General features: G+C 50.1%; 49 protein-coding genes (2 of these 49 running past the window's edge). 33 read left to right on the top strand and 16 right to left on the bottom strand.

Annotated features, from left to right (window positions below; all coding sequences use genetic code 11):
• Nucleotides 1-616, top strand: partial view of a protein adenylyltransferase SelO gene (locus tag HU147_RS09860; RefSeq protein WP_224076067.1) — the final stretch only. It extends 860 nt beyond the left edge of the window; only the last 616 of its 1,476 coding nucleotides appear in the window; the start codon falls outside the window, past its left edge; the stop codon is at nucleotides 614-616.
• A 529-nt stretch (nucleotides 617-1,145) separates the two neighbouring features.
• Here the strand turns inward: HU147_RS09860 and HU147_RS09865 are convergent.
• Complete coding sequence (locus HU147_RS09865; protein ID WP_224076068.1) at nucleotides 1,146-1,727, bottom strand: biotin transporter BioY; 582 nt, start codon at nucleotides 1,725-1,727, stop codon at nucleotides 1,146-1,148.
• Between the two features lie 308 nt (nucleotides 1,728-2,035).
• On the opposite strand from HU147_RS09865, the gene HU147_RS09870 reads away from it, so the two are divergent.
• From HU147_RS09870 to HU147_RS09880, 3 genes are all read left to right on the top strand, one after another.
• On the top strand, nucleotides 2,036-2,272 hold the full coding sequence (locus tag HU147_RS09870; protein WP_224076069.1) for a hypothetical protein: 237 nt from the start codon (nucleotides 2,036-2,038) through the stop codon (nucleotides 2,270-2,272).
• 88 nt (nucleotides 2,273-2,360) lie between these two features.
• The gene (locus tag HU147_RS09875; protein WP_224076070.1) at nucleotides 2,361-3,986 is read left to right on the top strand and encodes a glycoside hydrolase family 13 protein; all 1,626 of its coding nucleotides are present in this window, start codon (nucleotides 2,361-2,363) and stop codon (nucleotides 3,984-3,986) included.
• Between the two features lie 210 nt (nucleotides 3,987-4,196).
• Complete coding sequence (locus HU147_RS09880; protein ID WP_224076071.1) at nucleotides 4,197-6,179, top strand: penicillin-binding transpeptidase domain-containing protein; 1,983 nt, start codon at nucleotides 4,197-4,199, stop codon at nucleotides 6,177-6,179.
• Nucleotides 6,180-6,472: 293 nt separating this feature from the next.
• Here the strand turns inward: HU147_RS09880 and HU147_RS09885 are convergent, their stop codons facing one another.
• Nucleotides 6,473-6,916 carry a WapI family immunity protein gene (locus HU147_RS09885; RefSeq protein WP_224076072.1) on the bottom strand — a complete coding sequence of 148 codons (444 nt, stop codon included), beginning with the start codon at nucleotides 6,914-6,916 and terminating at the stop codon, nucleotides 6,473-6,475.
• Between the two features lie 217 nt (nucleotides 6,917-7,133).
• On the opposite strand from HU147_RS09885, the gene HU147_RS09890 reads away from it, so the two are divergent.
• From HU147_RS09890 to HU147_RS09900, 3 genes are read left to right on the top strand one after another with little or no spacing between them, the layout of a single operon-like run.
• The gene (locus HU147_RS09890; RefSeq protein ID WP_074510038.1) at nucleotides 7,134-7,610 is read left to right on the top strand and encodes a MarR family winged helix-turn-helix transcriptional regulator; all 477 of its coding nucleotides are present in this window, start codon (nucleotides 7,134-7,136) and stop codon (nucleotides 7,608-7,610) included.
• Complete coding sequence (locus HU147_RS09895) at nucleotides 7,607-9,331, top strand: ABC transporter ATP-binding protein (RefSeq protein WP_224076073.1); 1,725 nt, start codon at nucleotides 7,607-7,609, stop codon at nucleotides 9,329-9,331. Before HU147_RS09890 ends, HU147_RS09895 begins: the two co-directional genes overlap by 4 nt.
• Nucleotides 9,328-11,187, top strand: coding sequence for an ABC transporter ATP-binding protein (locus HU147_RS09900; RefSeq protein ID WP_224076074.1), 1,860 nt, complete (start codon nucleotides 9,328-9,330; stop codon nucleotides 11,185-11,187). Before HU147_RS09895 ends, HU147_RS09900 begins: the two co-directional genes overlap by 4 nt.
• A 45-nt stretch (nucleotides 11,188-11,232) precedes the next feature.
• On the opposite strand, the gene HU147_RS09905 is transcribed toward HU147_RS09900, so the two are convergent.
• The 9 genes from HU147_RS09905 to HU147_RS09945 all read right to left on the bottom strand — a co-directional run bounded on the left by HU147_RS09905 (nucleotide 11,233) and on the right by HU147_RS09945 (nucleotide 20,023).
• Nucleotides 11,233-12,072 (bottom strand): CPBP family intramembrane glutamic endopeptidase, encoded by an 840-nt coding sequence (locus HU147_RS09905; RefSeq protein ID WP_224076075.1) that lies wholly within the window; start codon nucleotides 12,070-12,072, stop codon nucleotides 11,233-11,235.
• 198 nt (nucleotides 12,073-12,270) lie between these two features.
• Complete coding sequence (locus HU147_RS09910) at nucleotides 12,271-13,146, bottom strand: CPBP family intramembrane glutamic endopeptidase (protein WP_224076076.1); 876 nt, start codon at nucleotides 13,144-13,146, stop codon at nucleotides 12,271-12,273.
• 198 nt (nucleotides 13,147-13,344) lie between these two features.
• Nucleotides 13,345-13,515, bottom strand: a complete 171-nt coding sequence (locus HU147_RS09915) for a hypothetical protein (RefSeq protein ID WP_224076077.1) — start codon at nucleotides 13,513-13,515, stop codon at nucleotides 13,345-13,347.
• A 279-nt stretch (nucleotides 13,516-13,794) separates the two neighbouring features.
• Entirely contained in the window at nucleotides 13,795-14,730 is a 936-nt protein-coding gene (hutG, locus tag HU147_RS09920) for a formimidoylglutamase (protein ID WP_224076078.1), read from the bottom strand.
• Between the two features lie 182 nt (nucleotides 14,731-14,912).
• On the bottom strand, nucleotides 14,913-15,251 hold the full coding sequence (locus HU147_RS09925; protein ID WP_036802321.1) for a winged helix-turn-helix transcriptional regulator: 339 nt from the start codon (nucleotides 15,249-15,251) through the stop codon (nucleotides 14,913-14,915).
• Between the two features lie 129 nt (nucleotides 15,252-15,380).
• Entirely contained in the window at nucleotides 15,381-15,770 is a 390-nt protein-coding gene (locus tag HU147_RS09930) for a hypothetical protein (protein ID WP_036802324.1), read from the bottom strand.
• A gap of 19 nt (nucleotides 15,771-15,789) precedes the next feature.
• Complete coding sequence (locus tag HU147_RS09935) at nucleotides 15,790-17,181, bottom strand: sensor histidine kinase (protein WP_224076079.1); 1,392 nt, start codon at nucleotides 17,179-17,181, stop codon at nucleotides 15,790-15,792.
• A complete protein-coding gene (locus tag HU147_RS09940; RefSeq protein ID WP_224076080.1) occupies nucleotides 17,178-17,849 on the bottom strand; it encodes a response regulator transcription factor in 672 nt (223 codons plus the stop codon). Before HU147_RS09940 ends, HU147_RS09935 begins: the two co-directional genes overlap by 4 nt.
• Before the next feature lie 74 nt (nucleotides 17,850-17,923).
• Nucleotides 17,924-20,023, bottom strand: coding sequence for an MMPL family transporter (locus HU147_RS09945; protein ID WP_224076081.1), 2,100 nt, complete (start codon nucleotides 20,021-20,023; stop codon nucleotides 17,924-17,926).
• A gap of 378 nt (nucleotides 20,024-20,401) precedes the next feature.
• On the opposite strand from HU147_RS09945, the gene HU147_RS09950 reads away from it, so the two are divergent.
• The 8 genes from HU147_RS09950 to HU147_RS09985 all read left to right on the top strand — a co-directional run bounded on the left by HU147_RS09950 (nucleotide 20,402) and on the right by HU147_RS09985 (nucleotide 28,874).
• Nucleotides 20,402-21,010 (top strand): type 1 glutamine amidotransferase family protein, encoded by a 609-nt coding sequence (locus tag HU147_RS09950; protein WP_224076082.1) that lies wholly within the window; start codon nucleotides 20,402-20,404, stop codon nucleotides 21,008-21,010.
• 132 nt (nucleotides 21,011-21,142) lie between these two features.
• A complete protein-coding gene (locus HU147_RS09955; protein WP_224076083.1) occupies nucleotides 21,143-21,541 on the top strand; it encodes a hypothetical protein in 399 nt (132 codons plus the stop codon).
• 135 nt (nucleotides 21,542-21,676) lie between these two features.
• Entirely contained in the window at nucleotides 21,677-22,417 is a 741-nt protein-coding gene (locus tag HU147_RS09960) for a hypothetical protein (protein WP_224076084.1), read from the top strand.
• Nucleotides 22,418-22,779: 362 nt separating this feature from the next.
• Complete coding sequence (locus HU147_RS09965; protein ID WP_224076085.1) at nucleotides 22,780-23,322, top strand: helix-turn-helix domain-containing protein; 543 nt, start codon at nucleotides 22,780-22,782, stop codon at nucleotides 23,320-23,322.
• A 26-nt stretch (nucleotides 23,323-23,348) separates the two neighbouring features.
• The gene (locus HU147_RS09970; RefSeq protein ID WP_224076086.1) at nucleotides 23,349-25,394 is read left to right on the top strand and encodes a hydantoinase/oxoprolinase family protein; all 2,046 of its coding nucleotides are present in this window, start codon (nucleotides 23,349-23,351) and stop codon (nucleotides 25,392-25,394) included.
• A 1-nt stretch (nucleotide 25,395) separates the two neighbouring features.
• Complete coding sequence (locus HU147_RS09975) at nucleotides 25,396-27,147, top strand: hydantoinase B/oxoprolinase family protein (protein ID WP_224076087.1); 1,752 nt, start codon at nucleotides 25,396-25,398, stop codon at nucleotides 27,145-27,147.
• Nucleotides 27,147-27,476, top strand: coding sequence for a cupin domain-containing protein (locus HU147_RS09980; RefSeq protein WP_224076088.1), 330 nt, complete (start codon nucleotides 27,147-27,149; stop codon nucleotides 27,474-27,476). The genes HU147_RS09975 and HU147_RS09980 overlap by 1 nt, the downstream gene beginning before the upstream one ends.
• 39 nt (nucleotides 27,477-27,515) lie before the next feature.
• The gene (locus HU147_RS09985; RefSeq protein WP_224076089.1) at nucleotides 27,516-28,874 is read left to right on the top strand and encodes a purine-cytosine permease family protein; all 1,359 of its coding nucleotides are present in this window, start codon (nucleotides 27,516-27,518) and stop codon (nucleotides 28,872-28,874) included.
• Nucleotides 28,875-28,978: 104 nt separating this feature from the next.
• Here HU147_RS09985 and HU147_RS09990 read toward each other — a convergent pair whose 3' ends face one another.
• Nucleotides 28,979-29,251 carry a hypothetical protein gene (locus tag HU147_RS09990; RefSeq protein ID WP_224076090.1) on the bottom strand — a complete coding sequence of 91 codons (273 nt, stop codon included), beginning with the start codon at nucleotides 29,249-29,251 and terminating at the stop codon, nucleotides 28,979-28,981.
• A 314-nt stretch (nucleotides 29,252-29,565) separates the two neighbouring features.
• On the opposite strand from HU147_RS09990, the gene HU147_RS09995 reads away from it, so the two are divergent.
• The 13 genes from HU147_RS09995 (at nucleotide 29,566) to HU147_RS10055 (ending at nucleotide 47,453) form a co-directional block, all read left to right on the top strand.
• Complete coding sequence (locus tag HU147_RS09995) at nucleotides 29,566-30,174, top strand: TetR/AcrR family transcriptional regulator (protein ID WP_224076243.1); 609 nt, start codon at nucleotides 29,566-29,568, stop codon at nucleotides 30,172-30,174.
• 65 nt (nucleotides 30,175-30,239) lie between these two features.
• A complete protein-coding gene (locus tag HU147_RS10000) occupies nucleotides 30,240-30,704 on the top strand; it encodes a hypothetical protein (protein WP_053166117.1) in 465 nt (154 codons plus the stop codon).
• A gap of 155 nt (nucleotides 30,705-30,859) precedes the next feature.
• The gene (pdhA, locus tag HU147_RS10005; protein WP_224076091.1) at nucleotides 30,860-31,921 is read left to right on the top strand and encodes a pyruvate dehydrogenase (acetyl-transferring) E1 component subunit alpha; all 1,062 of its coding nucleotides are present in this window, start codon (nucleotides 30,860-30,862) and stop codon (nucleotides 31,919-31,921) included.
• Entirely contained in the window at nucleotides 31,918-32,898 is a 981-nt protein-coding gene (locus HU147_RS10010; RefSeq protein WP_224076092.1) for an alpha-ketoacid dehydrogenase subunit beta, read from the top strand. The genes pdhA and HU147_RS10010 overlap by 4 nt, the downstream gene beginning before the upstream one ends.
• Nucleotides 32,899-32,921: 23 nt before the next feature.
• Entirely contained in the window at nucleotides 32,922-34,145 is a 1,224-nt protein-coding gene (locus HU147_RS10015) for a dihydrolipoamide acetyltransferase family protein (protein ID WP_224076093.1), read from the top strand.
• A 285-nt stretch (nucleotides 34,146-34,430) separates the two neighbouring features.
• Nucleotides 34,431-35,993, top strand: coding sequence for a response regulator transcription factor (locus HU147_RS10020; protein ID WP_224076094.1), 1,563 nt, complete (start codon nucleotides 34,431-34,433; stop codon nucleotides 35,991-35,993).
• Entirely contained in the window at nucleotides 35,953-37,767 is a 1,815-nt protein-coding gene (locus HU147_RS10025; protein ID WP_224076095.1) for a cache domain-containing sensor histidine kinase, read from the top strand. The genes HU147_RS10020 and HU147_RS10025 overlap by 41 nt, the downstream gene beginning before the upstream one ends.
• A gap of 142 nt (nucleotides 37,768-37,909) precedes the next feature.
• Nucleotides 37,910-39,208, top strand: a complete 1,299-nt coding sequence (locus HU147_RS10030) for an ABC transporter substrate-binding protein (RefSeq protein WP_053166112.1) — start codon at nucleotides 37,910-37,912, stop codon at nucleotides 39,206-39,208.
• Between the two features lie 270 nt (nucleotides 39,209-39,478).
• Nucleotides 39,479-40,420 (top strand): carbohydrate ABC transporter permease, encoded by a 942-nt coding sequence (locus HU147_RS10035; protein ID WP_224076096.1) that lies wholly within the window; start codon nucleotides 39,479-39,481, stop codon nucleotides 40,418-40,420.
• Nucleotides 40,417-41,244: a carbohydrate ABC transporter permease gene (locus HU147_RS10040; protein ID WP_224076097.1), complete on the top strand. Its 828-nt coding sequence runs from the start codon at nucleotides 40,417-40,419 to the stop codon at nucleotides 41,242-41,244. The genes HU147_RS10035 and HU147_RS10040 overlap by 4 nt, the downstream gene beginning before the upstream one ends.
• 144 nt (nucleotides 41,245-41,388) lie before the next feature.
• The gene (locus tag HU147_RS10045) at nucleotides 41,389-43,599 is read left to right on the top strand and encodes an alpha-galactosidase (protein WP_224076098.1); all 2,211 of its coding nucleotides are present in this window, start codon (nucleotides 41,389-41,391) and stop codon (nucleotides 43,597-43,599) included.
• A 68-nt stretch (nucleotides 43,600-43,667) separates the two neighbouring features.
• Nucleotides 43,668-45,392, top strand: coding sequence for a glycoside hydrolase family 35 protein (locus tag HU147_RS10050; RefSeq protein ID WP_224076099.1), 1,725 nt, complete (start codon nucleotides 43,668-43,670; stop codon nucleotides 45,390-45,392).
• 30 nt (nucleotides 45,393-45,422) lie between these two features.
• Nucleotides 45,423-47,453 carry a beta-galactosidase gene (locus HU147_RS10055; RefSeq protein ID WP_224076100.1) on the top strand — a complete coding sequence of 677 codons (2,031 nt, stop codon included), beginning with the start codon at nucleotides 45,423-45,425 and terminating at the stop codon, nucleotides 47,451-47,453.
• A 734-nt stretch (nucleotides 47,454-48,187) separates the two neighbouring features.
• On the opposite strand, the gene HU147_RS10060 is transcribed toward HU147_RS10055, so the two are convergent.
• The 4 genes from HU147_RS10060 to HU147_RS10075 all read right to left on the bottom strand — a co-directional run bounded on the left by HU147_RS10060 (nucleotide 48,188) and on the right by HU147_RS10075 (nucleotide 53,099).
• A complete protein-coding gene (locus HU147_RS10060; protein WP_176294575.1) occupies nucleotides 48,188-49,285 on the bottom strand; it encodes an ABC transporter ATP-binding protein in 1,098 nt (365 codons plus the stop codon).
• A 123-nt stretch (nucleotides 49,286-49,408) separates the two neighbouring features.
• Entirely contained in the window at nucleotides 49,409-50,920 is a 1,512-nt protein-coding gene (gene galT / locus HU147_RS10065) for a UDP-glucose--hexose-1-phosphate uridylyltransferase (RefSeq protein WP_224076101.1), read from the bottom strand.
• Nucleotides 50,917-51,918, bottom strand: coding sequence for a UDP-glucose 4-epimerase GalE (gene galE, locus HU147_RS10070; RefSeq protein WP_224076102.1), 1,002 nt, complete (start codon nucleotides 51,916-51,918; stop codon nucleotides 50,917-50,919). Before galE ends, galT begins: the two co-directional genes overlap by 4 nt.
• A 2-nt stretch (nucleotides 51,919-51,920) precedes the next feature.
• Nucleotides 51,921-53,099 carry a galactokinase gene (locus tag HU147_RS10075; RefSeq protein ID WP_224076103.1) on the bottom strand — a complete coding sequence of 393 codons (1,179 nt, stop codon included), beginning with the start codon at nucleotides 53,097-53,099 and terminating at the stop codon, nucleotides 51,921-51,923.
• Between the two features lie 128 nt (nucleotides 53,100-53,227).
• Between HU147_RS10075 and HU147_RS10080 the strand changes: the two genes are divergently transcribed.
• The 5 genes from HU147_RS10080 to HU147_RS10100 all read left to right on the top strand — a co-directional run.
• Nucleotides 53,228-54,388 (top strand): ROK family transcriptional regulator, encoded by a 1,161-nt coding sequence (locus HU147_RS10080; protein ID WP_224076104.1) that lies wholly within the window; start codon nucleotides 53,228-53,230, stop codon nucleotides 54,386-54,388.
• A gap of 47 nt (nucleotides 54,389-54,435) precedes the next feature.
• Nucleotides 54,436-55,305, top strand: coding sequence for a PucR family transcriptional regulator (locus HU147_RS10085; RefSeq protein ID WP_224076105.1), 870 nt, complete (start codon nucleotides 54,436-54,438; stop codon nucleotides 55,303-55,305).
• Between the two features lie 29 nt (nucleotides 55,306-55,334).
• Nucleotides 55,335-56,183, top strand: a complete 849-nt coding sequence (locus tag HU147_RS10090; protein WP_224076106.1) for an RCC1 domain-containing protein — start codon at nucleotides 55,335-55,337, stop codon at nucleotides 56,181-56,183.
• 242 nt (nucleotides 56,184-56,425) lie between these two features.
• Nucleotides 56,426-57,082 (top strand): hypothetical protein, encoded by a 657-nt coding sequence (locus HU147_RS10095; protein ID WP_224076107.1) that lies wholly within the window; start codon nucleotides 56,426-56,428, stop codon nucleotides 57,080-57,082.
• Between the two features lie 262 nt (nucleotides 57,083-57,344).
• Nucleotides 57,345-57,671, top strand: the beginning of a protein-coding gene (locus HU147_RS10100; protein WP_224076108.1) for an MIP/aquaporin family protein. 537 nt of this gene lie beyond the right edge of the window; 327 of the gene's 864 nt are visible here — the first part of the coding sequence; it begins with the start codon at nucleotides 57,345-57,347; its stop codon lies beyond the right edge, outside the window.

The following is a 57,671-nucleotide window of genomic DNA, read 5'->3' on the forward strand; positions in this document are numbered from 1 at the left end:
CCAAGGGCGCTATGCTTACGGCAACCAGCCGCAGATTGCCGGCTGGAACTTGGCTCGCTTTGCGGAAACAATGGTTCCGCTGTTCCATGAAGATTCGGAAGAAGCGGTGAAACTGGCGCAAGCGGTATTGTCCGATTACATCAAATCCTATTACGCACACTGGTTGGCCGGCATGCGTGCGAAGCTCGGCTTATTCAGCGAAGAAGCGGAAGACGAAGTGCTGGTTGCCGATCTGCTCAATTTGATGAAAGAGTACGATGCGGACTACACAAATACTTTCCGTACGCTGACGCTTGGTGAGTTCGAGGGAACTTCGCTGTCCGGGAAAGCAGAATTTAACAAGTGGAAAGAACAATGGGAAGCACGGCTTGCACGCCAAGACCAGTCTATGGATGAAGCACGCCAGTTGATGCGGAGCCACAACCCGTCCATCATTCCACGGAACCACCGGGTGGAAGAAGCACTGGATGCCGCTGTCCAAAGAGGCGATTACAGCGTCATGGAGCGGCTGCTGAACGTACTCGCCGATCCATTTGCTTATTCCGAAGAACAAACCGAGTATACGAAATTGCCGCCGGAAGCGCCTGATTCTTATCAGACCTTCTGCGGAACCTGATTATATAGAAGAAAAACGGCTAACCCGGGATGGGTTAGCCGTTTAAGCTTATAGACAAAAGAATTTTTACGCATGAGAAGTGAATGAACATACAACAGGAAATACCGGATCCTCCGTTTCAGCCGGACGCGTTCCGCGGGCTCGCGCCGAACTAACTCGGAACATACGTCCCGAGTGGATTTCGGCACTTCGCTATCCCGCTGGAGTCGCCGGCTTTCACTTCGAATCCTAAACATGAAGATTATCTAGAGGTGTCGCTTTTCTTCTTGAGTTGCCTGTTTAAGAGTCAATCGGATTACCATTCACTTTCGGATCAAAGAGAGACGCCCCAACCGGTTCGGCCACGGAGACTCCTGTGGGACCAGCGAAAGCTGAAGGCCCCGCAGGAGCAAAGCGGCGAGGAGACTGAGGCTGAGCCCACGGAAAGCGAAGTGGCCGGTCCGGTTGGTTTTATGCATTTCTATTCATTTAAGTTAAACTTTGTCCACAGTCTGAAACGGCTAACCCGGGATGGGTTAGCCGTTTTTTGTCAATTATATTTCTGGATGATTGGACGCAGGCGGAAGGCGAATAGTCCGGCCAGCACGGAAAGGATCAAGTCCTTTGGCAGCGGAACGGCCATCCAAGCCCAAGCCATCTGGTAAGTAAAGCCTTCGGGTGCAGCGAACCATAGTTTGTAGGCCGCATACATCCAGTTGGTGCCGAATCCGTAATTGATGACCAGGCCGACCAGCGCTGCGACGACAAAGCCGGTGCGGGTAGGGAATTTCTTGGCGATCCAGCCGCTTGCCAGTGCAATGAGCACAAACGAAACGATGAAGCCGAATGTCGGGCTGATGATGGTGTCCATGCCGCCTGAGAAGCCTGCGAATACCGGAACGCCGGCAAGCCCGATAAAGGCGTAGACGATCATTGCGAACGCGCCTTTCCGGCTGCCGAGCAAGATGCCCGCTAAGATGGCAAAAAAGGTCTGGAGCGTAATCGGCACACCGCCGATGATAAGGAATGCGGAAATGTTTGCCCCGACGGCCATAAGCGCCGCGAACATGGCGATGTGTATTAAGTGCAAAGTCTTGGTATGATTGGATGTTCTGGATGGAGCAGTTGTCATTTTTTTCCCTCCGTTGTTCGAACTAAATTCAGTATAATCAAACATAATATTTGAGTCAACTTAATTTTTAAATAGGTTAACACAAAGAAGAGTAGAGTTTTCATTAATTTTAAATTAAACCTCTAAGGAGGGAAAAAATGCGTCATTGGTGTTAGGAATAGCAAATGTTCACTAATTCGTGCGAGAGGGAGGTGCCTGATTGCTGTTGAAACATGATATTATGACAAACGGTGAAATTAAGAGCGGTTCAGCATAGGAAGATTTTTGGCGATTGGACTGAATGGATCAATTACATAGCACATGAATAATTGAGTCAAGAGAAGAAAGTGGCAGTGCGTGTTTTGTATAAGAAATGCCTAGTGATTCAAAGTTTTTTTGAAATGGAAAAACGTAAAAGAAATCCAAAAAAAAGTTGTTTTTTAGCCATAAAATTATGGTTTAAGGTGCATATCCTATGGGCAAGCGGGTATGTACTAAAAACCAATAAAATCATTGCTGCCGCCGCTTGGAATTGTTGCAAAGACCCTGGAAAACACAAAAAATAAATGGAGGAAACGGGGCGCGAAACTAGTTTTTAACCTACGCGGTTGATCAAACGCGGATTGTGTGATCGTTTTTAAAGGAGTCAGCGATATGAACAAAAAATGGTGGAAGGAAGCAGTTGCTTATCAAGTGTATCCGCGAAGTTTCAAAGATTCGAATGGCGATGGGCTAGGCGATCTGGCAGGTGTGGCAAGCAAGCTTGATTATTTGCAGGAGCTTGGCATTAACGTCATCTGGATTTGTCCGATGTACCAGTCGCCGAATGATGACAATGGCTACGACATCAGCGATTATCAGGAGATTTTGGACGAGTTTGGGACAATGCAGGACTTTGACCATCTGCTTGAAGAAGTGCACAAGCGCGGCATGAAGCTTATCATTGATCTGGTCATCAACCACACAAGCGACGAACATCCCTGGTTCCTGGAATCCCGTTCATCAAAAGACAATCCGAAGCGGGACTGGTATATTTGGCGGGACGAACCGACCAACTGGGAAAGCATTTTCGGCGGGCCGGCCTGGGAGTACGACAAAGAGACGAAGCAGTATTACCTGCATTTGTTTTCGAAGAAGCAGCCGGACTTGAATTGGGAGAACCCCGAAGTGCGAAAAGCGTTGTACGAAATGGTGAACTGGTGGCTGGACAAAGGCATCGACGGCTACCGGGTGGACGCCATCAGCCACATCAAAAAGGATTTCAGCGACATGCCGGACGATGCTCATCGGGCGTTTATCCCGGCTTGGGAAAAAATGATGAACGTCGAAGGCATTCAGCCGCTGCTTGCTGAACTTCGCGATGAGACGTTTGCGAAATACGATATCATGACGGTCGGAGAAGCAAACGGCGTCAAAGTCGATGACATCGGCGAATGGATCAGCGAAGAAGACGGCAAATTCAATATGGTGTTCCAGTTTGAAGATATGGGGCTGTGGAATGCCGATTCAAAACACGGCATTGATGTCCGCAGGCTGAAAGAAATCCGTTCCCGCTGGCAAAAAGGCGTGGAAGGCAAAGGCTGGAATGCGCTGTTCATTGAAAATCACGACAAACCGCGTGTAGTTTCGACATGGGGCAATGACCGGCAATACTGGCGTGAAAGTGCGACGGCATTCGCCTGCATGTACTTTTTCATGCAAGGCACACCGTTCATTTACCAGGGGCAGGAAATCGGCATGACCAATGCGCCGTTTGAAGAAATCGAGCATTACAACGATGTGCGGACCCACAATCTTTACTTCTACAAACGGCAGACCGGCATGATGCATGATGACGTCATGACGCTCATCAAAGCGACGAGCCGCGACCATTCCCGTACGCCGATGCAATGGGACGCAAGCCCGCACGGCGGTTTCTCGACTGCGGAACCTTGGCTCCGCGCCAATCCGAACCACAGTTGGCTGAACGTGGAAGCACAGAAAAACGATCCGCATTCGGTGCTGTCGTTCTATAAACAAATGATCTGGCTGCGCAAGCACATGGAAGTGCTCGTATACGGCCGCTACAATCTTGTAGAAATGGGACACGAATCGGTTTTTGCCTATACACGGGAAGATGAGCACGAAAAAGTCCTCGTTGTAACCAATCTGGGGCAGCATGCCTGCTGGTGGGACGAACCGGAAGACGGCACTTTATTGTTAGCCAATTATAAAGTAATCGATCCGAACCAACTGTACCCTTACGAAGCACGTGTTTATAAAATGAAACTCAATCAGTGAGGTTTCCCACTGCCCGTTAAAGCGGGATAAAATGAAACAAAATATAAAGAAAGCTGTCCTACTGAAGGACAGCTTTTTTGCGGAGAAATAGATTTCTTTTGCAAAGTTTTATTCGTAACCGAGTTTATTTTTAATTGAAAATAAAGTGATTTATTCTTTTTCTTATTCGGTAATTATTGGTAATATAAAGGGAGAACTGGAGGTCGGAAAATGAAGAGATACTGGGCAGCAATTTTATTAATCGGAGTGTTTGTGCTTTTGGCAGGCTGTTCGCAGCAGGCCACGCCGGAAGACCGGCTGGCGGCATATATCAACCATTGGAATAAAGGCGAGTATGCCGAAATGTATGACGGATTTTTGAATGACGGCACGAAACAGGCGTATGACAAAGCGCAGTTCGTGGACCGCCAGCAAAAACTGAAAGAAGACTTGGGAATCGATGGGCTGGAAGTGGCTTATACGAAACCGGCAGAAGATGCAAAATGGGAAGAAGAGCAGCCGGCGGATTTTCCGGTGCAGGTCAAAATGAACACACTCGCCGGACCGGTGGAGTTTGAAAAAACGATGACGCTTCTTCACGAGACGCAAGGCGAAACGGAAGACTGGTTTGTGGAATGGGATCCGTCGTTCATCTTCCCGCAATTGGAAGTCGAAGACGAAATCCGCATCGACCGCATCAAAGCGGTGCGCGGGGAAATTCTGGACCGCACCGGAAAAGGAATCGCCATTAACGGCGGCGGCTACAATATCGGCATTGTGCCCGAAAAATTCACGGACGACAAGAAAAAAGCCGAGCTTGCGAAACTGCTGAACCAGACGGTCGAACAAATCGATGCGAAGCTTGAGCAGGACTGGATCAAGCCGGAATTATTTGTGCCGCTTGCAAAAATCGCGCGCAACAATACGGAAGTGCTCGATAAAGCCATTGCCATTCCAGGTGTCGCAGCGCAGCAAGTAGCGATGCGGGAATATCCGTACGAAGAAGCGCTGGGGCATTTGTCGGGTTATATCGGCAGCATCACAGCGGAACAATTGGAAGAGCGGAAAGACGAGGGCTACACAACCGGCGACCAGATCGGGCGCCAAGGCTTGGAGCGGACATTTGAAGAACAGCTCCGCGGCAAAGACGGCATGCGAATCTGGATCGACAAACCGGCAGAAGGCGTGGAGCCGATTACGGTTGCCGAACAACCGGTGACAGACGGCGAAACCATCACGTTGACGATTGACGCGGAACTGCAGAAAAAAGCGTTCGCTTCGATGAAAGGCGAACCGGGAACAGCGGCAGCGGTGAATCCAAAAACGGGCGAAACTTTGGCGCTCGTTTCCTCGCCAAGCTTTGACCCGAACGAATTCACGCTCGGCATCAGCGGCGACCGCTTTAAGGAACTGGAAGCCGATCCACTGACGCCGTTGTTCAACCGCTTTGCCCAGGCCTATGCACCCGGTTCGACCTTGAAACCGGTGACGGCCGCAATCGGCTTGGAAGCGGGGACCTTGAAGCCTGCAGAAGGCTTGGAAATCAGCGGCAAGTCGTGGCAAGGCGTCACGCGCCTGCATCCGGAAGCACCGAATCCGATTGATTTGAACAAAGCCTTGGTGTTCTCAGACAATATTTACTTTGCCCAACAGGCACTCAAAATGGGCAATGAAACCTTTGCCGAAGGCTTGAAGAAATACGGCTTCGGGGAAGACATTCCGTTTTCGATGAACTTAGAGGCTTCCCAGATTTCCAATGAAGGCACCATCGATTCGGAAAGCCAGCTCGCAGCAACTTCGTTCGGCCAAGGGCAGATGCTGACGAACATCCTGCATTTGGCGACGATGTACGAACCGTTCCTGACTGACGGCATCATGTACAAACCGACGCTTGTGCTGGACGACAAAGATGCGCAGGTTTGGAAAGAAGGCTTGATTTCAGCGGAAAACGCAGCGACGCTCCGCAAAGGCATGCGTAACGTAGTGGTTGACGGCTATGCGCAATCGGCGAACATTCCAGGCGCTGCGCTTGCCGGTAAAACCGGTACAGCCGAACTGAAAGCAGCCGGGGAAGAACGCGGCAAAGAAAACGGCTTTTTCGTCACATACAACGAAGCCGATCCGACGCTTCTGCTTGCGATGATGGTTGAAAACGTCGAAGACAATGGCGGCAGCGATTACGTGGCCGGCATGGCGGCGGAAGTGTTTAAATAAGAGCGATGATTTTTCAGGCTGTCGAGAGCTTCTCGGCAGCCTTTTTGTTTTGTCTAAATGCGTTCATTTGAAGGGAACGGCGATAGAAAGTTGAAAAACTTCGATAAAGTTGTGAGAAACTTCGATAGAAACACTGGAAACTTCGATAGAAAACTTAAATACTTCGATAAGAATAGCCGGAAACGTCGATAAAGGGTTGGGGCTCGTAGCAGAGCATAAAGCGATGTTTCTTTTTAACGCACAAAAAAGCACTGCAGCATGCAGTGCTCAGAAAATGTTTCATATACAAATCTTCACCGAACTTTCCCCACCACCGGATAAGCTTCAAGCACTGCATCCACTTCATCGATCAAAATTCGCAGATAGCTTTGGTCGGAGGTGAAGGTGCAGGACAGTTTGGCGCTGTCTCCTGCCGGAAAGCGGGTCTCCAAGTTCCAGATGATCTTGCCGAGTGAATTCATCGTGCCGGTCAGATGGATATAGTCATCCAGGTTTTTTAACGTGGCGGTTCCTTTTAAGGCCTCGTTCATGTCGCGCAGCTCATCAACAAATTCCTTCAATTCATTTGTTCGGAGGTCTGCTTCAAAATGCGCGGTGTATCCGGGGATTTCCAGATGGATGCGGGAAGCGATCCAATTGGCATCCCAATAATCCCGGCTATTCGGGTAATTCCGCTGCAGCACTTCGATTTCCAATTTCGTTTTGTCACCCAACACAAGAAATTTCAATCTTTTCACCCCGGTCATGATAACTGTTTTAACTTAAGTCTATCAATAATGCACAGAAAAGAATATCGAAAGAAAAAGAAAAAAGCGGAGTGTCAATAAACCTTTGAATGAAGCTCGAAAACCGATCCAACTTTTTGACTCTCTTGATGGATAGGAGTAGATTTAAGCTATCGAAAAAGATGGTTCGAAATGGAACTGTTCGAAAATGGAAGGATGAGCATGGACCATGAAAGAGGAAAATGAAAAGTTAACGCGTTCGATCCAGTTGATGCGGTCATTCCGGAATGTGCAGAAAAACTTGATTTGCCTGGAGCAGCAGACGGCAGCCCGGAATGGGTTGTCGATGCCGCAATATGCGATTTTGATGACGCTTGGAAAATGCAAAGAGATGACGCAGAAGAAGGTGGGGGAAGTGACGTTTCTCCCGAAAAGCACCTTGAGCCAGGCGGTGGATGGCCTGGTTCGTGACGGGTTTTTGGACCGCCGGCAAGTGGAAGACAACCGGCGGGAAATGCAGCTCGCATTGACCGAAAAAGGCGTGTCGCTTGTCGAAGCAGTCCATCAGCAAGAAGGCGGAAGCCATCAGCGGTTCCAGGAAGCCGTGGAGTCGCTGAGCGATGAACAATACGAAAAACTGCTGGAGATCCACCAGCACATTTCCGCGCACTTGGACGTGCGTGAGTTAGAGGAGCAGCGCAAATGATACGAATTCTAAAAAACTTGAGTGTCTACAAATGGCTTATTGTCGCTGTCACGCTTCTGATTTTTGGCCAGTCGATGGCGGACCTTTTTTTGCCGACTTTGATGGCAGATATCATTGACAATGGGGTCGTGAAAGGAAATATCCCGTATATCTGGCAGATCGGCGGCTGGATGCTGTTGATTTCCGCGCTCGGGGCGGTTGCTTCGATTACGGCGAGTTACTATTCATCAAAAGCCGCAATGGGCTTAGGGCGTGACCTTCGCGGCCGCGTGTTCAAGCATGTGGAGAAATTTTCGCTGCAGGAGTTTGACCAGGTCGGCACGGCGTCGCTTATTACCCGGACAACAAACGACATCACACAGATCCAGCAAGTGGTCATGATGATGCTGCGCATGGTCATCAGCGCACCGATCATGCTCGTCGGCGGTTTGATCATGGCGATTTCCCAAGATGCGAAATTGTCGCTGGTCATTGTCGGCGCAATGCCGTTTCTGGCAGGTTCAATCATTTTGATTTTCAGAAAAGCAATGCCGTTGTTCCAGGAAGTGCAAAAGCGGCTCGACCGCCTGAACTTGGTGCTGCGTGAAAACTTGACCGGCATCCGCGTCATCCGGGCGTTCAACCGCGAAACGGAAGAAAAAGCCCGGCTGCAAGGAGCGAACCGCGATTTGACGGACGTCTCCATCCGGGTCAATAAAATCATGGCATTCATGATGCCGGTCATGATGCTCGTCATGAACTTGACGGTTGTGGCGGTTATTTGGTTCGGCGGCATCCGCATTGACAACGGGGCGATGCAAATCGGTGATTTGATGGCCTTTATCCAATACGTCATGATGATCATGTTTGCACTGGTCATGGCGTCGGTCATGTTCGTCATGGTGCCGCGTGCCGCCGTTTCGGCGAACCGCATCAACGAAGTGCTGGATATGAAACCGTCATTCCAGGACTTGGGCAACGATACGGCGGACCGTGAACGCGGCACGCTTGAGTTTGAAAACGTGACCTTCAGTTACCCGGGAGCCGAGAAACCCGCGCTGTCGGACATTTCCTTCAAAGCGAAGCCGGGTGAGGTCACCGCCATTATCGGCGGGACCGGCTCCGGGAAGTCGACATTGATCAATTTGATTCCGCGTTTCTATGAGATTTCAAGCGGGGCCATCCGGGTCAACGGCGTCGATATCCGGAATGCGTCGCAGGATGAAGTGCGTTCGAAGCTCGGCTTTGTGCCGCAGAAATCGATTCTCTTTACCGGCACGATTGCCGACAACATCCGCTTCGGGAAAGAAGAAGCGACGCAGGCGGAACTTGAACACGCCGCCTCGATTGCCCAGGCAACTGAATTTATCAGTGGGCTGAAAGAAGGCTACGCGACCGAAATTGAGCAAGGCGGTTCGAACTTATCGGGCGGCCAGAAGCAACGTCTCGCGATTGCCCGGGCGCTTGTCCGGAAGCCGGATATTTATATTTTTGACGATAGTTTTTCGGCGCTTGATTTCAAGACGGATGCACGGCTTCGCAAAGCGCTGAAAGATGAAACGAAAAATGCGACGGTCTTGCTGGTGGCGCAGCGCGTCAGCACGGTCGTCGACGCCGACCGCATCATCGTCCTGGAAAACGGGCGGGTTGTCGGCATGGGCACGCACGAAGAATTGATGAACAGCAACGAAGTCTACCGGGAAATCGCCTATTCCCAGCTGTCAGAGGAGGAGATTGCATGAGCAACGAAAAACGGCCTCCAGGCGGCAGACCCGGCGGCGGACACGGCGGGCCTCCGGGCATGAGCATGCCTGCCGAAAAACCAAAAAATTTCAAAGTGACGTTCAGACGGCTCGTCCGGTATTTGAAGCCGCGCAGCAAACGATTGACGGTGGTCTTCCTCGCTGCCATTTTAAGTACAGTGTTCTCGATTGTCGGACCGAAACTGACGGGGAACGCCATCACGGAATTGTTTGAAGGGGCATATGGCAAACTGCAAGGAACGCCGGGTGCCGGCATCGATTTTGGCGTCATCGGCGAAATCCTGTTGGTGCTGGCCGGATTGTATATCTTCAGCAGCCTCTTCAGTTATTTGATGCAGTACATCATGTCGACGGTGGCGCAGGATACGGTGTATGACTTGCGCCAGGATGTGAATAAAAAACTCGAGAAGCTGCCTTTGAATTATTTTGACGGCCGGCCAAACGGCGAAACTTTAAGCCGCATGACGAATGACATCGACACCATCGGCAGTACGCTGCAGCAAAGCTTGACGCAATTTATTACGTCAGTTGTGATGCTGGTCGGAATCATTGTCATGATGCTGACAATCAGTCCGTTATTGACCTTGATCGCATTTGTTTCCTTGCCTCTGTCGCTGTTTGTCATCCAGCCGATCTTGAAGCGGTCGCAGACACAATTCGCCAACCAGCAGCGCTCGCTCGGCGAATTGAACGGCCATATCGAAGAAATGTACACCGGGCATCCGGTGGTGAAGGCATTCGGCCATGAGAAAAAAGCGGTGGCCAAGTTTGAGCAAGTGAACGACGAATTGTACGAAGCGGGGCGGCGCGCCCAGTTTATCTCGGGAATCATCATGCCGCTCATGACGTTCATCGGCAACTTCAGTTATGTGGTGATCAGCGTTGTCGGCGGGATTCTCGTGACGCAGCGGGCGATTTCAATCGGGGACATCCAAGCATTCATCACGTATTCGAAACAGTTTACCCAGCCAATCATGCAAGCGGCGAATATCGCGAACATCGTCCAGTCGACGGTGGCGGCAGCGGAACGTGTCTTTGAACTGCTCGATGAACCGGAAGAACAGAAGGAAGTCGCAGCAGTCAGCCTGGACAGAGCGAAAGGCGCGGTGGTGTTCGAAGGAGTCGACTTCGGCTACGGCGAAGAATTGCTGATCCACGATATGAACATCCGAGTGAAAACGGGGCAGACAGTCGCCATCGTCGGGCCAACGGGTGCCGGCAAGACGACGTTGATCAACCTGTTGATGCGCTTTTATGAATTGAACGCGGGACGGATCCTGATCGACGGCCTGGATACCCGCGAAATGTCCCGAAGCTCGCTCCGGCATAGCTTCGGCATGGTGCTGCAGGATACCTGGCTTTTCAACGGCACCATCAAAGCCAATATCGCCTACGGCAAAAACGGTGCGACCGACGAAGAAATCTTCGCCGCAGCCGATGCCGCGCATGCGGACCATTTCATCCGTACGCTGCCGGACGGCTATGACACCGTGCTGAATGAAGAAGCATCAAATATTTCACAGGGCCAAAAACAGCTCTTGACGATTGCACGCGCCATATTGGCGGACCCGCCGATCATGATTTTGGACGAAGCCACGTCAAGCGTTGATACGCGGACGGAAATCTTCATCCAGCAGGCGATGAACCGGCTGATGGAAGGGCGCACAAGTTTTGTCATTGCGCACCGCCTGTCAACCATCAAAGATGCTGATTTGATTCTCGTGATGGACAAAGGGAATGTCATCGAACAAGGCACCCACACCGAATTGCTTGAGAAAAACGGCTTTTACGCCGATTTGTACAACAGCCAGTTTTCGGAGAAAGTGGCCATTTAATTTGGATAGAAAGAAACCGCTCAACAAGTTGTTGAGCGGTTTTTATTAATTTCTAAACCCTTTTTTATGGAGAAAGACGACTTTCCGGTTCTTTTTCCAAACGTTTTCACGGATCAGCCAAGCGGGTAAACCGGCGAGTAAGACGGTACCGACGGCAAGAACGATGAGGTTCGGCACTGCTTTCTCAGCAATTTCGGACATTTCCTGCACACGCAGTGCTTCCGGCCAAGTGGGGGCATAGGCCATCGTGAGCGCATAAAAAGCGTTGTAGGCGATATGCAAAATGATCGGTGCCAGCAAATTCTGCGTTTTCAAATACAGCAAGGCCGCAATGATGCCGAACAGGAACGCGCCAAGAATGTCATCGTGCATCAAGCCGAACAGCAGGCTCGAGATGAACACACCGCCCCAGCGGGAAGTTTTCAGCGCCATCCGTTTCAACAGCACGCCGCGGAAAATGAATTCTTCTGCAATCGGTTCAAGCAAAATCATAATGGCAACCGTGATAGCCAAGTAAAGCGGACTTGCCGGCAGCGGAACCGGCTCCAGCAAATAAGCAGCCCAGCCCGGCGCAATCGACTCGAAGACGTTCAGCTGAAGCCACAAAAAGCCCAGTGAAAAAGCGATTGACCCGACAATCAGCCCAATAACTGCGCCGATCCAGCGTTCGATGCCTTGCGCAAAGGCGAATCTAGACAGCGTCACGCCCTGCAGGCGGAACTGATAGGTAAAAAACCAGGCGGGCACGATCCCGTAAATGGCCACCGATACCAGGATCCATTCCAAGTCATCGCTCATCGGGAAAACGGTCGTGGCGTAAATCAGCGAAAGGTAAACAGTCAGGGTAATCCCGACAATATAACGAAACTTCATTTTCTCAAACATTCGTGCACCCCTTATGTAGAATAAATCCAGTATAGCAGGAGTTTAGGCTTATGGAACTAAAAATAAAGTGAAACTCCATCAGTGGTTTTTCCACTGATGGGTAGTTGAACCAATCGGGCTTTTACGGTCAGTAGACTTCCCGCTCAAAAAAGCAGGAGTCCAACTGCCCGTTAAAGCGGGGAAAATCCCAAAACGCCGTTAAGGCATTTCGGGATGATCGGGTTCATTCTGCAGGGCTTCTCCTTGTTTCTCTAAGAAGGCTTGGTACTTCTCTTCTTCTTTTTTCTTGTTCAAGCTTTGCGCCAGCCGCAGGATAACCGCGAAGATCAGGATGCTGGTGACGAACAGGACAATCGCATTCGGCACGGCTTTCGTGTAGATGTCCGCGCTTTCCATCACGGTCAGCCATTCGGGCCAGCCGGGGCTGATGAACATCAAACCGACAACAAGCGAGTTATGGAAGATGTGCAGCAAAATCGGAATCAGCAGATTGTCCGTCAGCAAATACAAAATCGACGCCGTCACGCCGAACAAGAACGCGCCGAAAAAGTCCATGTGGAGCATCCCGAACAACAGGCTCGATGTTCCGATCCCTTCCCACATCGACGTCTTGGAAATCAGCCGTTTTAGGAGAAGCCCCCGGAACATGAATTCTTCCGCAATAGGTCCAATCACTGCAACAATGAGCGATACAGTGATTAGATATGCAGTGTTGTCTGGAAACGGTGCCCGCTCGAGAAGTGAGTCGACCATCCAGGGAGCGACCGGCATCAAGACGCGCAGCTGCAGCCAAAGCATCGCCATGGAAAAAAACGTCGACAAAGTGACAAGGCCGGCGAGCGGCAACAACCAACGCGAAGCGCCTTTCAAGAACACGACGCGTGACAGCGGCACTTGCTGCTTTTGAAACTGCCGCCCGAAATATAGGACCGGCACAATCACATAAAAGGTCAGCTGGATGCCGACATCCAAGATGAGCGGATTTGGCGAAAGCTGCACCAGTGCGAAGGCGGCAATCAGTATTCCGAAAAACATCCAGCGGACAAAGTCACGGGTCCTCATTTCTTCAAACATGCTATGCACCGCCTCTCAGGTTGACCTAAGGCAAGCGAGAAAAGTAAGCATCAGCGACAGAGGTGTTTAGTTACTTATATTTTACCCGAAAATGGGAAGACTAACTATTTTGGAGGAAGTTTGGAGGAGGAAAAATTCTCATTTTTGCGGAAGGAAAAACCGCCCGGAACCGGACGGTTTTCTGTTATGTATGAAAGTTTAAAGCCCTTTTTGCTGAAGTTCCAGCTTCTTCTGTTCCAACGCAATCTTGTCGCGCTCCAGCTGGATTTTCGCTATGTTCACTTGTGCTTTCATGCGCATGTCAAAGCCGATAAGCACCAGAAAGGCGAGGCCAAGTATAGCCGCCAATGCAAATAATCCGATTTCCATGGAATTCCTCCTTCATAAAAGACTTCTGCTTATTCTACGGAAGAGATAAGGGGAAGTTTCAACAGTTTTAGGAGGAAGGCAATTGATTTATCAGCCGGAAGCATATTTCTGAAGCTGCTGTGCGTATTTTAACCTTTGTTGAGCGTATTTCCGGGATTGCTGTGCGTATTCTTAAAACAACCGAGCGTATTCTAAAAACGAGACCGCAAACCCTTTAAAAGACAGATGCCCAAACATAAAAAACGCACCAGCTAAGTTCAGCTGGTGCACCAAAAAGATTTAATTGAACGCAGCCATCACTTCGGCTACCAAATACGCCGCAAGCTTTGTAGTCTTGCCGTTCTCGTCAATTGTCGGATTGACGTCGGAAATATCGAAGCTTTGCACTTTTGGGTTCGCGACGATGTGCCACAGCAATTGCCGCACGACGACCGGTTCGAGACCGAACGGAGACGCGTCGACGATGCTTGGGGCATGGAACGACGACAGCGATTCCATGCAGAAGCTGACGATGATGTGGTCGTGCTTGTCGCAAAATGCATCGATGACGTTTTGCGTGCTTTGCAAGTCGCGCAGCGCAAGGTCTTCTGCGAGGACATACTGCGCACCGAGCTTGTCGGCCTGATTGAATGTGGCGCGTGTGTTGCCGAGCGGCTGGACGCCGAGCACCAGGTAGCCGGCATTGTCATCCGACTCCAGGATTTGCTTGAACATCGTGCCGGCATGCGGGCGATCCGACTCCTGCAGATCGAAATTGGAATCGATGCTGATGATGCCGATTTTCGCATCAGCGCCGAAAAAGCGCCGCGATCCCCAATAATGGCCGTAAGTGGTTTCGTGTCCGCCGCCGAGGATGATCGGCGTCGATCCGCAGCGCAGCAAATTGCTGACGTGTTCGCCCAGTTCCCGCTGCGCTTTTTCCATCTTGCCATCTTTTTGCATCACGGTGCCGGAATCAATCAGCGGGCGCCCGCCCAAATGATCGGGCAATTGCGCCAGCTGGCTCCGGATCTGATCCGGTGCTTCGGCAGCTCCAGCCTGTCCGCCGCTGCGCTGGACGCCTTCATCGCATTCAAAGCCGAGGATGGAAAAAGAGCCTTTCGGCGCCTCGATGCTGCTCACGAATTCGACGCTTTGGTGAAAGCGGAAACTGTCCCGGTCTGACTCGCTGTCGATCGGTCCGTGCCAAAAATGCTTTCTCGGTAATTTATACAAATAGAACACCTCGAGTAAATATATTATAAAGCTTCATCTTCCTATTGTAATGAATTTCAGGGAGCTGTGCATGAAAACATTCCCCAAACGGCCAAGAACAAAAAAGGAAAGCCGCCAATGTGGCGGCTTTCCTTCTGATTTATTTGGTCAATCTGCTTTTTGATTCAAAAGAACCAATCCCATTAAGAGGATTCCTTGTCAGTTTGGCGTTCGATTTCCATGTACTGGCGTGCCCATTGCTGCAAGGGCTGGAGGCTGTCTGCCAAAGCGCTGCCTTTTTCGGTCAGGCGATACATGGCTCCGGATGCGCCGCTTTCCACGGCTTTCTCAACCAGGCCTTCTTCTGCAAGTTCGGAAAGCTTCAGTGACAGCGATCTGGAGGTAATGCCCTTAATGTCGCGCTTGATGTCCGAGAAACGCGCTGTCTGGTTTTCACATAGCGATAAATAATGGACGAGCTGTCCGGTCCATTTTTTCCCGAGCACCTGAAAAGACGCTTCTATATATGGAGAGACTTTCATTTTTATCACTCCTTAACAAAATTGCGAACACTTAAAGATTATCGAAGTATAAAAAGTATACTAGTGGAGTAGAGTCAGATGAAAACGACCTCTTCCAGGTTTCGCACCCTGGAAAAGGCCTATCCACTTTTACTCTTTTTCCGTCAAGAACGAAATGACCACAAACAACAGGAAAGCAAGCAAGAGCAATGATCCGCCGATGATGAACAGAATCATCACCAATGTTTCATTCCAATTGAATGGATTCAAGTTGTAGATCCACATGCCGGCCGTTAAGCCGAATGCGCCGGCCATAGCGAGGACACTGTGAACGGCAACCAATTTCTTGTACTTGACCGTATAAACGCGGTAGAAAATGCCCCACGCAAATACCGACAGCCAGCCGACGACTAAGATGTGGGCGTGGACAGGGCGCAGCGAATAATCCATTTCGCCCGCCATTTGTGAACCAAGAAATGTGCCAATAAAGCCAAAAATGGCTGCGAACTGGATCAAGCGTAGACTCCAGGTTTTTTCCATAGTAAGAACCTCCAGTAAGTTAATGTTTCGTATCCGGATGCGGGAAGGTGATGGTAAATTCGCTTCCTTCTCCGGAGTGGCTTTGGACTCTGATTGTTCCGCCGTGCAGCGTGACGATTTGCTGGACGATGGACAAACCGAGCCCGGTGCCGTCGTTTTTGCGTGCCGCATCAACGCGGTAAAAGCGCTCGAACAGCTGCGGGATGGCGTCTTCCGCAATGCCGATGCCGCTGTCTTTGAACGACACCGCTATCCCATTATCAGTCGAACGCAAGTTGATTTCAATACTGCCGCCGGGTTTATTGTACTTGATGGCATTGGTCAGCAGGTTGTCCCAGACGTTTTGGAGCAGTTCCGCATCCCCGTGGAATAAAACCGGGGCCAGCTTGTACGAGATGTCGATGTCTTCCTCTTCCAGGCGCCAGCGGTATTTCTGCACAACGCTTTTCAAACTTTCATCGAGGCGGAACTCGGCAGCTTTCATCGGGTAGGCGCCTTGGTCAAGCGAAGTCAGCAGCAGCAATTGCCGCGTCAGGCTGGACAGCCGTTTCGCTTCCTGGTCGATGATCGACGTGTAGGCGAGGCGGTCGCTGTCTGACAGGTCCGGCGACTTTAACAGGTCTGCATAGCCCTGGATGTTCATGAGCGGCGACTGGAAATCGTGCGAGACGTTATTGATGAACGATTTCCGCGCCAGGTCGTTATGCTTCAATTGCGTCTGCATCAAGTTGAAGCTTTCCGACAGTTGGCCGATTTCATCGTTGCGCTTGATTTCCAGCGGGTAGCTGTAGTTTTCGCGTGCAATGTAGCGGGTCGCTTCGGTCAATTGGACAATCGGGCGCGTCAATTGGCGGGCCATCCAGATCATGCCAAGAATGCTGACAATGCCGATGGCGCCGACAAACCCGATCAGGACGGCGTGGATATCAGTCGCGACAAGTTTCGTGTCCTGCCGGATGAAAAGTCCATAGGTTTCGTCCTCAAACGTAAACGGCACCCCGACCGTGTTATGAAGCTTGTTCGAGAAATGGGCAATCATGAAAATTTTGCCCGAAAAATCATCCAGGCCGGTATACATTACGCCGTCGGATATGACGCGCTCGGCTTCCTGCGGCAACGCTGTGTCGTCAAACGCGTCCCCGTAAAAGGTTTTCCCGCCGCTGCTGTCGACGACCGCAATCTGGTAGCCGAGCTTCGCCACCGCTTCCAAGTACCGGTCAAAGCTTTCTTTCGAATACGGCACATAATTGACCGTCGACACAATTTCTCCTGCGACGGCTATGTTTTTCTCGATTTCCTGTTCTTTGGTGACCGTCAAATAGAAAAAGTTGGCGATGGCAAAACCGATCAAAATGGAAATGGCCAGGATGAACAGCGTAGAAACAATAAATTGGCGGTAGAGCGACTTCATTTCGGCGCCTCGAGTTTATAGCCGATGCCGCGCAGTGTATGGATTTCAACATTGGCGCCGTAGCGCTTCAGCCGGTCTCGAATGCGATTGATATGGGTGTTCAAGGTCATTTCATTGCCTTCGTTGTCTTCGCCCCAAACCTGTTCCATCAACAAGCTGCGGGGCGTAGCCATATTGGCGCGCGCCGCCAGGACCGACAGGATTTCGAATTCCTTCAGCGGCAGGATCAAAGTTTCATGGTCGATGGCCACTTCGAAATTGCGGCGGTTGATCGACAGATTGCCGGCGTTCAGATTTTCCTGCAGAGAACGCTCGGAACGCCGGAGCACGACTGCGACACGGAACAACAGCTCGCGCGGTTCAAACGGTTTGACCATATAATCTTCGGATCCGGACATAAAGCCTTTTTCCTTGTCGTCAAGCTGCCCCTTTGCCGTCAGCAGAATTACCGGGATTTCCAGCTCCTGCGTCAGGATTCGGGTCAATTCAAACCCATTCATTCCGGGCATCATGACGTCGACAATGGCCAAGTCGACGGTGAGCTCTTCAAGCAGCAGGAGCGCCTGTTCCGCGTCACTTGCCTTGTAGACGGTATAGCCTTCTTTGCCGAGATGAATCGCGACCAGCTGCTGAATATAAAGGTCGTCGTCCACGACGAGTATTTTCATTGGAATTCCTCCCCATCAATAGAAAGCCCGGCATATTGGCAGCCGGGCTATCGGCTCATTCCATTATGCAGGGTTTACTTGTCTTTTTCAAAAAACAAAATCAGGGCCGGAAGCAGCATGCCGCGCACGAGGAACGTATCGATCAGGATCCCAATGGATACCATAAAGCCAAAGACGAACAAATCGGCGATCGGCATCGTCGTAAGGGCTGCGAATGTTGCCGCCAGGATGATTCCGGCGCTTGAAATCACGCCGCCGGTATTGCGGATCGCCACTTCGAGCGCGTCTTTCACTTTGCGGGTTTTCCGCTCTTCCATAAAACGCGATACCAGGATGATGTTGTAGTCAATGCCGAGTGCGACCAGGAAGATGAACGCATAGACCGGCACGCGCGTACTGATGGCGTCAAAACCGAACAGCACATCGATAAGGAAAATTCCCAAGCCTAGCGCTGATACATAAGAGAATAGGATGGTTGCCATCATATAGAACGGCATTTTCCATGAACGGGTCAGAACAAACAAGAGCACCAGAATCAAAATCGTTTCAAGCGCTACGATTTTGTAGATGTCGCTGTTGTTGACGTTGCGTTCGTCCACCAGTTTTGGCGTGATGCCGCCGAAATGCGTTTCGCCGTCAATTCCCGCTTCTTCAAGAAGGGCTGCGCTGTCATCCCGCAAGTTTTCAACAAAATCAAGCGCTTCTGTTGTATACGGGTTAATGGATAAGGCTAAGTTGTATTTCACGGCTTCGCCGTTTTCGGTTTGGCCGGAAAGACGGGCAGAGGCAATTTCGTCGTAAGCTGTCAATTGCTCAGAAAGAGCAGCAGCTGCTTCTTCCGAAATCGGCTCATCGCTGACGACCAAAAGAGTAGAAGGCGCGATTTCGCCTTTTTCGAATTTCTCTTCGACAATTTCATAGCCGACGCGTGATGGCATATCGTCCGGGAACGATTTCACTGTGTCGAATTCAAATTCCAGGTTCACGACGTTGAGTGCCGAGATGATCATCAAAATCGCGACAAGTCCGCCGGACAATACGGGTTTGTTGACGACGAATTTCGCAACCGGCCCCCAGATGCCGTGCTTGACGTTTTTCGCGTCGCCGTATTTCGGAACTTTCGGCCAGAACGCTTTACGACCGAACAAGGTGAAGAGTGCCGGCACTAATGTAATGGAAGCAATCATGATGACAAATACCGCAGTCCCGAAGATCGGTGCGAAGTTCGCGTAGTCGCGGAAGTCCGCAAAGAACAGGACGAGCATTGCCGCAAGTACGGTGCCGCCTGCGAAGAAGACCGGTTCACCGGTTGCGCGCATGGCGTATTTCATCGCTTCGTATTTGCTTTCATAATGGTTCAGTTCTTCGCGGTAGCGGGAGAACACGAACAGCGAGTAATCGATGACGGCCGCGAACAACAGAATGCTCATAATTGACGTCGTCTGGCTTGTCAGTTCCAAGCCGCCTTTGCCCATAAAGGCAAGAGTTTGGTTGACCACTTGATACACGATGCCGGTTGCGAGAAGCGGAATAATTGCTAATAGCGGCGAACGGTAAATCACAATCAATAACACGAGAATAATCAAAACGGTCGCAATCAATAACACGAAGTCCGCTTCTTCAAACAGTTTCACGGTGTCTCCTGCAATGCCGGCCGGCCCTGTGATATAAAATTCCATGTTATCGAAATCAGCGGCGATGTCATTGCCGATTTCAGAAGCTTCGTCGTTGATCTCCGCGAAGTCGGCGCTGCCAAGCCCTGCTTGGAGCGTCATCGGGATGATCATCGTCGTGTTGTCTTCGGAATAAAAGCCTTCCAAAGCAGGGGGCGGAAGCTGGCTGATGTCGACAATCGAGTCGATGCCTTCAATCTTAGCGTCCGTAATGCCTGCCAGGATGTCCTGGACGGCTGTTAAATCGACGTCGCCTTCCGCGTTATGGAAGACGAGGATGCCGGGGGTTCCCTGGTCATCCGGGAAATACTCTTTCAGTTTCTGGTCCGCGATGATCGACTGTGCGTCATCCGGCAGCGACTGGAAGTTTGCGACTTTGTAGTCGTTCAGACTGGGTCCGAACGTCAGGACGACTGCGAGAACGATCCAGGCAATGATGGTGATCCACATGCCGCGTTTCGTGGAGACCCAGTCGGTGATCGGGTTTAAGAACTTATTCATGTTTGCCACTCCTCTTTTAGTTTAAAAATGATACCTCCGCTATGATAACGGACGAATATAAATTGAATATCAATTTTTGATGGCAGGAGTTTGAACAGTTGTGTGGCTCCAGCGAATTCATCCGACTGTTAACCTGGACCGAGCGTATTTAAACCTTTGCCGAGCGTATTTAACCCTTTATCGAGCATATTTTAACCTTTACTGAGCATATTTCCGGAAAACCGGCCGTATTTTTTAGTGCGGGCCTAAAAGATGCGCGTGTATTGGGTAACCTGGGTTCCAGAGGCTTCTTTCCAATTCGGCGAAATGCTATAATGCAGGTGAGAAAAAGGTTCGGAATGGTTGTAAGAGAAGTTTAATACGAAAGGAGAGAGCGGAATGAGCGTTCAGGAAGTGCTGTTTGTGGTGCTGGAGGAGTATGCGGATTGGGAGGCGGCGTCAATTGCTGCGGCGTTGAACGAGGAGCCGGAAACAGGAGAGCGGAAGTACCAGGTGAAGACGGTGTCGCTCAGCAAGGATCCGGTGACGTCGATTGGTGGGTTCCGAGTGGTGCCGGATTATACGGTGGACGAAGTGGGCGACGATTTTGCAGGGCTCGTGTTGATCGGCGGAAATTCGTGGCATAAAGACGAGAGCAAGCCGGTTATGGAGCTTGTGCAAAAGGCGCTGGACGGCAATAAAGTTCTTGGTGCCATTTGCGGGGCAACAGAATTTCTTGGGATGAACGGCGTCTTGAATACTATCGAGCATACGGGCAACCGCTTGGACGAACTGCAGGAAGTGGCCGGCGAAAATTATACGAATGCAGCCCGTTATGTGGAGCAGCAGGCGGTCCGTGACGGAAACGTGATTACTGCGAACGGCTCGGCATTCCTGGAATTTGGCAAAGAAGTGATGACGGCGCTCGAGTCGGCGCAGCAAGAAGAAATTGATGAATGGTACGAGTTTTTCAAGAGCGGATATTATGAGTTTATGCAAAATAAGTAAGAGATGAACCGTAGTCGTAGGGCTGCGGTTTTTGCTTGGGAGCTTTTATGAAAAACGGAAAAAAGCCAGCTCCAGACTCTTCCATTAATTAAATTCCATATTTCAGGTAATATTTGGTGAAGAGGTGATGTGGTGTCCTATGAATGGTTTTTCATTATCATCTTTCTGATGCTCCTTGCTGCTATTTCAACTAGATATATACCGTTGTGGGCCAAAGCTTTGATTGGGGTTTACTATGGAATCGTCGCCATCTTATTCATCACACTTACCAATCGGATCAATAGAAAATACGAAGGCATTACGCCTGTTCCGAATGCTTATTGGACGGAAAACTCGAGTTGGGTATACACGGTTTCAAATTTACTGTTCTTGCCGTTCATTGGCATCTTGATTTTCATCTATTTTAATTGGATTGCGAAGGTTCGAAGCAAAATGGCGAAAGCTTTGATTGTGCTCAGCTTGATTCCAGTAGCTTTCATCGTTTTCATCTTTTATTTTTTCTTCAATCTCGCTTATGGCTATCGTCCTTGATAAGAAACGGACAAAACGCTTGGATAAAATCTGTCCAGGCGTTTTTGAATATTTGCAGTCCATCACGCGCTATAGTTTCAAGGAAATGGGTATACAAAATTAATCGCTAAGAAGACTTACCAAAGAGGTGGAGCCATGTTCATTCCGAGTCTGCTCGTCATCATTGGCTTTATGATTGTGCACATCTTTACGAACGCCATCAAGCGCTTGGAGAAGCGGATGACGAACCGGCTCGTGTCGCTCGTTTCGGGCGGCTCCATCGCTTACGTATTGCTGCATCTGGTGCCGGAACTGACACATTATCAGGACGTTGCGCAGAAAGCTCTTTTATTTCCTTGGCTTGAAAAAGTGGATTATGTCACGTATATGTCGGCGCTGCTCGGCGTGGCGGTTTTTTATGGCATCAACCAATTGAGCGAGAAATCCGAACGGGAAAACCGGCGAAAAGAGAATTTGACACGGCCATCCGTCCCGGTCTTTGTTCTGGAAATTAGTGCTTTTGCGCTCTATAACGGCTTGATCGGCTATTTGCTTCAGGAGCTGAGCGGCGACAATATTGCTGCTTATATCGTTTATTTTGTCGTCTTTTCGTTCCACTTTATCGCCAATAACCGCATCCTCCATTTGACGCATGAAGACCTCTATACGCGGGTCGGAAGATGGGTGTTGGCTTTTTCCGTTTTGACTGGATGGATTCTTTACGAAGTGACGCATGCCAGTGATTTGACCTTGGCGTTCATGTCGTCGTTTCTAACAGGCGGAGTGGTCCTGAATATTTTGAACGACGAACTGCCGGAAGAACGGGAAAGCAGTTTTCCGGCTTTTCTTTTTGGCATGGTCTTGATCGCGGTTTTGCTTCAAATTATCATTGTGTGAAAGATTTTCACGAGAATTGAGGCAATGCCATCCTTATCATTCTCCTTACAAAACAACAGAAAGAAGCAGTTCAAATAAAATTGAACTGCTTCTTTTTAATTTGTTAATTACTCATATGCAGCCGTTAAACACATTCTCTTTGCGAATATTCCTGTCTTCCTCTTGTTGGATGGCTAAGGAGACGGAGAAAATGGATACTTTTGGCTGGCACTTAGGTCAAAATGATAGATTTTATCATAAAAAATAAAAATATAAAAAATATTCTATTAATTCGAAAATGATTATGCTAACATGGTAAAAAGTTTACTTAAACTATAATTTTTACCGTCACACTGTATTTAGAGAAAGGAAAGGTACACATTATGGATGGAATTTATCAGAAAATCAAAAACTTACGCATCGAGCAAGGATTCACATTGAAAGATCTGAGCGAGAAAACAGAGCTGTCTGTCAGTTTTTTGTCTCAGATTGAAAGAGGATCATCGTCTCTTGCCATTACATCATTGAAGAAAATCGCCGATGCGTTTGCAGTACCGATCACTTATTTTTTCGATACCGACACCAACCACAATTACATGCTGTCGTCGAAAGAGCGCAAACCGTTCCAATTGGAGGGGGCACCAACCACTTATACGCGTTTGAACGGTGAATTTGGCGGGCGTACGCTGGAGCCGCTAATGGTGACATTGGCTCCTAAGCAGGAGCAGACTCAGCTTTCCAATCATCCAGGCGAAGAGTTTTATTATGTGCTGAAAGGTGCAGCGCTCTTTAAAGTGGACGGCAAAGAATATTTCGTCAGAGAAGGCGATTCCATTCATTATCCATCAGATGTGCCACACGCCTGGGAAAATCCATTGAATGAAGAAACTGTTATTTTATGTATTTTGACACCAGTGATATTTTAATCCAATAGAAAGAGGGCTGATTGTTGATGAGAGTTGCGACAGATATCGGGGGAACGTTTACAGATTTGGTATATGTGGATGCGAACGGCAAAGTGGGCGTGGCGAAAAGCCATACGACCCCACCCAATTTTGAACAGGGAGTCGTCGATGTAATCGGGAAGAGCGGCATTGACCAACAGGCAATTGAGACTTTTATTCATGGTACGACCGTTATTATCAATGCGTTGACCGAGCGAAAGGGTGTTAAGACAGGGCTGATTACGACTAAAGGGTTCCGGGATGTGCTGGAAATTGCACGGGGAAACCGACCGGATCTCTTCAATGTCCGCTATAAGAAACCGACCCCTTTTGTGGAGCGTTATTTGCGCCAGGAAGTGGAAGAGCGCCTGAACCAGAAAGGGGAAGTCGTCACGCCGCTCAATAAAGATCAAGTTAAAGATCTGATCATCTATTTTAAGAAAGAAGGTGTTGAAGCGATTGCGGTTTCTTATCTGCACGCCTTTAAAAACCCGAAACACGAACAACAAACGGTCGAACTTATCCAGGAATTATGGCCAGAGGTGTCGATTACAGCATCGCATGAAGTGACGAAGGAGTGGCGGGAATACGAGCGCACGAACACTGCCGTCCTGAATTCCTATGTAAAACCAATCGCTTCAAAATACATCAATCAGTTGAATACGAAACTTACAGAAAATGAAGCGGACAGCTTTAATTACATCATGCAATCGAACGGTGGGACAACGACATTTGAACAAGCGAAAAAGACACCGATCAATATGGTTGAATCGGGACCGGTTGCGGGCATTTACGGTGCGGCTTATCTTGGAGAAATCATCGGCGAGAAAAATGTCATCGCTTTTGACATCGGTGGCACAACAGCGAAATGCTCATTGATTGCGAATGGTGAAGTAAAAGTGACAACGGATTATTACATCGAGAAAGACGCATTAAATGCCGGCTATCCGATTAAATCGCCGGTTGTTGACATCGTAGAAATCGGCAACGGAGGAGGATCAATCGCCTGGATCGATGAAGGCGGTTCATTGAAAGTAGGACCGCATTCCGCGGGAGCGGTTCCGGGACCGGTTGCATACGGACAAGGCGGTACTGAGCCGACGACAACCGATGCCAATTTGATGACAGGCCGCTTGTCTCCGGAAAACTTTGACTACCAGGTCAATTTGGATTCCGTGAAAGAGGCCATCGATGCCAAAGTTGGGAAAGTTTACAGTTTGACGGCGGAAGAAGCGGCGCTTGGCATCATCCGCATTGCCAACGCCAATATGCTGAACGCTTTAAAGCTCATTTCAGTACGAAAAGGCTACGACCCGCGAGACTTCACATTGGTCGCTTTCGGCGGCGGTGGTTCCATGCACGCACCGGCTTTAGCAAAAGAACTGGGTGTCAGAAAAGTCGTAGTGCCGGTAGCATCATCCGTATTTTCTGCCTGGGGCATGCTGATGACCGACTTGCGCCACGATTATATCCAAACTTATATCAACCGGTTCCAAGATATCGATTTGGAAGAATTGAATAGCGAATGGAACAAATTAGAATCGCTGGCAAGCCAGCAATACACTGAAGAACACGTCAAAGAAGAAGACATCGTTTTCAACCGTTTTGTCGACATGCGCTATTCTGGCCAGGAACATACAGTGAAAGTGCCGCTAGCTAACGGCAATATTACGGAAGAAACAGTAGAGCAGACAATCCGGCTGTTCCATGAAATGCATGAACAAAGCTTTACTTTCAAATTGGAAGAAGCGCAGACAGAGATCGTCAATCTGCATTTGACGGCTTTCGGCACTGTGCAAAAACCGAAGCTGCACAAGCTCGAAAAAGGCAGCACAGATATCTCGTCAGCGTTAAAAGAAACCCGAAACGTCTTCTATGAAAACGATGGCTGGGTGGCGACAAAAGTTTACCACCGTGATTTGCTGACTCCTGGAATGTCAATCCAAGGACCGGCAATTGTGGAAGAGCCGACTGCCACGACGGTCTTTTATTCCGGCCAAACTTTGTCGGTGGATGTCTATGGAAACCTGATTATCGAGACGGAGGTGCAATAACATGACAGTGACAAATCCAGCAAATAATTCAGTGAAAGTCGATCCATTCACAATAGAAATTGTCAAAGATTCCTTGATTGCAATTGGTGAAGAGATGTTCCAAGCGCTTGCACGGACGTCGATGAGCCCAATCATTTATGAAGTACTTGATTATGCGAGCGGATTGACGGATGCCAAAGGGCAGCTCCTGACGCAAGGAAACGGCGTAACTGGTTTTATCGGGATGCTGACGTTCATGGTCAAAGAGACGTTGAACAAATTTGGAGAAGACGGGCTGAAAGAAGGCGACATCATTATCATCAATGATTCTTATGTCGGTGGCGGTTCGCATTTATCCGATGTCGGCTTGGTGATGCCTATCTTCCACGAAGGGAAAATCATTGCATTTTCAGCCAACAAAGCGCACTGGACTGATGTCGGCGGAAAAGACCCGGGATCATTCAGCAATGATGCGACAGAAATCTATCAGGAAGGCCTTCAATTTCCTTGTGTAAAACTTTTCGATGAAGGCAAATTGAACCAAGCAGTTCTCGATATCATCAAAGTCAATATCCGTTTCCCTGACTTGTCAATCGGTGACTTATGGGCACAAGTGGCGGCGCTTCGCACCGGTGAAAAGCGCGTCAAGGAATTATGTATAAAGAACAGTGCAGATGTCGTGCAGGCATCCATCGATCATCATCTTGACCACGGCGAGCAATTGGCACGCAAGGAATTGGCCAAACTGCCAAAAGGTGAGTTCTATGCGAATGACTTTGTCGATGACGACGGTTTCGGCAATGGACCGTTCCCAATCAAAGTGAAAGTGACGATTACCGATGACAAATTCATTTGTGACTTCCGCGGCAGCCATCCGCAAGTGCCAGGTCCAGTCAACTGCACATATACAGGATTGGTATCAGCGGTCCGCACAATTTTCTTGGCAGCGACCAACCCATCACAAGATGTCAACGACGGCGTGTTCCGTCCACTCGAAATCATTACTGACCGGAAATCGATTCTTGCAGCTGAACGGCCTGCACCGGTTTCAATCTATTGGGAAAGCATGCAGGGCGGGGCTGACTTGGTATGGCAGGCGCTGGCTCCATCTTTGCCGGAACGTTTGTCTGCCGGCCAGTTATTATCGGTGTGCGCCGTGACGTTGTCCGGACAGCATCATGTAACTGAAGAACCGTTCTTGATCGTTGAACCTTCTGCTGGCGGCTGGGGTGCTGCCCGAGGCCAGGACGGAGCACGTGGCCAGTTTTGCATTGGAGACGGGGAAACGTATAACGTCCCGGTGGAAGTGGCGGAAACGCGCTATGGCGTCATGATTGACGAATACAGCCTGCGGACGGACGGGGCAGGGGCCGGTGAGTTCATCGGTGGAGCCGGAGTTACACGCACTTACCGGGCGATGACCGATAAGCAATTCGTATCAGCGACTTTCGGGCGCAATAAATACTTGCCATGGGGCTTGAACGGCGGTTCGGAAGGGTCGCCGAATGAATTCACCATCGAAAAAACAAATGGTGAAACAGACGGTCCATTCGGAATCTACCCGCGCTACCCGCTTGATAAAAACGATGTGGTCCGGTTGATGACAGCGACAGGCGGAGGTTATGGCGATCCTTTGAAGCGTCCAGCCCAACAAGTGGCAATGGATGTGAAAAACGAATACATCACTTTGCAACAAGCAAAAGAAGTGTTCGGGGTTGTAGTAAACAAAGAAACCTTCGAAGTGGACAGTCTGACAGGAAGAGGGGAAGAATAATGGATATTTTGAACATCAAAGACTTGGAGCAAGAAGGCAACGGTTCGTATTCCATGCATACCATTTTCAAGGAGCAGCAAGCGGATTCAGCGGTGAAAGTCGGACATGTCACTATCTATCCGGGCGAAACCGTTCCATTGACCGGCGTATCGAAGCACGAAGCAAACGAATACTCAGTCATCGTCAAAGGCTCGCTAGTCACAGAAATCGACGGCAAGCAATACCGGGTATCCGCCGGCCAGGCGACTTTCATCCCGAAAGGGGAAGAGCATATCGCCGTTAATGACGGTGAAGAAGCCTGCGAACTTGTCTTTGTAATGGTCGGCTAAATTGCCAGATGAAACAATCGAAAGAAACTAAAAGGGGGCATGAAAATGGAAGGGAAAGCGAAATCACATGCAGTAGGCAAAGATGAGGCATTGTCAGCAATTCCAATGAATAAGCGGCAGCACTGGCTGACGCCAGCAATGATTTTTGGAGGATTGGAATTTACGATTCCCGTCTTGATGGTTGGAGCGACACTCGCCGGGGCGTTTGGCATGTCCCAGATATTCTGGATTTTACTGGTTTCGTTGTTCGTCATCCAATGGATCGGCAATGCTGTGGCAGGATATATCGGAGCCAAAACGGGGCGATCTTCTTCTGTAATTGCCCGCTCAAGCTTTGGTGCTGCGCAAGCCAGGTTTATTGTCGGGATGACCATTTTCATTGTCTCTCTTGGCTGGTGGGCATTGCAGACAGCAGTCGCAGGGAATGCGATTTCGGCGATGTTAGGTATTGACTATGAAAATCAATTCATCCCATGGGCAATTGTCACCATCATCGTCGGGTTGCTGTTTGCGATTCCGTCAATCATCGGTTACGGTTCCATGAAATGGACGGATTATATTGCGGTGCCGGCTGGGCTTCTTCTGATTGCAGGAGGTATCTTCTATGCACTTCAAAATACCGGAATCGACACGATCATGGCGTGGCGCCCAGAGCCTTCGATGACGTTCCTGGCAGCATTGAGCTTGGTCATCGGGATCAACGTATCCCAATGGGTGATTGCATCTGACTACACACGTTACGCCAAACCGAAAGTGAAAGACAATGTGCTGATCCCGCTTGGCATCGTAGCGGTCGGATTCCCGTTGTTCTATGTAGGGGCGATTATGTCAGTCGGTGTCGGCGACGCCGATATCGTCAATGTTATGATGAACCTTGGCTTTCCGGTATGGGGCTTCCTGATCCTTTGGTTCGCCACTTGGACAAGCCAGCTCGTTAATAATTACAGCATGGGCCTTGCGATGGCCAATATCTTCAATGTCAACTCCAATAAAGGTCGGGCAATCCTGACATTTATCGGGACCATCATTGCTATCATCATCGCGCTTGCCGGAATCCTGGACTACTTCATGGACTTCCTATATATGACGGCGTTAATCTATCCAGCCATCGCCGGCATCATGATGGCAGATTTCTTCTTTATCCGCAAACAGCAATGGGTAGATAACAAAGGCTGGAACTGGATGGCGACAATCGCCATGGTGGTCGGAGTCCTGGTCGGCTACTTTACACAATACGTCAATACATTCGGTTTGCCGGCTGTACAATCGTTGATTGCTGCAGGCATTGTCTACTTTGTAGCCATGAAAGTGAAAGCCGCGGTGAAACCGGATCACTTCACGGTACCTGCAGAAAAAGCAAAAGAGCAGGGAGTAAATAAAAAGACGGAATTAGTATAAAAAGCAAAAATCCCTTTCTGACAGTTCAATGTCGAAAAGGGATTTTTTTGCTCTCACTTGTTTAGGGAAGTATTATTTACCCATTCAATTAAAAAGGCATTCTATTAACGCAAAGCCCGCAGCGCCAAATGTTCATCTTCCTTTGTTACATAGAAATCATATTTCGCGTTGTTGATTTCGGCATTCTGAACAAACGGCATGGCACTTTGACCGCCGCCGCCGAAAACCGACCCCATATTCATATTCGACTTCCGCACGACGTCGTAGGAAATACCGTGCGCGCTCAATTTACTGGCAGCGCTGTAATACCGTTCGTTGCCAAATGCGGTATGGACCAGGCATTTCTTTTTCATGAACAAAAAGCGAAACAATCCCATCCCGACCAAGCCCCTTTCTGAAAAACTACCTTCGCCGGAGTTCCTCCGCAATCTCTTTTAACAGTGCATTCCGCTCTTTTGCCAAGCTGAACGCTTTCGCTATCAGATAAATCACTACAGCGAATAATACGAAATAAAACACCATCATAAACATCGGCCACAACATCAAGTTTTCCAGATTACTCACCGTCCTTATCTGTATTACGCAGCAAGTTTCCAAATGTTTCAAAATTCTTGAAGGCAATAGAACCCAGCTATGCTAAACTGAAAAAAATTATATTTTGCATGGGGGAAAGGCAGGAGGGATGGCTTTGGTGAAGAAGAACGGCTATGTGCTGCGCGGAGAACGCACGCGGGAGAAAATTCTGAATGCGGCCAAAAAGGTTTTCAGCGAAAAAGGCTACAAAGAAGCGACGGTGGCTTTGATTGCGGAGCGTGCAGGAGTCGGTTACGGCACAGTCTATGCACATTTCGGAAGCGGCAAAGACGAAGTGCTGCTCGATATTATGGAAGATATCATGGGCGAGTTTTACCTAGTGGCGTCTGTCGCGTATACGCCGAATTCAAAAGAAGAGGCATATCACTTCACATCGGGCAACATCACGCAGTTTCTTGAACTTGCACAGGTCCACCGGGAATGGCTCGCGCTTTTCTATGAGGCATTCGGGCAGTCGGAACGGATTCTCGCCAAGTGGGAGGAAATCTCCGACCGCTTTATCGACCGCATTTCGGAAAACGTGGAAATCGTCAAAGCGAAAGGGCTGAGCCGCAACCCGGATTACGATGCGCGCATTGTCGCAGGGACGCTGTATTACCCGGGCGAGAAATTTCTGTGGAAAATCGCGCTTGGCAAAACCACAGCACACCCCAAAGAAATTGCCCGCAACATCGCCGAAGTTTATACGAATGGTTTATTTAAATGAAAAGCTTGCTGTTGGACGAAGAGAGCGGTTTCGTTGAAACAAATTTAAATGGGGAGGCAAGGCGTATGGAGTTGAGCAAACAATATGCAGCGGAACTGGAAAAGCGGGTGGGAGGGCAACAGCGCCATGGCAGCTGGTATTTTACGTTGGAGCAAATCAAGCAGCTGCCCGGCATCATCAAAAGTTTTGACCAGATCGACGATTTAGCAATCAGCCCTTACCATATTACCGAAAATTCGATTATGGAGGCTTACTGGTGCATCCTTTCCATCAAAGTGGTGGATGAGGTTCAGGATAAATTTGATGTGCTGTTGAGCGAAACGGGCAAAAGAAGCCTGAAAGGTTTGGAACACCATTACATTGAACAATGGGATTATACGTATTATGAAATCCTGAAAGGCGATGTAAAAGGGTTTATTGACAGCGTCAGCCGGTATATCCGTTATATGGAAAAGCGGGAACCGTTGCTGCGGGAAGAATACGATGAACCGAATCAGTTGGACCAGGGCTTTTATTACGAAATTTGGTAGGTCGTGCCGTTCGAAGGGGTTAAAAAATAAAAGTGGCGGAGTTCTTCTATAGTAAGGAACCACTCTTCCTCAAGTTGACACCATGTCAATATCTTCATACAATAAATTAACAGAAAATAAAATAAAATCTGAATTTATTCAAGGGAGGGCATTTCATGTGGCTTGAACAGGAGCAGCTGGAAGTGGAAACGGTCAATTATGTGGATGAAAATGGCAACGCGCTGAAAGAAAATATCTCGGTGAGCGAAGAAGAACTGGCGGAGATGTACAACTGGATGGTCAAGGCGAGGGTGTTTGACATGCGGGCGATGAAGCTGCAGCGCCAGGGAAGAATCGGTACATATGCGCCGCTCCAGGGACAGGAAGCGGCACAGATCGGCAGTGCCTACGCCATGCGGGAGAGCGATTGGGTCTATCCGAGCTACCGGGAAATCGGCGTATCGCTGCAAAAAGGCTTGCCGATGGAGCGGCTGTTCCTGTACACGATGGGGCATCTGGAAGGATTGAAGCAGCAGCAAGCGAACGTCTTTCCGGTGCAGATCATCATCGGCGCACAATGCCTGCATGCGGTGGGCGGTGCCTGGGCGAGCCAGTACCAGGAAGAGGACAGCGTCAGCGTCACTTATATCGGCGACGGCGGAACCTCGGAAGGCGATTTCCACGAAGCGCTGAATTTCGCCGGCGTCTATAAATTGCCGATTGTCTTTGTTGTGCAGAACAACCAATGGGCGATCAGCGTGCCGATCGACAAGCAGATGGCCAGCAAGACGATTGCGCAAAAAGCGCTCGCTTACGGCATCGCAGGTGTCCAGGTCGACGGCAATGACGCCGTCGCGATGTATGAAACGATGAAAGAGGCCATCGAAAAAGCGAAGACAGGAACACCGGTGCTGTTGGAAGCCGTGACGTTCCGGCAAGGGCCGCATACGACGGCGGACGATCCGACGAAATACCGCCTGCCGGAAGAAGAAATGCGCTGGGGCGCAAAAGACCCGCTGGTGCGCTTGAAAAAGTACATGACGGGGCTAGGCATCTGGGACGGCGAACGGGACCGGGAGCTTTTTGAACGTGCCGAAAACGAAGTGACCGCCGCATTCAGTGTGGCCGAATCCACGGAACGCAGCGGCTTGAACGATGTGTTCGAAAACATTTATGCAGAGAAAACGCCGCAACTGGCCGAACAGCAGCGGCAGGCCAAAGGGGTGGTCCGACAATGACCTTGATGACGATTGTCCAAGCGATCAACCACGCCCTCGAGAGCGAAATGGAAAAAGACGGGCGCATCATTCTGCTCGGCGAAGACATCGGCAAAAACGGCGGTGTGTTCCGGGCGACGGATCAATTATACGAAAAGTTCGGCGCGAAACGCGTCGTTGATACACCGATTGCGGAATCGGCGATCATCGGTGCTGCGGTCGGCATGGCGGCGCGCGGCTTGCGGCCGGTCGCGGAAATCCAGTTCATGGGCTTTATCTACGAAGCGATGGACCAGCTGGCTTCGCAAGCCGCCCGGCTCCGCTTCCGTTCAGGCGGCTCTCGTACTGCACCGATGGTCGTACGCGCTCCGTACGGCGGCGGCATCCGTGCACCGGAACTGCATTCCGACTCCCTGGAAAGCGCCTTTGCGCATTCGCCGGGACTGAAAGTGGTCATGCCAAGCACGCCGTATGATGCGAAAGGTCTGCTGCTGGCGGCAATCCGGGATCCGGATCCGGTGCTGTTTCTTGAGCCGATGAAATTGTACCGGGCTTTCCAGGAAGAAGTACCGGAAGAGGATTACGAAATTGAAATCGGCAAAGCGAATATTATCCGGGAAGGCGAAGACGTCACCTTGATCACATGGGGGCCGCCTGTCCATACGGCAAAAGCGGTCGCCGAGCGCTGGGCGAATGAAAAAGGCGTATCGATTGAACTAATCGATCTCCGGACGGTGGCACCGCTTGATATGGAGACCATCGTCGCGTCTGTCCAAAAAACAGAGCGCGTCATCATTGTCCACGAAGCGGTAAAAACCGGCGGCCTCGGGGCGGAGGTGGCTGCGCTCATCAGTGAAAAGGCTTTATACAGCTTGTCGGCGCCGATTCTGCGGGTCACCGGATTTGATACACCGTATCCGACTGCGATGGTGGAAGCCGAGTGGCTGCCGAATGAAAAGCGGATCGACGAAGCGCTCGAAGCCGTATTGGAAGATTAAAGGAACAGGAAAGGAGGACTCGCATGTCGAACTATCATTTTGCGCTTCCGGATATCGGGGAAGGGCTGCACGAAGCGGAAATTGTCACGTGGCTCGTAAAGCCGGGTGACCGGGTGGAAGAAAACGACAATATCGTCGAAGTCCAGACCGATAAAGCGGTCGTGGAAATTTCGGCTCCGGTGACCGGCGAAATCGAAACGCTCGGCGGAGAAGAAGGGGCGACTGTAAAAGTCGGCGACACGCTTGTTGTGTTTTCCGGCGTCCGAAGCGAACGGGCGCACGGGAAAACGGCGGAAGCGGTCGAATTGCTGACGCCGCCTGAAACGCTCCCTGAAAAAGAGCCGAAAATTGCGCAACGCGTATTGGCTGCGCCTTCTGTCAGAAAAGCGGCGCGTGTGGCAGGCGTCGATTTGGCTCATGTAGTGCCGACCGGCAAAGGCGGAAAAATCCTGGCGGCCGATTTGCAGCGGCATATTGAAACGAATGGACAAGCGGCGGAACCGCCGCAGCCGGTCCAGCAGGAAACCGTTCCGCCAGCCACAAGCCAAGCGTGGACCGAGAAAATCACCGGTACGAGAAAAGCGATATTCGAGAAAATGACGGCGGCCAAGCAGCACGCCGTCATGTGCAGCGCGATGGACGAAATCAATGTAACGAAACTCGTGGATTTGAGAAAAACGCTCCTGCCGCACGCCGAAGAACAGCAAACGAAACTCACGTATTTGCCGTTCATCATCAAAGCGGCGGCGCATGTCTTAAAGCGTAACCCGCTGTTCAATGCGTCGGTCGACGAAGCTAATATGGAAATCCGCTACCACGAAGAAATCCATATCGGCGTAGCGACAGCGACCGACAACGGCCTGCTTGTTCCGGTAATCAAACACGCCGACCAGAAATCCGTGTTGGAACTGGCGAGAGAGCTCGAGGAACTGTCGCAAAAAGCGCGCGGCCGCAAACTGAAGCCCCATGAGCTGACCGGCAGCACATTCACGGTTTCAAGCACCGGCGGCGGAGGCGGCTTTTACGCAACGCCGATTCTCAACCACCCGGAAGTGGCGATCATGGGCATCCACAAAATTTCGAAGCAAGCAATCGTCGTGGACGACGAAATCCAAATCGGGCATATGATGGGCATGTCGCTGACGTTCGACCACCGTATCATCGACGGCGAACCGTCGGGCCGCTTCATGAACGGCGTGAAAAAGCTGTTGGAAACGCCGGAGCTGCTGATTTTGGAAGGGAAGTAAAAGAATTTATTGTGCATTCTTTAGGTTTCGACAGCTATTATTACCGGCGGCTATGAACCTTGAATATGTCTTAAGTGTTAACAGAAAGCCTTTTCAAGCACAAATTCGCTGCTTGGGAGGGCTTTTTTACTCCTTTAGGACACATCCCTAAATCGCATTAATCGACACTGTGCCATAAAAAAGTGATACTATGTCTGTAGATTAATGCGAGTGAACACCGGTTTACCCGACACAAAGAGAGAAAAAATGGATGTCTAAAGGGTTAAATGCGAAGGGGGCACGTTCATGGGAGAAGCATGCAAAGTTCTGATTGTCGATGATGAAATGCTGATCCGGCAGGGAATCATCAATTACATCGAGTGGGAACAAGAAGGATTTCAAATTGTCGGAGAAGCTTCAAACGGAAAAGAAGCGATGCAGATGATCGCGGAATTTTCTCCGCATATTGTCATTACGGATATCGTCATGCCGATTATGGACGGCATCGATTTGGTGAGAGAAGCGAAATTGGCATTTCCGGATATCGAAATCATTGTGCTGAGCAGTTTTGAAAACTTCGATTATGTGCGTTCGACGTTCCAAAACGGAGTTGCTGATTATATATTGAAGCCGAAATTGAATGGCCCTGAATTATTGCGGATCTTAAACAAGGCAGCGAGCCGGATTCCGGATCTGCACCACGCCGCATCATTGATAGAACCGAAACGCTCAACTGAGGAAGTGTTGGAGCAGCTGATTCTCGGATATGGCCCGTCCGCAGATCTGGATAGCTTGTCTGCAGCCTTCACGGGAAGCCGGTTTATGTTGGCGAGCGTACACAGGGGAAATCTTGACCGCGCTCAACTGAAAGTGGCTTTCGAGCGCGCCGTGCCTGAAAAAGCGTCCATTTTCGTGCTGGATTCGGGCGAATCCGGTGTGCTGCTTTTGTTTAATTTCAATCCCGATCAGCTGGAACGGATCAAACAAGCCGTCGAAACCCTGGCAAGCGAAAACCGGGATGCCGTGTGGATGCTGGGCAAGCCGTTCGATGGCATCGGCGATTTGAAAAGAGTGCATGATGAAAACCTATTGATAATGAAAAAGTATTTGTTTTACTTGCCGGAGCAGAACTTCTTTACGTTTGATGGGCTGCCGGAAGAAAAGGCAAAACAAGCCACTTTTGATTTGAACCACTTTATCGAAATGTTCAAAGACCGCTTGTTCAATGCGGCGTTTACCTATCTGGAAAACCATGTCGATTACTTGGCAGGGCGTTACAGCAACGACAGTTTTGAATTCAAGTCGTTTTTAGGCAATGTCGTTTTCAATACCATTGTGCTGCTGGATACGATGAAATACGATATCCAGGAACTCGAGCAAAAAAAATACAGCTACTTCACGAACATCAACGAAGCCGCTCATGTAAACGAAGCACTGGATGAGCTCAATGGCTTTCTTGGGGAAGTGCGTGAAATCCTGCTTTCAGAAGACAAGGGAAGCGAACAGGCCAAAAACCTGAATCTCATTCTCGCCTATATCGAACAGCATTTCACAGAACCGCTGCGGCTGTCGGAAATTGCCGGCCATTTTCACTTTAATGCCTCGTACTTGTCGTCTTATTTCAGCACGCACCATAAGGAAGGGTTCAGCGAATACTTGAACCGCGTCCGGATCAAGAAATCGATGGAGCTTTTAGAAAACAGCACCGTCTCGATTTCAAACATCAGCGGCATGGTCGGGTATTCGGAACACAGTTATTATTGCAAGGTGTTTAAACGCATTACCGGGATGTCTCCAGGCAGTTACCGAAAGGAGATCCAAGCCCAGCATGAAAATGAAGAAAAAGGCGTTTCTCATCTTAAGAAATAACAGCCTGTTCATTAAGATGTTCCTGATCATGGTGACCAGCATCGTGGCGGTCTCGCTATTGATCACTTTCAGTTCCATCCGCATGTCCTCCAATTTGTTTATGGACACGTTCAGCATTTCCAATACGAAAGCGCTGGAGCAGATTGAAATAAGGTTTGAAGATTACAGCTTCGCCATCGTCAATGCGATGAACGAAGTGCAAAACAACGGCACCATTAAAAGGGTACTGACCCAGCAAAACGAAAGCGCAGTTGAAACGTCCAGATCCTACCACGACATCAGCCGGCAGATCGAACGCATTTACCCGACGGTGGAAGCATATGACGCCAATATGATTGTGCTGGGGCGAAATGAGCGCTTGTACAATATGAATTATTCGAATTGGCCGGTTTCCTGGGAAGTGCTGCGAAACCATCCGATTACCGAATCCACAATCGAACAGCCAAACCGGTTGCTTTATCAATTTATGCCGTCCACTTCTTTCAATGACAAACCGATGCTTGTGGCGACAAAAGCGCTGATGGAACGGTCGACCGGCGAAATTTACGGCGTGCTGTATTTCCCGATCCGCGAAGAGGATTGGAAAGAGCTTTACGAGGGGTATACGAGCACGGAAAACAAAGTGCTGCTTGTCGACAGAACCGGCAAAATCGTTTCCAGCAACCAGGAAGAAATGATCGGGCAGGAAACACCGGAACTTTTGTCAATGGCAAAAGAAGTTGAAAACGAAGAAGTGGAATTCAAAGATGTTCAGGTGTTCGATACCGATTACTTGCTGATGTCGCAGTACTTGCCGACCTTCGATTTGTATTTGGTGAATCTGGTGGACAAAGACGCAGTGCTGGAAAATTTGATCAACACCAAAGAAATCCTGCTGATCAGCCTGGGCATCGTCTTGCTCGCTGTCATCGTCGTGTTCATCATCTCGCGGCGGATGACCAATTCAATCAGCCGGCTGGTCAAACAAATCTCGACAATCGCCAAATACGATTTCAACAAGCCGGTTGCTGAAACCGGCGGCTACGAGGCAAAGAAAATTGCCAACGCGTTCAACTACATGCTCAACGAGTTGCAGGAATATGTAGACTTGGTCGTCCAAGCTGAACAAAAGCAGCGCAGCGCGGAATTGATGGCGCTGCAGCATCAGATCAACCCGCATTTTCTGTATAACACGCTGGCTTCCATCAAATTCATGGTCCAGCAAGGCAAGCAGGAAAAAGCGACCGATATGATCCATGCACTGATTTCGTTATTGCAAAATGCACTCAGCAATGTGGACCAAACCATCACCGTGGAACAGGAAATAACGGATCTGAAAAACTACGTCTTGATCAACCAGGCACGCTACGGCAATGGCATCAAAGTGAATTTCTTCATTTCGCCGGACTGCCTGGATTGCCAGCTGCCGAAATTGATTTTGCAGCCGTTCATCGAAAATGCCTTTTTCCATGCATTCAACGAGAAAAAAGAAGGCTTCGTCCAAATTCTGGTGTCGCAGAAACACGGCAGCCTGGTCTGTGAAATCGTGGATAACGGCGACGGCATGGAGATAAAAGGCGACCACACAAAAGAAGACATCAAAGAGAAACGCCATCTTTTCAGCGGCATCGGCATTCGCAATGTCCATGAACGCATCCAGATGATTTACGGGGAAGAATACGGCGTAGAAATTACAAGCGTCAAAGGCGAAGGGACAAAAGTGAAAGTGGAATTGCCTGTTCAAAAGTTGGATCCGGCTCCAAAATCCAACGAAATTACAAGAATCCAAGAATAGTCATACCAACTATCTCGCAAGTTTGAAATATCTAAAAATTTTCAAAGGAACACCTAAAGATTGTGCTAACAATCTTTTTTTTTATGCCGCTATACTGTATGAAAGGTGCAAAATAAAGCGCTTACAAAAAGGGGGATTTTTGATGAAGAAATTTTATCTTATGCTCGTGCTGCTGGTTGGATTGGCTGTATTGGCAGCTTGTTCTTCGGGGGATGAAGAAGCAAGCGGCGGAAGCAGTGCAGAAGGTGCAGGAAGCGCAGATACCATTACAGCTTGGGCTTGGGATCCGGCATTCAATATTGCAGCGCTTGAAAAAGCAAAAGAAGCATATAACGGTGACGGCGATTTCGAAGTGAAAATCATTGAAAATGCACAAGACGACATCATCCAAAAACTTAACACAGGGCTTAGCTCAGGTACGACGAAAGGGATGCCAAACATTGTCCTGATCGAAGATTACCGTGCACAAAGTTTCCTGCAGGCTTATCCGGATGCATTCCATCCGTTGACAGACGTTATTAACCCGGAAGATTTTGCAGATTACAAAATTGCGACGACAAGCCATAACGGCGAACAATACGGATTGCCATTCGATTCAGGTGTAGCCGGATTGTACGTTCGTACTGACTACTTGGAGCAAGCAGGCTATACAGCAGAAGATCTGACAAATATCACGTGGGACGAATACATTGAAATCGGCAAGAAAGTAAAAGAAGCAACAGGCAAAAACATGCTGACATTGGATCCGAACGATTTAGGCCAAATCCGCATGATGATTCAGACGAACGGTTCTTGGTACGTGAAAGAAGATGGTTCAACACCGAACCTTGCAGGAAACGAAACACTTGCGAAAGCATTCGAAACATACAAAAAGATGATGGACGCAGACATTGGGAAAATCGTTTCTGACTGGAGCCAGTTTGTCGGCGCATTCAACAGCGGCGATGTTGCCAGCGTACCAACAGGAAACTGGATCACGCCAAGCATCAAGCAAGAAGCAGAACAATCAGGGAAATGGGCAGTTGTGCCAATGCCGCGTTTGGATATGGAAGGCGCAGTCAACGCATCTAACTTGGGCGGAAGCTCGTGGTACATCTTAAACGTAGACGGCAAAGAAGAAGCGGCAGATTTCATGCTGAACACATTCGGCTCAAATGCTGACTTGTACCAGACACTTGTAAAAGACATCGGCGCTCTTGGAACTTACTCAGCAGCAGCTGAAGGCGACGCTTATGCAGTGGAAGACGAATTCTTCGGCGGACAGCAAATCATCACCGACTTCTCGAAATGGACAGATGAAATTCCTGGCGTCAACTATGGCCTTCACACGTATGCCATCGAAGACATTTTGGTTACAGGGATGCAAGACTACCTAAAAGGCACAGAGCTTACAAAAGTGCTTGAAAATGTTCAAGGGCAAGCGGAAGCACAACTTAAATAATTATACGGGAAAACAATAAAGCCTTGAGTTGCCGCTAATGGACTGGTCGAAGTGCTTTATCACTCGCCAGCCAGGCGCAGCTCAAGTTTTTTTAAAATGATGAGAAGCATAGAAATCAGAATTGCGTAATCGGTGTCCAGACTCCAGCGCCCAGCCCCTCGGGGTCTTAAATCACTTCCCTTCGGGAATCAGAATTTCCTGCGCGAAGTGCATTAAGCCTGTCGGAGCTCCATGGGCGCTTGCGCTTTTCTTATAGGAGGAATGAGAAACATGAACCAGCAAGCTACAAAAAAAGACGAACTGGATCTTCCGCTGCGCTATAAAGAAACAAAACGCGAAAAAACCGGTGTATTTTTCAGGAAAAAAGTCGGTTGGTTGTTTGTCATTGTCTCAGTCATTGCCATCACGATTTTCAACTTTTACCCTATGGTCCAAGCTTTTCTTTTATCGTTCCAATCCGGGATGGGCAGCAACCTCGAGTATGTAGGATTGGCCAACTGGCAGCGATTGTTCGGCGATCCGACGTTTATCGCAGCGCTAACCAATACATCAATTTATCTGCTGATTCAAGTTCCATTGATGATTGTATTGGCGTTATTCTTCTCGGTTCTGTTAAATGATCCCAATTTGAAATTCAAAGGCTTTTTCAGAATCGCGATTTTCTTGCCGTGTGTCACTTCACTGGTTGCCTATTCGGTCATCTTTAAATACCTGTTTGGTGTGGATGGCATCATCAACGTGTTTTTACTCAATTTCGGCTTTATTTCCGAAACGATCAACTTCCTGGCCGATCCGTTTTGGGCGAAAGTGGTCATCATTCTCGCCATCACGTGGAGATGGACAGGCTACAACATGATTTTCTATTTGGCGGCTTTGCAGAACGTTGATAAATCGATCTACGAAGCAGCAAAAATTGATGGAGCAAACTCCATCCAGCAGTTTTTCCAGATTACCGTGCCAATGTTGAAACCAATCATTTTGTTCACTTCGATCACGTCGACAATCGGTACGTTGCAGATCTTCGATGAAATCGTCAACATCACGAACGGCGGACCTGGTAATGCGACGATTTCAATCTCGCAATACATCTACAACCTTTCGTTCGAATACACGCCTGACTTCGGGTATGCATCGACCGTTTCTTACGTCATTGTGATTCTAGTGGTAATTCTTTCGATTATTCAATTCAGAGTGGCGGGTGAGAAGAAATGAAGAACATCAAAAGAGTTTTTATCTACGTGTTTCTAAGCCTTGCAGCCATTGTGTCCATTTTCCCGTTTTTATGGATGCTCGTCAGCATCACCAATAAATCATCGGATGTGACAAAAGGCCGTTTGCTTCCAGGCACCCATTTGATCAAAAACATGACTACACTGTTTGAATCGGTGGACATGGTTCCGGCCTTGGTCAACTCGACAATTATCGCGGTCATCACGACCGTATTGACGCTATTGCTGGCATCGCTTGCCGGCTATGGTTTTGAAATCCACCGCAGCAGAGGGAAAGACATCATCTTTAACATCCTGTTGTTGTCGATGATGATTCCGTTTGCGGCGATCATGGTTCCCTTGTACCGCATGTTCGGCAGCATCAGCGACACGGCGCCGCTTTTCGGAATCGACTCACTCGGCGCGGTCATTTTGCCGACAGCGACTACGGCGTTCTTCATCTTTTTCTTCCGCCAAAACACGAAAATGTTTCCGAAAGATTTGGTGGAAGCGGGAAGAATTGATGGCTTGAGCGAAATCGGCGTCTTCTTCCGGATTTACATGCCGACGATGAAAACGACGTATGCCGCAGCAGCGATCATCACGTTCATGAACAGCTGGAACAACTACTTATGGCCTTTGGTCATCTTGCAATCACCGGAAAAACGGACCATTCCATTGCTGATTTCCAATTTGGGTTCGAGCTACTCGCCTGACTACGGCGTCATCATGTCGGCGATTGTCATCGCGACATTGCCGACAGCGCTTGTATTCTTCCTGATGCAGAAACACTTTGTAGCCGGCATGATGGGATCGGTTAAGGGTTAAATGAAATAGCTGCACTTGCCTCAGGCGGGCGCAGCTATTTTGATACATATTGAATAACACGAAAAACACAGTGATTTTAGTAAGCGAATAAATTAAGGAAACCAGGAAGTCCGCTTGATCTGTTTTATTACGAGGAGGTATAGTATGCCGATTTTATACAATGGCTCCACACGGGAGTTTCACCTGCAAACCGAGAAAACGAGCTATATTTTTAGCGTGATGGAAAACGGCCAGTTGGGCCAGCTTTACTACGGAAAGAAATTGCGCCACCGGGAATCGTTCGAGCGTTTGTTCCATGTGGAAGCGACGCCGAATACTGCCTGCACGACAGAAGGAGATTTGGTTTTTTCGCTGGATCTCGTCAAACAGGAGTATCCGGCATACGGAACGACAGATTTCCGGGAGCCCGCTTATCAAGTACTGCAAGAAGGCGGCAGCCGCATCACCGATTTTGTCTACCAGGACCACCGGATTTTCGGAGGCAAAGAAAAGCTGGAAGGCTTGCCGGCCACTTATGCGGAAAACGACGGGGAAGCGACGACCTTGGAAATTACGTTATACGATCAAGAAATCGACGTAGAAGTCCGGCTGTCGTACACCGTTTTTGAAGAACTGGATGCCATTTCCCGCTCGGCCCGTTTTATCAATTACGGCGAGGCGGATGTCAACTTGACGCGGGCGCTGAGCGTCAGCATCGATTTGCCGGATGCCAATTTTGAGATGGTGCAGCTGTCGGGGGCATGGGCACGGGAGCGGCATATCAAAAACCGCCGGCTGGTGCCGGGGCTTCAAAGCATCGCGAGCACACGGGGGACGAGCAGTGCCCAGCAAAATCCGTTTCTGGCATTAAAGCGGCCGGAAACGACGGAGCACCAAGGCGAAGTCTACGGCGCAAGCCTAGTCTACAGCGGCAATTTCCTGGCGCAGGTCGAAGTGGACCACTACGACACGGCGCGTTTGATGATCGGCATCAATCCGTTCGATTTCAATTGGCTCCTGAAAAACGGGGAGTCGTTCCAGACGCCGGAAGCGGTGCTCGTGTATTCGGACGCGGGCTTGAACGGCATGAGCCAGACTTACCACCGGCTGTACCGCACTCGTTTGGCACGCGGGAAATGGCGCGACCGGGAACGTCCGGTGCTGATCAACAACTGGGAAGCGACGTATTTCGATTTTAATGAACAGAAAATATTTGAACTCGCGCAGTCTTCGAAAGAGCTCGGTGTGGAATTGTTCGTCCTGGACGACGGCTGGTTCGGCAAACGCGATGCCGACACGAGTTCGCTCGGCGACTGGTTCGAAGACAAGCGCAAATTGCCGAACGGCATCACGCAATTGGCAAAAGCCATCACAGGCCTCGGGATGGAATTCGGCTTGTGGTTTGAGCCGGAAATGGTGTCAAAAGCGAGCGACTTGTACAACGCGCATCCGGACTGGGTAATCCACGTGCCGAACCGCCGGATGTCGCATGGCAGAAACCAGCTGGTGTTGGATTTCTCCCGCCAGGAAGTTGTCGACTACATCTATGGTTTGATGGCGAAGGTCCTGCGGGATGCACCGATTTCCTACGTGAAATGGGACATGAACCGCTACATGACGGAAGTCGGGTCGCTTGGACATCCGGCAGACCGGCAGCGGGAAGTGGCGCACCGCTACATCCTGGGTGTGTACTCGCTGTACGAGCGGTTGACTTCGGAATTTCCGCATGTCTTGTTCGAATCCTGTGCAGGAGGCGGCAGCCGCTTTGATCCGGGCTTGCTGCATTATGCACCGCAAGGATGGACGAGCGACGATACCGATGCCGTGGAACGGTTGAAGATCCAATATGGCACGTCGCTCGTGTACCCCGTTTCGTCGATGGGGGCGCATGTCTCTGCCGTGCCGAACCACCAAGTGGGCCGTGTGACAAGTTTGGAAACGCGCGCAAACGTTGCGTATTTTGGCGCTTTCGGCTACGAACTGGATGTAACGATGATGACAGATGAGGAAAAAGAACAAGTGAAAGAGCAGATCAGGTTCTACAAAGAAAACCGGTCGCTGATCCAGCAAGGGCAGTTTTACCGGATTGAAAACCCGTTTGCAGAAGACGGCAACCGCACAAGCTGGCTGGTGGTGTCAGATGACCAAAGCGAAGCACTGCTTGGCTATTACCAGGTCCTGTCGACCCCGAACCCGGGGCTTTCCCGCGTGTTCTTTAAAGGGCTGAACCCTGAGTTCGAGTATACGATCGAAGGGCTCGATGCGACATTTTACGGGGACGAATTGATGGGAGCCGGCTTGCAGCTGAACCGCTACCGCCTGAATGAACATCCGGCTGATTTTTCTTCAGTCGTCTACAAAGTTAAGCGAGTATAACCGGAACCGGGTTTGCGCAAGATCCATGACGGCAAACCTGCATTCCGGCATACATAGGAGGCGTCAATGTGCTGACTGTTAAAAACGAATCGTTTTATTTCGAAGAAGAGCCTTTCCAGATCTTATCGGGGGGCATCCATTACTTCCGGACAGTGCCGGAGCAGTGGGAAGACCGCTTGCAGAAGTTGAAGGCGCTCGGGCTGAATACCGTTGAAACGTATATTCCGTGGAACTTCCACGAACCGAAAAAAGGCGAATTCCAGTTTTCCGGAATGGCGGACATCGAACGGTTTATCGAGCTTGCCCAACGAGTAGGGCTTTACGTGATCCTGCGTCCGGCACCGTATATTTGCGCAGAGTGGGAAATGGGGGGCTTGCCGTCCTGGCTCCTGAAAGACAAAGGGCTCGTCATGCGAAGCAGCGACCCGTCTTTCCTGAAGCACGTGGAAGATTATTTCGCCGTCCTGTTGCCGAAATTCAAGCGGCACCTGTACCAAACCGGCGGTCCGGTCATTGCCATGCAGATTGAAAATGAATACGGCGCCTACGGCAATGATTTGGCTTACTTGGATTTCTACAAAGACCAGTACGAAAAACACGGGCTCGATACATTCCTGTTCACGTCAGACGGCCCGGATTTCATCACGCAAGGGTCGCTTCCGGATGTCACGACCACACTGAACTTCGGTTCCCGGGTGGATGAATCGTTCGACGCGCTCGAAGCCTTCAAACCGGGTTCGCCGAAGATGGTGGCCGAGTTCTGGATCGGCTGGTTTGATTATTGGTCAGGCGAGCACACGGTGCGAAGCGGCGACGATGTCGCGGCCGTCTTTAAGGAAATCATGGACAAGAACATTTCGGTCAATTTCTATATGTTCCACGGCGGCACGAACTTTGGCTTCATGAACGGCGCGAACCATTACGACATCTACTACCCGACCATCACGAGCTACGATTACGACAGCTTGCTGACCGAAGGCGGCGCGATTACCGAAAAATACACAGCCGTCAAAAGGGTGCTGAGCACATATACCGAAGTGCCGGCGGATTTTGAAGAGACACCGACGACAACGGAATACGGAACTGTGAACGTAACGGAAAGCGTCAGTTTGTTTGACGTCTTGGAAAGTATCAGCGAAAAAGTCGAGCACATTGTGCCGCTCCCGATGGAAGACATTGGCCAGGCTTACGGCTATACGCTGTACCGCACGACCGTCAACCGCCAAGGCGAGCTGAAAATGAATTCAGGCAATATCCGCGACCGTGGTTTCATTTACATCAACGGCCGCTACGCCGCAACGACGTACATCAATGACGAAGACAAAGCGCTTGTCCTGGATTTCCCGGAACGAGTCAACACGCTGGAGATCCTGGTGGAGAATATGGGGCGCGCCAATTACGGTGAGCATTTGACCGACCAAAAAGGTCTGCTCAAAAACCTGTGGCTCGGCGAACAGTATTTCTTTAACTGGGAAATGTTCAAGATTGAAATGGACCGCTTGCCGCTTGATTACCAGATCGGCAATGAAGAGCGATTCCCGAAATTTTTCCGCGGCACGTTCGATGCAGCGAAAGGGCTCGATGCGTATGTCGACACGCAAGGCTTCACGAAAGGCAATGTCTTCATCAACGGCTTCAACCTCGGCCGCTACTGGAACACAGCCGGGCCGCAGCAGCGCCTGTATGTGCCAGGACCACTGCTGAAAAAAGAAAACAACGAAGTGGTCGTGCTGGAACTTGAAAACACCACGACCGACCAAATCCAATTGCTGGACCAGCCAAAGCTCGGATGACCGGGCATGAGATAGAAGGGATGGAATCACATGATTAACGAGAAATTGCCGAAAATTTGGCACGGCGGGGACTACAACCCGGAACAATGGGATTCGCAGGAAATTTGGGACGAAGACGTGCGCATGTTCAAACTGGCGGGAATTGACGTAGCGACTTTGAACGTTTTTTCGTGGGCGCTGAACCAGCCGGATGAAGAGACCTATAATTTTGACTGGCTTGATGAGAAAATCAACCGCCTTTACGAAAACGGCATTTACACGTGCCTCGCGACAAGCACGGCAGCGCATCCGGCATGGATGGCGAAAAAATACCCGGATGTCCTCCGCGTTGATTTCTACGGCAGAAAACGGAAATTTGGCAGCCGCCACAATTCCTGCCCGAACAGCCCGACGTACCGCGAATACTCCGAGAAAATCGCCGAGAAACTGGCGGAGCGCTACAAAGACCATCCGGCAGTCCTGATCTGGCACGTGGCCAACGAGTACGGTGGCTACTGCTATTGCGACAATTGCCAAACCGCTTTCCAAAACTGGCTGAGCGACAAATACGGCACGCTGGAAAAGCTGAACAAAGCATGGAACACCGGATTCTGGGGCCACACGTTCTACGAATGGGACGAAATCGTGCCGCCGAACATGCTGAGCGAAGAACGCGAAAACAATGAGTCTGATTTCCAGGGCATTTCGCTCGATTACCGCCGCTTCCAGTCGGACAGCCTGTTGGACTGCTACAAACTGGAGTACAACGCCATCCGGAAACACACGCCGAATACGCCGATCACCACCAACTTGATGGGCACATACCCGATGCTCGATTACTTCAAATGGGCAAAAGAAATGGACGTCGTGTCGTGGGACAACTACCCGGCCATCGATACGCCGTTCAGCTACACGGCGATGACGCACGATTTGATGCGCGGATTGAAGAGCGGGCAGCCATTCATGCTGATGGAGCAGACGCCGAGCCAGCAAAACTGGCAGCCGTACAACTCCTTGAAGCGTCCCGGCGTCATGCGCTTATGGAGCTATCAGGCAATCGGCCGCGGGGCAGACACCATCCTGTATTTCCAATTGCGGCGTTCTGTCGGCGCCTGCGAGAAGTACCACGGTGCGGTCATTGAACACGTCGGCCATGAAAACACGCGGGTATTCAATGAAGTGGCGCAAATCGGGAAAGAGTTCAACCAGTTAGGGGATACGCTGCTTGATGCACGCGTCAACGCCAAAGTCGCCATCGTCTTTGACTGGGAAAACCGATGGGCAGTGGAGCTGTCTAGCGGACCGTCCGTATCGCTCGACTATGTCAACGAAGTCCATAAATACTACGACGCGCTTTATAAATTGAACGTCCAAGTCGACATGATCGGCGTCGAAGAAGACTTGAGCCAATACGATGTCGTCATTGCACCGGTTCTGTACATGGTGAAAGAAGGCTACACAGCGAAAGTTGAAAGCTTCGTCGAAAACGGCGGTACGTTCCTGACTACGTTCTTCAGCGGCATCGTCAATGAAACCGACATCGTGACGCTCGGCGGATACCCGGGCGAATTGCGCAACGTCCTCGGCATTTGGGCAGAGGAAATCGATGCGCTTCATCCGGACGAAACGAATCAAATCGTTTTGAAAGATACCCGCGGCCAGATGAACGGCAGCTATTCATGCAACCTCTTGTTTGACCTGATTCACACAGAAGGCGCTGAAGCCGTTGCTGAATACGGCTCCGACTTCTACAAAGGGATGCCGGTCCTGACCGTCAACCAGTTTGGAAAAGGGAAAGCTTGGTACGTGGCGTCAAGCCCGGATGCCGACTTCCTGGTCGACTTCCTGCAGACCGTGTGCGAAGAAGCCGGCGTCGAACCGCTGCTTGCCGTACCGGAAGGCGTGGAAACAACGGAACGTGTGAAAGACGGGCAGACCTACCTGTTCGTGCTGAACCACAACAACGAAGAAGCAGCGATCGAGCTAGGGGATAGCGCGTACAAGGAATTGCTGTCCAATGAGCAAGTGAGCGGAACGGTTGGGTTGGAACCAAAAGGCGTCTTGATTTTAGCGAAGGCGTAAACTGTTAATAAGCAGAACAAATTTAAAGGCAGTCCTGAAAAGTCGGTGTTAGCGGCTTTTGGGACTGCCTTTTTCTATTTTTTGTATTTGGGATGACCGCTCGGACGCTTGGGGCATAGCTTTCGCAAGAAGCCAGGGAAAGCAGCTGTCTTCTCCGGATCCTTCGTTTCAGCCGGACGCGTTCCGCGGGCTCGCGCCGAAATCCACTCGGAACTAACGTCCCGAGTGGATTTCGGCCCTTCGCTGTCCCGCAGGAGTCGCCGGCTTTCACTCCGGATCCTCAGCGTGGAGGCTACCCAGAGGTGTCACTTTTCCTCTTGAGTTGTCTGTTTAAGCTTCAATCTGATTAACATTCACTATCGAATCAAGGATAGACACCCCAACCGGACCGGCCACGGAAAGCGAAGTGGCCGGTCCGGTTGGTTTATGCATCGCTGCATCATATCTAAAATTTGTCTACAATCTATCGTAGCTTGTTTTTTTATTAACAGTTCACTGTTGATATGGAGCAAACCAGCGGAGACGCCTGCGGGAAAGCGAGACGACCGAGACACCGCAGGGAGCGTAGCGAACGAGGAGGCTTGGGCGCGAGCCCGCGGCAAGCGCAGCTCGTTTGCGGAATATCGGTTAAAAGTCATAGCTTTTTCAACGCGTTGAAAAGGCTGCCCCTTTGTCATTTAAAATGACTTTAGAGCAACCTCTTCAATATAGAAGGAACTTTATATTCAACAAGCTTATTTAATGCGCAACTCCGTATCAATATCGAAGAAATGGGCTTTGTTCATATCAAATGCCATGTCGATCGTTTGGCCGGCTTGCACATTGAAGCGGGCGTCCACACGGGCGATGAAGTCCTGATCGTTCACTTTTGAATACAGGACGATTTCCGATCCCATCAATTCCGACACTTCGACAAACGCAACGATCTTCGTCTGCGGCGAATGCTGCAGGAACAACGGCTCATCGTGGATATCTTCCGGGCGGATGCCGAGGATGATTTCTTTGTCGGCGTACCCTTGGTCGCGCAAAGTCTTCAGTTTTCCTTCAGGCACAAGCACTTTGATGCCTTCCATCAGGAACGAATCGCCGACGATTTTTCCGCGCAGGAAGTTCATGGACGGCGAACCGATAAAGCCGCCGACAAACATATTGTCCGGCAAGTCGTAAACTTCTTTCGGCGATCCGACTTGCTGGATAAAGCCGTCTTTCATAACCACAAGGCGTGTCGCCATCGTCATCGCTTCAGTCTGATCGTGGGTCACATAAACGGTCGTCGTCTGCAGGCGGCGGTGCAGCTTCTGGATCTCGGCACGCATCTGCACACGCAGTTTGGCATCCAAGTTGGAGAGCGGCTCATCCATCAGGAACACTTCCGCGTCTCGGACGATGGCACGGCCTAAAGCAACACGCTGGCGCTGTCCACCCGACAAGGCTTTCGGCTTGCGGTCCAAATAGTCATCAAGGCCGAGAATGCTCGACGCATTCGCCACCCGTGATTTGATATCGTCTTTTTTCATTTTGCGCAGCTTCAAGCTGAACGCCATATTGTCGTAAACGCTCATATGCGGGTAAAGGGCATAGTTTTGGAAGACCATCGCAATGTCGCGGTCTTTCGGCGAGACGTCGTTGACGCGTCTGTCGCCGATGTACAAGTCGCCTTGTGTGATGTCTTCAAGGCCGGCAATCATCCGGAGTGTCGTTGATTTTCCGCAGCCTGAAGGGCCGACGAGAACGAGGAACTCTTTGTCGCGAATTTCCAGGTTGAAGTCCTGTACGGATACAACCCCTTTTTCGTATTCTTTTCTGATGTTCACTAAATTCAAGCCTGCCATTTGAGTCCCTCCAATGTGTGTAAGTGCTTTCATTAACTAGTAAAAGTATACCGTATAGCCGATATTCCGGTAATGGCAAGGATGCACAAAGATCTGGGGAGTCTTCGTGCATCTTGACCAATGTCAGCGGATTCCGTTGATCGAACCGCTTGCTGCGGGTTGATTCAAAGTCTGGATAAACCGGTCGAATGCTTCTTTTTCTTTTAATACACCGGCGTCTTCAAGGATGCGGACGAACTTTTTGCCCAATTCTTTTTGCAGGAGCGCTTCCGCTTCTGCGCGCTGGGAAAGCGTGCCGTATTCTGCTTTCAACTGTTCAGCCCAGTCCAGATGGGGAGGAGAGACGCTGTCTGCATTGCCGAGCAGGAATTCCTCGATTTCCGCCAGTTCCTCTTTTAAGCGGGGCGGCAGAACGGCAAGCCCCATTACTTCAATCAAACCGATGTTTTCTTTCTTGATGTGATGGACATCTGCGTGCGGATGGAAAATCCCCGACGGATGTTCCGCTGTCGTGCGGTTGTTTCGGAGCACCAAATCGATTTCAAACAGTCCGCTGCGTTTTCGCGCAATCGGCGTAATGGTGTTGTGCGGCGTGTCGCCAGTGAACGCCAGTACATCGGCTTTTTCATCCGAGTACGTTTTCCACTTCTGCAAGATTTCGTCCGCTGCATCGACGAGGCTGCCGGTGTCGCTGCCTTTCAAGCGGATCACCGACATCGGCCATTTCACGACGGATGCCGCGATGTCCGGATAGGCGGCCAATGGGAAGGCAAACGCATCTTCCGCTTTGGTCATGGCAAACTCGTAGCGCCCGGCCTGGTAATGGTCGTGGCTTAAGATGGAGCCTCCGACAATCGGCAAATCCGCATTCGAGCCCACAAAGTAATGGGGGAAGCGTTCGGTAAAGGCAAGCAGGCGTTCAAAGCCATTGCGGTCGATTTTCATGTCGCGGTGTTCTTCTGAAAGCAGGATGCTGTGTTCGTTGTAATAGACGTAAGGCGAGTACTGGAAATACCAGTTTTCACCGGCAAGCGGCACCTCAACGACGCGGTGGTTGGCGCGTGCCGGGTAGCCGATGCGCCCCGCGTAGCCGACGTTTTCCTTGCACAAGAGGCATTTCGGGTAAGAGAGCGTCTGTTTCATCTTGCGTTCGCGCTTGATCTGTTCCGGATCTTTCTCAGGCTTAGACAAATTGATCGTAATGTCCATTTCGCCATACGGGCTATCCGCTTTATAAGAAATGTTTTTCCGGATGCGGTTCATTTGAATGTAGTTGCTGTTTTGGCTCAGTTCGTAAAAATAATCCGTTGCCGCTTCCGGCGACTCCGCGTATTTTTCATCGAATGCTGCATTGATGGCAGAAGGCCGTGCGACAAAACAGTTCATGATATTCGCTGACAGCATTTCTTTGTCGTCAAAGATGTCTTCGATGACGCCTTTTTCTACGGCATAGGCAACCAAAGTTTCGAGCAGGTTCGGGATGGTGTCGTCCGCCGGTTCGAGCGCTCCTTTGGGGAATGATTGCAATCCAAGCAGGTACATCGCCTGGTTGCGGGCATAATCGCTGTCTGCGGCTTCAATGAGTCCCATCTTTAAGGCTTTCTGGACAAGTCCGGCAAGTGTTTGATAGATCATTTCAACACTTCCTTTTCGTAGCCGGACGGATTTTTGGAATGCCAGTTCCAGGCGTCTTCGATGATTTTTTCAACGGACGTATGAACCGGATTCCAGCCGAGCACGGTTCTCGCTTTGTCCGAACTGGCAATCAGGATGCTCGGGTCGCCTGCACGACGGGCTCCCGTTTTTACCGGGATTTCTTTGCCAGTCACCGAACGGGCGGCGGAAATCATTTCGTTGACGGAAAAGCCTTGGCTGCTCCCTAAGTTAAAGACATCGCTGTCGCCGTCTTGTCTCAAATAGTCGAGCGCCAGTAGATGCGCACGGATTAAGTCTTCGACGTGGACGTAATCGCGGATGCACGTGCCGTCTGCGGTATCGTAATCATCGCCGAAGACGGTGATTTCGCTTCGCTGCCCAAGTGCTGTCTGCAAGATCAACGGCACGAGATGGGATTCCGGGCGGTGGTCTTCACCGATTTCGGCGCCTTCTCTTGCACCTGCGACGTTGAAATAGCGCAGCGACACGAATTTCAAGTCATGTGCAAGGCCGGTCCACTTCATGAGCTTTTCCATGGTGAGCTTGGTTTCGCCGTATGTGCTCGTGGGATTGGTCGGCATCGTTTCGGTGATCGGCACCGCTTCCGGTTCGCCGTATGTGGCGGCGGTGGAAGAAAAGACGATTTTCCCGACGCCGTGCTTGGTCATTGCCTGCAGCAATACCTGTGTTCCGTAGACATTGTTGTCGAAATACTTCAAAGGATTCTCCATTGATTCGCCGACCAGGGAATTGGCAGCAAAATGGACGACTTCGTCAATCGTTTCTTTTTCAAAGACAAAATTGAGAAACGCGGCGTCCCGGATATCGCCTTCGTAAAATACCGCTTCCGGGTGGACCGCTTCCCGGTGGCCCGTTTCCAGATTGTCGACAACAACAACCCGCGTTCCTTGGTCGATCAATTGGTAGACCGCGTGCGATCCGATATATCCAGCTCCGCCTAATACTAAAACCGTCATGGTCAAAACTCCTCTACAAGTTCTTTGGCGCCATCCGAAATTTTCGCCTCATAAAAAGAAGGGGCGTAGCCAAACGCTTCGGTATAGCTTTCCGCTATTGTTTCTTTCAAACTTTTCACTTGTTCCTGTTCGACGATGGCAATCGCACATCCGCCGAAGCCTGCCCCGGTCATCCGTGCGCCGATAACGCCGGGATGGGCCCAGGCCGTTTCGGCAATGTGGTCGAGTTCCGCACCCGTCACTTCGTAGTCGTCCCGGAGCGACAGGTGGGAGGCGTTCATCAATTCGCCGAAGCGCTTGAGGTTGCCTTTTTCCAGTTCATCGAGCGCGAGCAGCGTCCGTTCGTTTTCCGAGACGGCGTGCTTCGCCCGTTTGCGGTTCGTGTCGCTGCCAATCAGATGCTGGTACTGCTCAAATTTCTCGTTCGTCAGTTCGCCGAGGCTCGTGACGGGCAGTTCCGCACGCAAATCTTCCAGCGCCTGTTCGCATTCGCTGCGGCGTTCGTTGTACTTCGAGCCGGCCAGTGTCCGCTGCTTGTTGGAGTTGATGATGACAATCTCGTGGTCATTTAATTTAACCGGCGCGTAGCTGTACTTCAAGGTTTGGCAATCCAATAAAATCGCCGCATCCTTTTTGCCTTTGCCGATGGCGAACTGATCCATGATGCCGCTGTTGACACCGATATAATCGTTTTCCACCCGTTGCCCAAGCTGGATCATCTGCAGGCGGTCGATCGTTAAATCGAACAAGCCTTCGAGCACCACGCCGGTCGCCATTTCAATGGAAGCGGAAGAAGAGAGGCCGGCACCATTCGGGATGTTGCCGTAAAACAGGATGTCCATGCCGGAAGAAATGGGAAATTCGTTGCCTGTAAACTGCTGGATCATCCCTTTCGGAAAGTTCGCCCAGCCGTGGTCCGGGTTATAGGACAGGTCGCCCAAATCGCATTCGATGATGCCTTCTTCCGGAAAATTCATCGAATAGAACCGCAGCGTTTGGTCCGGGCGTTTTTGGGCAACCGCATATGTACCGAACGAAATCGCTGCCGGAAACACATGGCCGCCGTTGTAGTCGGTGTGTTCGCCGATCAAGTTGATGCGCCCCGGTGCAAAGAAGAAGCGCGGTTTCTCCGCCGTTTTGAAAACGTCTTTAAATGTTTGAGCCACGTGCTGTTGAATCATTGTCTTCCACCCCAATACTTAATAAATTAATTTAATTAACATGAGTATAAAGGAATTTGGTAAACTATTCAATAATAAGAATGAAAACTCTTACAATTTAGCAACATGAACCAACCGGAGGGATAGACATGCGCCAAGGCAGCTTTCAATGGATGAAGTCGGTGAACAAATCGATTATCCTAAACAAAATCAGAAAAGACGGGCCGATCTCGCGCGCTCAGATTGCACGGGAAACAAAACTGACACCGCCGACCGTCAGCAGCAACGTCAAAGAGTTGATCGACCAGAAAATCGTCGAAGAAAGTGATTTCGGCGAATCGCTCGGCGGACGGAAACCGACGATGCTCGTCATCAACGACCACGCATTCACCATCATCGGTGTGGACGCCGGGCCGGAACACATCGAATGCATCGTAGCGGACCTGGCAGGGAAAGTCCTGAAACGGTCGCAGACGAAGCTGGAGCTGCCCATCAACAGCGAGCAGTTTCTCGTCGCCTTGAAAAGCGGTATTGCAGAGTGCCTGGACGGGACTTCGGATAGAGAAGAAAACATCATCGGCATCGGTGTCGCGATGCACGGCGTAGTGGATGTCGAACGCGGCGTTTCGCTGAATGCACCAATTCTTGGCCTCGCCAATATCCCGATCAAAGAAGAGCTGGAACAGGCATTTGGCCTGGATGTGAAAGTGGAAAACGATGCACGCGCCATGGCGCTCGGCGAATACTGGTTTGGCAACCACGGCGAACTGGAAAGCATGCTGGCGGTGAACGTGGGCAGAGGCGTCGGAGCGGGCCTCATCATCGACGGGAAACTGTACCACGGCTTTTCGGATATCGCGGGGGAAATTGGCCATATGACGATCGATCTGCACGGCGAAATTTGCGAATGCGGCAACCGGGGCTGCCTGCAAACCTTTGTCACAGGACCAGCCATTGCCCGGAAAGTGACCAATAGAGGGGCAGCGAATCCACTGACCGCCGAAACTGTCTACAAACTGGCGGTCGGCGGCAACAGACAGTTTGCAGACATCCTGAAAGAATCCGGACAAGCGATGGGCGTCGGGCTGACCAACTTGATCCACATCGTCAACCCGGAAAAAATCGTCCTGGGCGGCGGCGTTTCAAAAGCCGAGCAATTCATCTTGCCGGCAATCCGCGAAACGATCCAAGCGTCGGCACTGACGCCTTCTGCAAGTAAAACCCAAGTGGAAGTGACGAAACTCGGGGACGACGCCACATTGATCGGCGCCATTACCTTGCTGCTGGTCGATCTATTTGAACTGAAATAAAGAAAGCGTCTATCTTTGGAGAAAGAAGTGGTGGGATGATCGACAACTTGAAAAAAATATACCCTTCCTTGGTCGTCTATCAAGAAGAGAGCCAAGGCCTGGATGACAACTACAGCTGGTTCAGAACAGAAGCCGGTGAAATCATCGGCATCGAAAAAAGCGAACTGAGCCCAAAAGACCTGTCAGTGCTCGCCGCGTTCATGGCGCCTTACCGCAGCGATGTTCCTGTCCTGACGCCCGACGAACAAAAATGGCGAAACGCGATTGACTCGGACGGTGCAGACCCGCTGGAAACGGCAGGGGCATACCGCTTTGTCTATTTCTCCATCAAAGAAAACCAGATCAGCCCGGAATTATTCAAAGATGCGCTCGCTGAACTGTTTCCCGGCGACGTCCCGATTCTATGGGAAAATGGCCACGAAGGGATTCTGATTGAGCAGGAAAGCATCGGCAGCGACAGCATTTCCTATGAAGACATCATCAATATTTTGATGAGTGACTTGTACATCAAGATCCATTTCCTGGTCGGCCCTTTTCGCACCGGGCTGGAGCAGGTCAGCCGGTACCATACGTTTATGCTGACGGCGGCCAAAGCCATTTTTGCCGAGTCCAATAAAGCCGTCGCGAATCTCAGCGATGCCGTGCCGTATTTATTGATCGACCAGGCGAATGTGGACCACTACCGCAGCATCCGGGAAATGATCCTGCAGAATTATGCCGATGACGAAGAAACTTTGCGGATGATTGAAGTGTTCACGAAATACAATTTGAACGTTTCCGAAACCGCCAAAGCGCTCCACCTGCACCGAAACTCTCTGCAATACCGGCTCGACCGGTTCACCGAAAACACCGGCATCGACATCCGGAAATTCCACCAGGCGATGGCCGTTTATTTGGCACTGCTCGTTAAGGTTTGACTGAATCCACTTTCAGGAGGTCAGCAAGGATGAAGAGAAAAGAATGGAAGGCTATTGCTGCCGGCTACCGTCATTCGGTGGCGCTCAAAACGGATGGCACCGTGCACGTGTCCGGAGACAATAAAGACGGACAATGCGACGTCAGTGATTGGCGCAACATCATAGACATTGCAGCCGGCAGCGCGCATATCGGCAGTTCTCATACGGTTGGGTTGAAAAGCGACGGAACAGTGGTAGCCACTGGCTGGAACAAATACGGCCAATGCGAAGTGGATAAATGGAATGAAATCGTATCGATTGCCGCAGGTTGGCGCCGTACCGTTGCAATCAAAACGGACGGGACGGTCCTGGCAGTGGGCCAAAACAACGAAGGCCAGTGTAATGTGGGAGACTGGGAAGACATTGTGGCGGTCTCGGCCGGCGACTGGCACACAATCGGGTTGAAAAGTGACGGAACGGCAGTCAATGTGGGGAACAACCGCTACGGCCAATGCAATCTTAGTGATTGGCACGATCTGGTGGGAGTTGCAGCAGGTTACTTGCATACGGTTGGACTGAAAAGGGACGGCTCGTTGGTTGCGGTGGGTTCCAATAAAGACGGTCAATGCGAGGTAAGTGGCTGGAAGGATATTGTGGCAATCGCCGCTGGAAGCAATCATACAGTCGGTTTGAAGTCGGATGGCTCAGTCGTAGCTGTTGGACGAAACAATCAAGGGCAGTGTGATGTGAGCGATTGGTGCGATATCATCGCGGTTTCAGCAGGCTACGCCCATACGATTGGCTTGAAAGCAGACGGCACCGTGGTTGCGGTTGGTCGAAACGATGAAGGGCAGTGCAATGTGAGCGAGTGGAGCGGCATTGGACTGCCGGGCAATTAGTGGTGGTCATCAAAGAAGAGCTTGAAAGAGAGCTAATATATAGAAGTAAAAGATTGAGCGGAGCGATTCCGTTCAATCTTTTTTATTTGCGGCAGGCAAGTTTTAGCAGGAAAAAACTCCACCTCTAGCGAATTTGTGGCTATACCTGATCGACTGAGAAACAGTGTGAAAGATCCAATATTTAACTACCGGTAGTTTAATGCTTGGAGTTGAAGACGCAGAAGAAAGGAAAGGTGGGAGGAATGAAGGCAGTCACGAAAATCTTCTGGATAGGTGCGGTGATGTTGCTGATGACAGGCTGCGGGAATTCGAATGAAGAATCTGCACCAGATGCTTCGCAAGAAAGTCCGGCAACTGAAACCACAGAAAAAGATTCATCCGAAACAAAAGATAACACATCAAAAGATGAAGGGGAGGAAGCGGATATGGAAAAGGAAAACGAAGTCACTCCAGAAGAAGCCGTCACAACGGATCCCGATAGCACTTCTGCAGATGCAGACAATCCGGAAGAAGATGCCTTAGCTCCGTATACAAGCGAGCAGATCGAATACGCCAGGGTCTGGCTGCAGCTCGGGCCGAATCAGGACATCGACGGTTTGTACGTGGAGCGTATTTCGGCGGATACCCCGCTCAATCCCGATGACGAAACGAGCGGCGTTTACCCGGAAGATGTCATCCAGTTGGCCGGTTCCCGTTTAGTCGATGGCTCGGTTACCTATAGCGGCAACGGCGACGGCACGATCAATGTCTACAATGTGCCGCTGCGCTGGGACGGCGAGTATCCGGCGGGGGAAGAGTTCTATACGGAGATTATCGACAATACGGAACTTGTGCCGATTGATGTGGGCAAGGATGAGGCAGTCATTCGGTTGATCCAATTGCTGAAAGAGCAACCGTAATAGCATAATGATTTTTCCTGATTTCTTAAATTAGTTCAAAATTTGACTGCTTTGCCATTTATTTGATTAAATATTCAGAAAAAAGTATTGACAGCGCTTTCTTTAATGTTTAACTTAAAGATAACAAGTTAAGAGCTGTGTTGGAGACCTGGAGATTCGCACAACAAGGAGTACTTCTATCAAGGAGGGACTTTCATTGTTGTGCGTATTTTTTTTGGTCGATTTCACTGCTTTTGCTTTTTAAAAAAAGGGGTGGTATGTGATGTCGGAATTTTTAGCAGAAGTGGTTGGCACTATGATCTTGATCATTTTCGGAGGGGGTGTAGTAGCGGGAGTCGTATTGAAAGATTCGAAAGCGGAAGGCAGCGGTTGGATTGTCATTACGATTGCATGGGGGCTTGCCGTAACCATGGGGGTCTACGCAGTCGGCAGTATTTCAGGAGCCCATCTGAATCCGGCGGTAACTTTAGGGTTTGCATCGATTGGTGAATTTCCATGGGCAAAAGTTCCTCTATACATCTTAGCCCAAATGATTGGAGCCATCATAGGCGCCTCTATTGTCTTTTTGAATTATTTGGCGCATTGGAGA

The organism is Planococcus chinensis (assembly GCF_020071995.1).
Classification (GTDB): domain Bacteria; phylum Bacillota; class Bacilli; order Bacillales_A; family Planococcaceae; genus Planococcus; species Planococcus chinensis_A.

What these genes read in the sequence shown, in the direction of transcription:
- HU147_RS09865 (WP_224076068.1), bottom strand. Translation starts at nt 1,727, where the DNA reads ATGACAACTGCTCCATCCAGAACATCCAATCATACCAAGACTTTGCAC.
- HU147_RS10030 (WP_053166112.1), top strand. Translation starts at nt 37,910, where the DNA reads ATGAAGAAATTTTATCTTATGCTCGTGCTGCTGGTTGGATTGGCTGTA.
- HU147_RS10015 (WP_224076093.1), top strand. Translation starts at nt 32,922, where the DNA reads ATGTCGAACTATCATTTTGCGCTTCCGGATATCGGGGAAGGGCTGCAC.
- HU147_RS10045 (WP_224076098.1), top strand. Translation starts at nt 41,389, where the DNA reads ATGCCGATTTTATACAATGGCTCCACACGGGAGTTTCACCTGCAAACC.
- HU147_RS10025 (WP_224076095.1), top strand. Translation starts at nt 35,953, where the DNA reads ATGAAAATGAAGAAAAAGGCGTTTCTCATCTTAAGAAATAACAGCCTG.
- HU147_RS09925 (WP_036802321.1), bottom strand. Translation starts at nt 15,251, where the DNA reads ATGAAAGTCTCTCCATATATAGAAGCGTCTTTTCAGGTGCTCGGGAAA.
- HU147_RS09890 (WP_074510038.1), top strand. Translation starts at nt 7,134, where the DNA reads ATGAAAGAGGAAAATGAAAAGTTAACGCGTTCGATCCAGTTGATGCGG.
- HU147_RS09985 (WP_224076089.1), top strand. Translation starts at nt 27,516, where the DNA reads ATGAAAATGGAAGGGAAAGCGAAATCACATGCAGTAGGCAAAGATGAG.
- HU147_RS09930 (WP_036802324.1), bottom strand. Translation starts at nt 15,770, where the DNA reads ATGGAAAAAACCTGGAGTCTACGCTTGATCCAGTTCGCAGCCATTTTT.
- HU147_RS09970 (WP_224076086.1), top strand. Translation starts at nt 23,349, where the DNA reads ATGAGAGTTGCGACAGATATCGGGGGAACGTTTACAGATTTGGTATAT.
- HU147_RS10060 (WP_176294575.1), bottom strand. Translation starts at nt 49,285, where the DNA reads ATGGCAGGCTTGAATTTAGTGAACATCAGAAAAGAATACGAAAAAGGG.
- HU147_RS09875 (WP_224076070.1), top strand. Translation starts at nt 2,361, where the DNA reads ATGAACAAAAAATGGTGGAAGGAAGCAGTTGCTTATCAAGTGTATCCG.
- HU147_RS09895 (WP_224076073.1), top strand. Translation starts at nt 7,607, where the DNA reads ATGATACGAATTCTAAAAAACTTGAGTGTCTACAAATGGCTTATTGTC.
- HU147_RS09950 (WP_224076082.1), top strand. Translation starts at nt 20,402, where the DNA reads ATGAGCGTTCAGGAAGTGCTGTTTGTGGTGCTGGAGGAGTATGCGGAT.
- HU147_RS10010 (WP_224076092.1), top strand. Translation starts at nt 31,918, where the DNA reads ATGACCTTGATGACGATTGTCCAAGCGATCAACCACGCCCTCGAGAGC.
- HU147_RS10095 (WP_224076107.1), top strand. Translation starts at nt 56,426, where the DNA reads ATGAAGGCAGTCACGAAAATCTTCTGGATAGGTGCGGTGATGTTGCTG.
- galE (WP_224076102.1), bottom strand. Translation starts at nt 51,918, where the DNA reads ATGACGGTTTTAGTATTAGGCGGAGCTGGATATATCGGATCGCACGCG.
- HU147_RS10000 (WP_053166117.1), top strand. Translation starts at nt 30,240, where the DNA reads ATGGAGTTGAGCAAACAATATGCAGCGGAACTGGAAAAGCGGGTGGGA.
- HU147_RS09935 (WP_224076079.1), bottom strand. Translation starts at nt 17,181, where the DNA reads ATGAAGTCGCTCTACCGCCAATTTATTGTTTCTACGCTGTTCATCCTG.
- pdhA (WP_224076091.1), top strand. Translation starts at nt 30,860, where the DNA reads ATGTGGCTTGAACAGGAGCAGCTGGAAGTGGAAACGGTCAATTATGTG.
- HU147_RS10080 (WP_224076104.1), top strand. Translation starts at nt 53,228, where the DNA reads ATGCGCCAAGGCAGCTTTCAATGGATGAAGTCGGTGAACAAATCGATT.
- HU147_RS09900 (WP_224076074.1), top strand. Translation starts at nt 9,328, where the DNA reads ATGAGCAACGAAAAACGGCCTCCAGGCGGCAGACCCGGCGGCGGACAC.
- HU147_RS09915 (WP_224076077.1), bottom strand. Translation starts at nt 13,515, where the DNA reads ATGGAAATCGGATTATTTGCATTGGCGGCTATACTTGGCCTCGCCTTT.
- HU147_RS09960 (WP_224076084.1), top strand. Translation starts at nt 21,677, where the DNA reads ATGTTCATTCCGAGTCTGCTCGTCATCATTGGCTTTATGATTGTGCAC.
- HU147_RS09980 (WP_224076088.1), top strand. Translation starts at nt 27,147, where the DNA reads ATGGATATTTTGAACATCAAAGACTTGGAGCAAGAAGGCAACGGTTCG.
- HU147_RS10035 (WP_224076096.1), top strand. Translation starts at nt 39,479, where the DNA reads ATGAACCAGCAAGCTACAAAAAAAGACGAACTGGATCTTCCGCTGCGC.
- HU147_RS09940 (WP_224076080.1), bottom strand. Translation starts at nt 17,849, where the DNA reads ATGAAAATACTCGTCGTGGACGACGACCTTTATATTCAGCAGCTGGTC.
- HU147_RS10090 (WP_224076106.1), top strand. Translation starts at nt 55,335, where the DNA reads ATGAAGAGAAAAGAATGGAAGGCTATTGCTGCCGGCTACCGTCATTCG.
- HU147_RS10055 (WP_224076100.1), top strand. Translation starts at nt 45,423, where the DNA reads ATGATTAACGAGAAATTGCCGAAAATTTGGCACGGCGGGGACTACAAC.
- HU147_RS09965 (WP_224076085.1), top strand. Translation starts at nt 22,780, where the DNA reads ATGGATGGAATTTATCAGAAAATCAAAAACTTACGCATCGAGCAAGGA.
- HU147_RS10020 (WP_224076094.1), top strand. Translation starts at nt 34,431, where the DNA reads ATGGGAGAAGCATGCAAAGTTCTGATTGTCGATGATGAAATGCTGATC.
- galT (WP_224076101.1), bottom strand. Translation starts at nt 50,920, where the DNA reads ATGATCTATCAAACACTTGCCGGACTTGTCCAGAAAGCCTTAAAGATG.
- HU147_RS09910 (WP_224076076.1), bottom strand. Translation starts at nt 13,146, where the DNA reads ATGTTTGAAGAAATGAGGACCCGTGACTTTGTCCGCTGGATGTTTTTC.
- HU147_RS09880 (WP_224076071.1), top strand. Translation starts at nt 4,197, where the DNA reads ATGAAGAGATACTGGGCAGCAATTTTATTAATCGGAGTGTTTGTGCTT.
- HU147_RS09905 (WP_224076075.1), bottom strand. Translation starts at nt 12,072, where the DNA reads ATGTTTGAGAAAATGAAGTTTCGTTATATTGTCGGGATTACCCTGACT.
- HU147_RS10075 (WP_224076103.1), bottom strand. Translation starts at nt 53,099, where the DNA reads ATGATTCAACAGCACGTGGCTCAAACATTTAAAGACGTTTTCAAAACG.
- HU147_RS10040 (WP_224076097.1), top strand. Translation starts at nt 40,417, where the DNA reads ATGAAGAACATCAAAAGAGTTTTTATCTACGTGTTTCTAAGCCTTGCA.
- HU147_RS09990 (WP_224076090.1), bottom strand. Translation starts at nt 29,251, where the DNA reads ATGGGATTGTTTCGCTTTTTGTTCATGAAAAAGAAATGCCTGGTCCAT.
- HU147_RS09975 (WP_224076087.1), top strand. Translation starts at nt 25,396, where the DNA reads ATGACAGTGACAAATCCAGCAAATAATTCAGTGAAAGTCGATCCATTC.
- HU147_RS09945 (WP_224076081.1), bottom strand. Translation starts at nt 20,023, where the DNA reads ATGAATAAGTTCTTAAACCCGATCACCGACTGGGTCTCCACGAAACGC.